This is a genomic window from Glaciimonas sp. OK215 (assembly GCF_057787885.1).
Map to the genome: position 1 here is coordinate 4,653,443 of NZ_CM173544.1, position 57,322 is coordinate 4,710,764.

A 57,322-nucleotide genomic window follows, 5' to 3' on the forward strand; every position below is an offset into this window, starting at 1 on the left:
TTTCACCCCCTCGCGCTACCCACAGGCTGTAACCCAGAAACTTGCGGCCAAAGACGCTGGCCACCGCGCTTTTGCTTTCGTTGACCTTCAGGTGCAACTTCGCATAGCAACGGCGTAGCGCGCAAAGCAATGACCGCGTCGTTCCAGCTCCTTGTCCACTTCATCAAGCAGGACGTTCGTCAGCGGCGGCGACAGTACGCCGCGTACGATCTTGCATACTTTTCTCTCCAACGTCTGAATTGGCCGAATTCTCGTCGGCATTGAGCCCCGGATCTGGATCAACCCGAAACACGACGAGTATCTCCTCTTTGTGAATTTCGACGCGCTTGACCAAGCCGAGAATGACCTCGCGTTTCATTACGAAATCGATTGTGTCCAACCGGTCATGCACGGCAGATGCAAACTCTTCGAGACGATTAATCACAAGGAACAACTCGCTTTGACCAGCATTGTTGCGCCGTGATTCTTGAATCTGATGATCGATCTGTTCCAGCCGTACCTTCAATTGCCGCATCTTCGGATCGAAGTCCGCTTTGTCGATCATACCCTCGGCATAGCTGTCGATGAGTCGCGACTTGCCCTTTTCGAGTTGAAGCCTTTGCCGTTCCAGAGATGCTGTATCAGAACTTGTTTTTTCTTTTTTCTCAAGAACACTCAGCCGACGTTCATATTCACTCTTTAGTCGTCCTGGGTGAGCCAGTAGTTCAATAACCTGCTGCCACACAAGGTTATCGAGCCGGTCCGTTCTTATTTGCTGATTGTCGCAAACACGTTCGCCGCCAAAGCGGTAGGCGTCGGTTCCAATACAACGATAATAAGCATAGTGCCGCTGGTGGCCTTTGGCTGCCGCTTTGCTGATCTTTTTGCCGTAATAGGCGTAGCGACAATGGCCGCATACGACCAATCCCTGAAGCAGATAGACCGCGCCATGGCACCGCTGACGCGCCGTTTTCCGATTCTCGGCGAGCTGTTCCTGAACAGACTGAAACAACGCCTCGCTGATGATCGCCGGCACGGGGATTTCGATCCAGTGACTCGGGTCTGTACGGACGGTTGAGTACCCATTTTTTGGCACATCGGCGCTGTGGCGTTGCGCACGGACGCGGGACAAGCAATCGCGAGACTGCGTTTTGCCGAAAGCAGCTCGCCCCATATAGGCGGGATTCCGCAATATCCCCCCACACGACGCTACGATCCCAGTACGGCTTGCCTGTAGCCGTTGCGATGCCCGTTGCTGCAAGGCGACGGGCCACCTCTCCTATGCTCAGCCGTTCCATCCCAATCCATTGGAATATGGTTCTCACCGTCGCTGCTTGTGGCAATTCGATGACGTACTGTGCCTGTGCTCCATCGAATTGTTTGCGAATGTAGCGGTAACCATAGGGTGCCGTCGACAGCACATTGATACTGCCGCGTTTGGCCCCATGAAGCTTGCCCCGGCGATTACGCTCCATAATCTTGGCGCGTTCGTATTCGGAGATCATGCCTTGCATCTGCAGCAATAACGATTCCTCCGGCGTCACGCCAATGGCATGATTGAGAAACACCACCTGCACGCCACACGCCGACAGTTCTTCCATCAGCAAAGCCTGGTGCGCATATTTCCGCGACAGTCGGTCAGGAGACTGGACGTAGAGACGGTCCACCAGGCCGAGCGCAGCACTGTCTCTCAACCGTTCCAATTGCGGTCGAATCAGCGTTGCGCCGCTGACTCCGGCATCGATAAAGCGCATGTCCTCGACGATCTGCTCGCCATCGACCGCGATTCGTTCCACCAACTTTCAATCGTGCCGCGTTTGGCTTGCTGTTCGGACGACACCCGGGCATAGAACGCCACCATCATTGCATGGCTCATCGCTCACCTCGCTTGGTAGTACGACGCTTTGTCACAGCCGGTTGAAGTGGAGATGATTCTGAGGTGGTGCGCGTCTGGGTCGGCTTTAAATGCTCGTAGACCCTTTCGAGATGTTCGCAGGAGAATCGATTCGGCTCGAAAGCCAGGCGAACGCGCCAATTGCGCGGTTGTCGGGTCATGACTGAGCCTTCCCGTTGGTGGGGTCAATGACCTCAATGACGAGGATAATCTCGACATCCGGGCATCCCGCAAACCTTGGGGCCAAGCTCTCCCGGGCAATGCGCAGTCCCCATCTTACCCGAGAGTTTGCTCTATTGTTGTGGGCGTAAGCGGACCGCCTTTCGGCGTGCCCTCGTGCCGCGACTGAGCGATTCCATGATCCATGATGCTGCCGACCCGGTTGAAAGCCGTAGCTGTGCTCACGGGAGGACTTGCACCTCCGGGAGTGCGCCCATGCTGGGCGCCCCAAAGGTAAGCCCCCGGCGATCCCATCTTGACGACAAAGCCGTTAAGGCTAGATCGGGACCGCCGGCTTCCAACGGTGCGGCAGCAATTCGCCGATGTCGCTCGCTCGTTGCGTCGGCAGCCGCGTGATGACATCCTTGAGATAGGCATACGGATCGTGACCGTTGAGCTGCGCTGACCGGATCAGACTCATGATGGCCGCCGCGCGCTGGCCCGCCCGCAATGAGCCCGCGAACAACCAGTTCGAACGACCAATGGCCCACGGCCGGATTTGATTCTCGACCCAATTATTGTCAATGGGAACAGATCCGTCATCCAGGTAACGCGTGAGCGCCGCCCATCGCTTAAGGCTGTAATCGAGTGCCTTCATGATGGCAGAACCTTCCGGCACCCGTTCGCGCTGGCCAATCATCCATCTGTGCAACGCGTCGGCCACCGGTTTGGCGCGTTCCTGGCGAACCGCGCGCCGGTCGTACGGGTTGATGTCGGCAATGTCACGCTCGATGTCGTACAGCGTGCCGAAGAACTTCAAGGCTTGCTCGGCAATCTGGCTCTTGTTGGTGGCGTGCAGGTCGAAGAACTTCCGGCGCGCGTGGGCGGCGCAACCGATTTCGGTAATACCCTGCTGGAATCCGGCTTTATAGCCACCGTAATCGTCGCAAACCAGCTTGCCCTGCCACTCACCGAGGAAGTTGCGGGCATGCTCGCCGGCGCGACTTTCTGCAAAGTCATACACAACGGCACGTAAATCGGTGAATTGCGTTGCGGTATAGGCCCACAGGTAGGCACGATGGGTCTTGCCCTTGCCCGGACTGAGCATTTGCACCGGCGTCTCGTCGGCATGCAAGACCGCTTGCTGCAAGAGTTCTTCACGCAGCGTTTCGACGATGGGCTGCAAGCGCACGCCGCATACGCCAACCCATGCGCCAAGTGTCGATTGGGGAATGGCGAATCCGGCCCTGGCAAAGATCCGCTCGAGCCGGTACAGAGGCAAGTGGTCGGCGTACTTTGACACCAGAATCCATGCAAGCAGCGCTGCGGTGGGAATGCCCTTGTCGATCACATGCGCGGGAACGGGTGCCTGAATCAGTGTTTCACAGGGCTTGCAGACCCACTTGCCACGAATATGGCGTTCGACCGTGAACACGCCTGGCGTGTAGTCGAGCTTCTCGCTGATGTCTTCGCCGATGCGAACCCGTTGGCAGCCGCACGCGCAGGTGAGGTCATCGGGTTCATGGTGAATGTCGGTGCGGGGCAGGTGCGCCGGCAAGGGTGCGCGTTTCGGCTGCTCGCGTGGCTTGCGCTCGGATGCCGGCGATTGCAGCGCGTCGAGTTCGATTTCCAGCGCGGTCAGATCCGCGTCGACGCTTTCCTCGAGCAGGCTGGCCTGTCCGACACTGAGTTGCTCACTACGCTTGCCATAGCGAAAGCGCTTGAGCATGGCAAGTTCCTGCGTGAGCAAGTCGATGCGCGTTTGACGGTAAAGCAATTCAGAATCGCGCCGGCCGACCGTGACGATCAGCTCGGCAGCCAGTAGGCGAAGCTGTTCCGGGCTGAGGGTGTCGAGGTCTGCGATGGAGGTCATGCACCCAAGTTTGCCAGAACCGGGCGCACCAGGGAATCGAAACAGTTTACGTCTTTGTGCAGAAAGTGCTACACCACCGCAATTTCATGGTCGTCAGCCAGCGTCTTCCACGGCAGCCCGATGACGAGCGCATGAAGCTGCTCGGCGTTGAGCGGCACGGCGATGGCCGTCTGCCCATTGGTCCAGACGAACCGCCCCTTGTTCAATCGACGCGCGGCGAGCCAGATGCCGAAGCCGTCATAGACGAGTACCTTCATGCGCGTCGAACTGCGGTTGGCAAACAAATAGGCATGGTGCGGCCGGGCCGCACCGAACACCTTGACCACCCGCGCCAGCACCGTATCGGTGCCGGCCCGCATGTCCAGCGGCTCGGTTGCCAGCCAGATGGTGTCGATGCGGATCACCGCAACCAGCCTTGTAGCCAGGTTGCGCAGTCGGCAGCCGCCGAAGTCGGCCAGCGGACCGTGACCGTCGCAGCGCCACGCCGGACTTCGATCACGATCTCCTGCATGGCTGCGGCGGACGGCGCCGGGGGCAGTTGCAGTGGTACGAATTCGGGAACCGCAGCCGTCATCGCTTGTCGCGCCTGGGCGATACCATCTCGTTGCGCCTGCGCAGCGACCCAACGTCGCAAGAGATTGGCATTCAATCGATAGCGCAGTGCGACTGCTGCGACTGAAATACCTGGTTGACTGCAGGCTTTGACGACCTCCGCCTTGAACTCTGGGCTATGTTGCCGGCGCCTGGCCGGTGAAACATCGATATGCTCTTCCATGGCGTACACGTGTCCACTTAAATTGTTGGTGGACACGATCCTCGCAGAAGCTAGCACGTCACTTCAAGATGGGATCGCCGGGGGCTTACCCCCAAAGCAAAAACCCTCCCCGATTTCTCGGGGAGGGTTTTCTAATAAGAGCCTGACGATGACCTACTTTCACACTGGTTGCAGCACTATCATCGGCGCAAAGTCGTTTCACGGTCCTGTTCGGGATGGGAAGGGGTGGTACCAACTCGCTATGGTCATCAGGCATAAACTGTAGTGTTGTTTGTTCCCGATAGGGCAACAAGCAACGCAATCCGGAAGAAGTAAAGTATGTTTTTTGTACTGCAGAGACCTGATTGATCAGGTGCCTGCAGCACTGGGTATGATTGCACATTTCTGGCAAACAAATAAGCTCACCATATAACCTGCTAAGGTTATAGGGACAAGCCTCACGGGCAATTAGTACTGGTTAGCTTAACGTATTACTACGCTTCCACACCCAGCCTATCAACGTCCTGGTCTCGAACGACCCTTTAGGGGAATCTAGTTCCCGGGAAATATCATCTCAAGGCAAGTTTCCCGCTTAGATGCTTTCAGCGGTTATCTCTTCCGAACTTAGCTACCCGGCAATGCCACTGGCGTGACAACCGGTACACCAGAGGTTCGTCCACTCCGGTCCTCTCGTACTAGGAGCAGCCCCCTTCAAATTTCCAACGCCCACGGCAGATAGGGACCAAACTGTCTCACGACGTTTTAAACCCAGCTCACGTACCACTTTAAATGGCGAACAGCCATACCCTTGGGACCGGCTACAGCCCCAGGATGTGATGAGCCGACATCGAGGTGCCAAACTCCCCCGTCGATATGAACTCTTGGGAGGAATCAGCCTGTTATCCCCAGAGTACCTTTTATCCGTTGAGCGATGGCCCTTCCATACAGAACCACCGGATCACTATGTCCTACTTTCGTACCTGCTCGACTTGTCAGTCTCGCAGTTAAGCACGCTTATGCCATTGCACTATTAGCACGATGTCCGACCGTACCTAGCGTACCTTCGAACTCCTCCGTTACACTTTGGGAGGAGACCGCCCCAGTCAAACTGCCTACCATGCACTGTCCCCGATCCGGATAACGGACCAAGGTTAGAATCTCAAACAAACCAGGGTGGTATTTCAAGGTTGGCTCCACGCAAACTAGCGTTCACGCTTCAAAGCCTCCCACCTATCCTACACAGATTGGTTCAAAATTCAATGCAAAGCTACAGTAAAGGTTCATGGGGTCTTTCCGTCTAGCCGCGGGTAGATTGCATCATCACAAACATTTCAACTTCGCTGAGTCTCGGGAGGAGACAGTGTGGCCATCGTTACTCCATTCGTGCAGGTCGGAACTTACCCGACAAGGAATTTCGCTACCTTAGGACCGTTATAGTTACGGCCGCCGTTTACTGGGACTTCAATCAAGAGCTTGCACCCCATCATTTAATCTTCCAGCACCGGGCAGGAGTCACACCATATACGTCCACTTTCGTGTTTGCATAGTGCTGTGTTTTTATTAAACAGTCGCAGCCACCTTTTTATTGCAGCCCTTTCACCCTCATGGCGCAAGCCAGTCAAGCTACCGGGGCGTACCTTATCCCGAAGTTACGGTACAAATTTGCCGAGTTCCTTCTCCCGAGTTCTCTCAAGCGCCTTAGAATACTCATCTCGCCCACCTGTGTCGGTTTGCGGTACGGTCTCGTGTGACTGAAGCTTAGAGGCTTTTCTTGGAACCACTTCCGATTGCTTCGTGAACAAGTTCACTCGTCTCAACCCCTTGAATTACGCTGCCGGATTTGCCTAACAGCCTTCTCTGAGCCAAAAACCGACTATTCCAACAGTCGGACAACCTTCCGCGATCCGTCCCCCCATCGCATCACACGACGGTGCAGGAATATTAACCTGCTTCCCATCAGCTACGCATCTCTGCCTCGCCTTAGGGGCCGACTCACCCTGCTCCGATGAACGTTGAACAGGAAACCTTGGGCTTACGGCGTGGAGGCTTTTCACCCCCATTATCGCTACTCATGTCAGCATTCGCACTTCTGATACCTCCAGCATCCTTTACAAGACACCTTCGCAGGCTTACAGAACGCTCTCCTACCATATCAATAAATTGATATCCGCAGCTTCGGTGACTGGCTTAGCCCCGTTACATCTTCCGCGCAGGACGACTCGATCAGTGAGCTATTACGCTTTCTTTAAAGGATGGCTGCTTCTAAGCCAACCTCCTGACTGTTTTAGCCTTCCCACTTCGTTTGCCACTTAGCCAATCTTTGGGACCTTAGCTGGCGGTCTGGGTTGTTTCCCTCTTGACGTCGGACGTTAGCACCCGGCGTCTGTCTCCCAAGCTCGCACTCATCGGTATTCGGAGTTTGCAATGGGTTGGTAAGTCGCAATGACCCCCTAGCCATAACAGTGCTCTACCCCCGATGGTGATACTTGAGGCACTACCTAAATAGTTTTCGGAGAGAACCAGCTATTTCCAAGTTTGTTTAGCCTTTCACCCCTACCCACAGCTCATCCCCTAATTTTTCAACATTAGTGGGTTCGGACCTCCAGTGCGTGTTACCGCACCTTCATCCTGGCCATGAGTAGATCACTTGGTTTCGGGTCTACACCCAGCGACTGAACGCCCTATTCGGACTCGATTTCTCTACGCCTTCCCTATACGGTTAAGCTTGCCACTGAATGTAAGTCGCTGACCCATTATACAAAAGGTACGCAGTCACGGAACAAGTCCGCTCCTACTGTTTGTATGCACACGGTTTCAGGATCTATTTCACTCCCCTTCCGGGGTTCTTTTCGCCTTTCCCTCACGGTACTGGTTCACTATCGGTCGATTACGAGTATTTAGCCTTGGAGGATGGTCCCCCCATGTTCAGACAGGATTACACGTGTCCCGCCCTACTTGTCGCAAACTTAGTTCCACACCACCGATTTCATGTAAGGGGCTATCACCCTCTATGGCCACCATTTCCAGGGTGTTCCATTATCGCTGATGCTAAATCTTGCAGGCTGTTCCCATTTCGCTCGCCACTACTTTGGGAATCTCGGTTGATTTCTTTTCCTGTAGCTACTTAGATGTTTCAGTTCGCCACGTTCGCCTTGCATACCTATGTATTCAGTATGCAATACCCTAAAAGGGTGGGTTTCCCCATTCGGAAATCTGCGGATCAATGCGTGTTTGCTCGCTCCCCGCAGCTTATCGCAAGCTACTACGTCCTTCATCGCCTGTAATCGCCAAGGCATCCACCATGTGCACTTATTCACTTGTCCCTATAACGTTAGCTTCTGCCTGCGTTCACAGACAAAAAGCGGTTATAGAGGTATTTCTATGAGTTTAGCGTTTGCCGTATCCAAAGTGTTTTCGCATTGCATGCTTAGCGCATGCTCTTTTGAGAACTCTTTACATACTTTTTGATTTGATACAATCATACCCATCCACAATGCTGTCGCATCATGGACGAATCTTTACTTCTTCTAGATTGTTAAAGAACAAAACAGCCAATGATCTTCAAAAGATCAAACCTAAATCCGAACCACACCTTATTCGCATAAGGTGATAATCGACTTAGGTTTGATATTTCTTCCACTGCCATCCCATCGTTGTGATGAGTAGCAAAGAATGGTGGAGGCTAACGGGATCGAACCGATGACCCCCTGCTTGCAAAGCAGGTGCTCTCCCAGCTGAGCTAAGCCCCCGAAACTTGTGGTGGGTCTGGTTGGGCTCGAACCAACGACCCCCGCGTTATCAACACGGTGCTCTAACCAACTGAGCTACAGACCCGTTTGGATCAGTAATCAGCAGGCAGTCCGTCAGCATCTTCCGCTCACAAACAGCGCACCTAATAACTGTTCTTCTTTATTAACACACCGATAAGTGTGGACGCTTAATGTCCGTACAAACTCTAGAAAGGAGGTGATCCAGCCGCACCTTCCGATACGGCTACCTTGTTACGACTTCACCCCAGTCACGAATCCCACCGTGGTAAGCGCCCTCCTTGCGGTTAGGCTACCTACTTCTGGTGAAACCCGCTCCCATGGTGTGACGGGCGGTGTGTACAAGACCCGGGAACGTATTCACCGCGACATGCTGATCCGCGATTACTAGCGATTCCAACTTCATGTAGTCGAGTTGCAGACTACAATCCGGACTACGATACACTTTCTGGGATTAGCTCCCCCTCGCGGGTTGGCGGCCCTCTGTATGTACCATTGTATGACGTGTGAAGCCCTACCCATAAGGGCCATGAGGACTTGACGTCATCCCCACCTTCCTCCGGTTTGTCACCGGCAGTCTCATTAGAGTGCCCTTTCGTAGCAACTAATGACAAGGGTTGCGCTCGTTGCGGGACTTAACCCAACATCTCACGACACGAGCTGACGACAGCCATGCAGCACCTGTGTACTGGTTCTCTTTCGAGCACTCCCTCATCTCTGAAGGATTCCAGCCATGTCAAGGGTAGGTAAGGTTTTTCGCGTTGCATCGAATTAATCCACATCATCCACCGCTTGTGCGGGTCCCCGTCAATTCCTTTGAGTTTTAATCTTGCGACCGTACTCCCCAGGCGGTCTACTTCACGCGTTAGCTGCGTTACCAAGTCAATTAAGACCCGACAACTAGTAGACATCGTTTAGGGCGTGGACTACCAGGGTATCTAATCCTGTTTGCTCCCCACGCTTTCGTGCATGAGCGTCAGTGTTATCCCAGGGGGCTGCCTTCGCCATCGGTATTCCTCCACATCTCTACGCATTTCACTGCTACACGTGGAATTCTACCCCCCTCTGACACACTCTAGCCGTGCAGTCACAAATGCCATTCCCAGGTTAAGCCCGGGGATTTCACACCTGTCTTACACAACCGCCTGCGCACGCTTTACGCCCAGTAATTCCGATTAACGCTTGCACCCTACGTATTACCGCGGCTGCTGGCACGTAGTTAGCCGGTGCTTATTCTTCAGGTACCGTCATTAGCCCCAGGTATTAACCAGAACCGTTTCTTCCCTGACAAAAGAGCTTTACAACCCGAAGGCCTTCTTCACTCACGCGGCATTGCTGGATCAGGCTTGCGCCCATTGTCCAAAATTCCCCACTGCTGCCTCCCGTAGGAGTCTGGGCCGTGTCTCAGTCCCAGTGTGGCTGGTCGTCCTCTCAGACCAGCTACTGATCGATGCCTTGGTGAGCCTTTACCTCACCAACTAGCTAATCAGATATCGGCCGCTCTATGAGCATGAGGTTCTTGCGAATCCCCCACTTTCATCCGTAGATCGTATGCGGTATTAGCTAATCTTTCGACTAGTTATCCCCCACTCAAAGGCACGTTCCGATATATTACTCACCCGTTCGCCACTCGTCAGCGGAGCAAGCTCCCTGTTACCGTTCGACTTGCATGTGTAAGGCATGCCGCCAGCGTTCAATCTGAGCCAGGATCAAACTCTTCAGTTTAATCTCTGTTTTGTGGCATTGCTGCCTAGCATCGCTGCTATCGCTCACTCAAAATACTGACAGGCGCTCCCCAAGTTTGACCTTGCGAAGCATCCTATTTTCTTCTTTTGTGAACATTTAATGTTTTAAGTTTTACGCAAACCGCCGAAGCAATTCACGCTGCACTTCCATTAAACGCCCACACTTATCGGCTGTTAATTGTTAAAGAACTTCCCCTGCTTTGCGTCACACCGTAGTGTTCGCAGCACCGACAAATCGTTTTGTTTGCCGGCAGCAGAGAGATGAGATTATGTGGTGTTGCGTGCTTTTCGTCAACTGCTTTTTAAATCATTTTTACAAACAACTTAAATGCTTTTAACGCTTCCACACCCTGCAAACACCCACACTGCAACCTCGTTTCCATCTCCAACTTCGCCCCAAATCAGCCTGCGCTGCTTCCGGTATTGCGCGTCGTTTTCAACAGAGGCCGAACTATAGCAAGGCGCTCCGCCACTGGCAAGCGGTTTTTAAAAGTATTTTAAAAATCTAACAGCCTTCCTTTTCCCGGCATAGCATTGCTCCATCGAGCGGCTATCCCATGCCGACAGGATAGCCATATGGCAACTTTCATGTTATAAATGCCAACTTACTTATCTAAAACACATAATTTATGACTACGCTTTACGAAATTCTTGGTCTTGGTCAAAGGGCCACATCTGAACAAGTGAAGCAGGCATACATTCTGCAATCCGAGAAGTTAAAAAAAGAAGACCCAACTCCGGAGCAGAACAAAGCCCAGTTGATGGCAGTCAAGGAAGCACACTCGGTGCTTTCTTCGTCAGTTCGTCGCCAAGCATATGACGATAAATTAAATAAAGCTAACCAAGTAACTTACGAGATTGCGGAGACGAATCCATTGCCATGGTTGCAAATACTACTGATAACTGCAGCCTTGCTCGCTGGTGGCATTTACTATTACAAGATTCAAGAGAACAAGGCGCGTGTCGAACAATTGACTCTAGAGGCAGCAAAAGCAAAAGCAGATGCAGAAAAAGCCCAGCTACAAGCTGATGCTGAACAGGCTGGCCTTTTAAAGGCAAAGCTTTTTGAGCAGCAACGAGCGGTCGAAACTCAACAGAGAGAAACTGAGCAGGCCCGGCGTGAAGGCCAACAAATTCATTCGATGCTTGAACAACAGGCTGAACGTGCTGCCCGCGACCGGTACCAAGCGGAACGACAAGCAAAATATGAGCAAGTCCGGGAAGAACAGGCTGCCAGATTCAGGGTCCAGAATCAGAATGCCGCAATGCAAAGAGCGCTTAATATGCCTATCCGTCGTGGTAGCTAGCAAATTTGTCACGGTTCTTGGTCCGATCAATACGCTTACCTCTCTGCCAACATGGGCTAGAAAGGGCAGGAATATCAATATCCCACCGTCAAGCGGAAAGCGCGCCTTCATAGCGCGCTTGTTAGCAAGTTCCTACAAGTAGTCGCGGGTCAAGTGGATGTTATCCGTGGTCAGCGCATATTGCCGGTGTGGCCCAGCGAATAGCGGCCCGGTTGCGGCCAGACGGTGAGGCCGTGCGGTTCCATGCCGGCCGGGATCGATTTAACGGAACCGGTCGCCGTATTGATCGCATAGACGACATCGTCGAACCGGCCGGACAGCCACAACGTCTTGCCATCCGCGCTGACATTGCCCATGTCCGGACTGCCGCCGCCGGGAATCGGCCAATTCGTCACGACTTGGCGCGTGGCAAAGTCGATCACCGACACGCTGCCCTTGCCATGACGCCGCCCGTGAACCAGATTGGAGCCGCGATTCGCGACGTACAACTTAGTACCGTCGCGGCTCGGATACAGTCCATGCGTCCCCACTCCTGTCGCGATGAAGCCGGTCTTCGTGAGACTGTTGCCGTCGACGACGAAAACACCATCAGCCATCATGTCGGCGACATAGAACACTTTGCCATCCGGTGCGATCCGGATGTCCTGCGGCATGCCTTTCTTAGCGAGCTGCAGGTAACCGGCGACCTTGCGGTTCACGAGGTCGATCTTCGCGATGCTGCCGTCAAATTCGCAGGTGAAGAGAGCGTACTTACCGTCAATCGAAAAATCGGCGTGATTGATGCCCCTGCACTGCGGTACCGAAAGACTCGACTTCAGCGCCATCGTATGCGGATCGCGAAAGTCCAGTCGTGCGTGCGTTTCCGCCACCACGATTGCTTCCTTGCCGTCCGGCGTGAAGTACATGTTATAGGGGTCATCAACCATGACCTCCTTTCCAGACTTCCCGGTCTTCGGATCGATCGGAGTCAGGCTGCCGTCGGATCGGCCTTCGGCGTTGTTGGCCACCCACAGAGTCTGTAGATCCCATGAAGGGACGACGTGTTGCGGGCTATAGCCGACGTGAAACTTGTCGACCACCTTGAATGTAGCCGGATCGATCACATAGACGTCATTTGAGCGGAGATTTGGTACATAGATCCGTGGCAATGCATTCGCCGCCGCAGAGCTGAGGTGCCCGGCACCCGCTTCGCTGTACAGATTGCTGGCGTTCACTACGGGCGGCATGCCGGCCACCGTAGCAATAGCGGGCGCTGCGGATGCGTTGCAGGTGATACATAAAACAGCCAAGGCACTACCGACAGACGATGCGATGCGCGACAGCTGGCGAGTACAAAAATACATGATGAATTCCGTTATTGAGAGATTGGTAACTGTAAAAAGAGTCAAATGCCGGCCAATTTTACTAGCGGGCCGCAGTATCCTTCTTGACGGCATTGATCGTCCGCGCCACGATTGCATCGATGCCCAACTGACCGAGTTCGGCTGTCGCGCGACGCGGGTCACCGCCGTAGATGCCGTCGGCAGGGCCGCGTTTCGGACCGTTTCGCAGTCGATCCTGCCGCACCATCTGCGGTGCCACCGCGAGCAGCAATGACGTGTCCGCGAGTCCCGCGTGCGTGCCGATCTCGTCATCGCGATAGCCATGCTGGCGAAGGATTTGTGCATAACCGTCGGAACTGGTGCCGTAATATTCCGGCGGTACGAATGCCCGCGCGGCCGACCCGGACCATGACTTGTTGAGTTGGGCGACCACACGCTTGATATCGTTCTGATAGCCGCCGTGATCGCCTAGAAAGACGATATCCCTGAACCCATGCACCTTGAAGCTGTTCGCTGCGGACGCGAGCATCTTTTCGAACACGTCGTCCGGTACCGTGATGGTGCCGGGAAAACGCATGTGGGATGTCGGCGGTGCGTAGCTTCCCTCCGGCACATAGGCTATGACCGGTGCGACCAGCGCATTGCCCAGTCCTTCCGCGATGCGCTGTGACAGCAGCTTCACGCGCGCGTTGTGCTTGCCAAGCGCGACATCAGGACCGCTTTGCTCGGTCCCGCCAATGGGGATAACGATGGTGGTCTTGCCCGCCTGAATCTGGTCGCGCAGTTCGGTCCAGGTCAGGTCCTCAAGGAATACGGTTTTCGGTGTTTGCGCAAAGACGGCCTGCGTGGCGATGAGCAAAATGACGGAAGCGAAAGCTCGCCGTAGTGGGAAGCGCATGAAAATTCCTCATGAAAATACGTGTCGGGGCTTTGGGACTAAGGAGGCGCGAACGTTACCGAAGCTTCACGGTTGTACCAACTCGATAGCCAGGATCAGCTGCTGCGCGCGCTCACGCGTCACACTATCCATCAATGCCGGCAGGCTGCACGCGCGCAATAACTGCTGGCTGCTGCTGACCTCTGCAGAACCGGCTTTCAATGACGCTTGCAGCACTTCCACTTGCAACTGCAGACGTTCGCGCACCAGCGACGATGGGCTATCGACACCGGCCATGATTTCGGCCCGCAACAACTCTTGCAACAGCGCTTCACGATTATTTTCCAGCGTCGCGAGATAGGTGTTAATTGCCTGCCGCTCCGCACCTCTATGTAAATTCAGCGCGCTATCGAAGCGGATTCGCATGGTTTTTTCAAATGCTACAGGTAGCGCCGGCAGTGCTTGCCAGTTGGCATTCCAGGCATCCGGATGACCATCCGCTTCCGCGTCAGGATCCAGCCCCAGGCTGACTTCGACCAACTGGCACAGCGCCAGCTTGTCGCACAGAGCATGCGCCTGCGCAATGGCGGCGTGACGTTGCGCCCGGTCAAGCAGCGCTTGCAGGTTAGCGACAGCGGCGCTGTAGCGCGCCTCGATTTGCCCTTCTGCCGCGCGCGGCACCGCGCCAGCCTTGCTCCAGTCTTGTTGCGCCTGGCGCAGAATTTTCGGTAACGCAGCTTCAGCTTGCGTGATGGCCGCTTCAAGGCTGGCACACAATTCTTCTTTGACCTGCAGATTCTGACGACGCTCGGTATCGGCAGTTGAAGCCGCCTCTTTGCGTTGCGCAAAAATCGTATCGCAAGCGCTACGAAAGCGTTGCCACAACAGTTGCTCATCCTGACGCGACAGAGGGAGTGCCTTGGCCTGCTCCTGCCAGCGTTGCTGCAACTCGCGCAGACGTTCGGTGGTATCGCGCTGGTTGGCAGGCAATTCAGAGGCTTCGGTAATCAACTTTTCGCGCTTGCCGATTTCAAGCTGTTGTTGCACCATTAACGGAGCAAGCAATCGCTGGCTAGCGCCGGCAAACGCCTTGTCGAGCGCTTTCTTTTCACTGCGATTGATCGCCCCCAGATTTCTCCAGGCTTGCTGCTTCTGCTGACAGAACTGCGCAATGGCCTTCCAGTCTGGCGCAGCATCACCAGGTCCAGCGATCCCCGTCAACGCCGCTTCGGCATACTGCTGCACCTCGTCTATCAATGCCAGCGCCTTGGTCTGATTGACCTGGCGCTCTTCAGCCAGTTGCTGAAAATGCGCCGCGACCGGTGCATAAGCGGCAGTACAGGCAGCGTCAAAACCATCCCATAGCACTTTTGGCGCAGAGCCGGCGGAACTGTCCAGCGACTTCCAGCGAGCACGCAAAGTGCCGATTTTTTTGGCCAGCTCAGCCGTCGCCAGCGCCTGGCCCGGTAATTCCTGCGCGGCTTTCATCAATTCTTCGCGCGAGACATTCCCGCCCCAGCGCGCCCAACCTTGCAAGCGCCCCAATTCACCGCGCGCCTGCGCCAATCTGGCATTCTGCGGCGACGTCATTTTTAGTGCTTTGAAATCCATCGCGCGCAGGGCTTTGTCGAAATCCATCGCGGCTTGCAAAGCCCCTTCTTCCAGCGCCGCCTCCAGGCCGTCCAACGCGACCGAAAACTGCTGTTGTGACGCCAGCTTATCGGTGTGGGGTGCTTGCTCGGGTAACGCAGATGGCTGTATGTTTTTTGGCTGAATGGCAGCAATGCTCTGTTGCAGCAAGGTTTGATAACGTTGCTCCAAAGAAGCATCGGTCAACGCTGGCGGCAATGATGCCAGAGCGGCCCAGCTACGCCGCAAGGACTCGGGCTTCAAGTCCTCTGCAGCTGTTGATTCCCACTGCGTCAACAGTTCCTGACGTGCGCTCAGCGCTTGCTGATGCTGTTGCAGGTTCTGCAGAAGCTGGCGTAAGTCGTGTAACGCCGTGACAAATTCAGAAGCCAGGTTTTTCGGCAAGGCAATCGCTTCAGCGCTGCTTTCATGCTCCCGCATTTGCGCTGCGATTTGCTCCGCCTGCAAAGCGATCGCGTCTGCCGCTTGCGCCTGTGGATTTGCGCTGATTTGCTGGTTTAGCTGACGTAAACGCGCCAATAAACCCAGTACCGAGCGCTGCAATGCTGCCTGCGTCGACAAACGCTCCGCCAGTGCCGCGCTGATCTGCCCGAATTCCTGTTGCTGCGCTTCGACCGGCATATCGATTCGCTGCCAGGCGCGGTCCAGGTCCGCGACCTGGTTCGGCAAAAGCTGTTCTTCCTGTAACAGGCGTTGCGCCTGCTGCAAACAGTTGGCTGCCTGGGCAAACGTCTGCTGCTGTTTACGCAGCAAATCCAGCCTGGACTGCATCAATTTTGCTACCCGGCGGTCAACATTCCGCATCGCTTGCAGCACTTGTTCCAGCCCGGCAGCACTCTGCACCAATTGGGCTGCCTGCAATCGTGCATCGGCAAAATCCGCCTGCAAAATAAAACTGACTGCGGCCGCCTCCTCAGTCAGGACCGCCGCTTGCGTCAGCGCTTGTTGGCGCGCGGTATCGGTTGCTTGTGCGCTGGCAACGCGCAGCGCCGTGTGCTGAAGTGCTTTTTGTGTCACTTCTGACTGTGCTGCAGCGGCGGAGCGATGCGCGCGCTTGAAAAGGAAACCAAACATAGATAAGTACCAATCAGATAAGGACAGACCACAGAGATGCGGTTAACAGGCGGTAGGAAGCAAGAATTCGATTTAAACGGTGAGACGACGCTGACGCAATAATTTGAAGGCCATCAGGCTGGCCGATACGCGACTTGCAACTGATCAAGGCCGGCCAGCAGTTTGACGAATGCCGCAGCACTCTGCGTGGGTTCGCCCTTGACGCCGAGGTCAATGTGACGCTGGGTCTGACCATCGCCGACATGCGGCAGACTGAATACCTTGACCAACGGAAATTCGGCTTCAATGGCTTCCATCAAAGGCGTCAGGGTGGACTCCATCGCGCCGTATACCAATACGGATTGCTCCAACTGCGGATTCCGGTGGAATAAATCAACGTGATAGGTATCCAGTACCCACTCGAACATAGGCCATGCCATCACCGGGAAGCCCGGCGCAAAATGATGAATACCTTGCGCTTGGCCCGGTGGCTTTGCTGGATTCCGGATTGAAAATCCAGGAATCTTGTTAAACGGATTCGGAATGATTTCGGCACCTTGTGGAAACTCCCCCATCTTCAGACGATGCAGGTTGTCAACGGTATCGTAATCAGGTTCAACGCCGGCGCTACGAGCGGTATCGGCTATGCGCTCGCGGATTTTTTCGCGCGCCTGCGGATGCAATACCAGCGGCACGCCGAGTGCCGCGGCAGCACATTGACGGGTGTGATCGTCCGGGGTTGCACCGATACCGCCGGTACAAAACACAATGTCATTGCTGGCAAAGGTACGTTTCAGCGTCGCAACTATCCGCGCCGGCTCATCGCCCAGATACTCCGCCCAACTCAGTGACAGGCCACGTGCCGCCAGCATTTCCAGCACTTTGGGAAAATGTTTATCGACCCGTCTGCCAGACAGAATTTCGTCGCCAATGATAATTAGTCCGATTGCCATAAGAGTGTCTTTGCGCTGAGTGAGACGATTAGATTACTTTAAACGGATACCTTCGTCGCTGAGAAAATGTGTGCTGGAGCTTGCGCTATCGGCACCCTCCGCACCACGTACAGCAATAATGCTTGCGGCCAGCTTCGCCGCACGATACTTACTCAACGCTTCCAGGCAATAATACTCAAACCACAAACCGGTAAACACAAACACCAGCACGTAAAGCCAGATCGATCCTCCCGCCATGAAAGGAAGAACGATCAACCAGAGCGCACCACCCAGCCACAGCAAAGTCGGTGCCGCGCCCATCGCGCCGGTGATGATACCGATTATCAGCAGCGGCCAGCGATGTATCTTCAGAATCGCCTTCAGTTCATCTTTGTCTGCATACGCGGACAGCACGTCGTAAGCAATCACTCGGTAGGTCAACCAGCCCCACAGCAACGCCGGGATGACGAAAGCCAACGGCGGAACCAGCCACAGTGGCAAGGTTACCAGCCACAATATGCAAAACAACAAAAATGACGAAAGCGCGGTCCAGATGCTGCCAAACAGCGTGCCGCCCTTGCGCTTCTGCAGCCCGGCATAATGACGGCCGCCGACATGACGCGCCACTGCCGGCAACGCGAACAGCCCGACGAATACCAGTGCCGTCAGTATCATCAGCGGCAACAACAGCCAGAGTGCCATCCACGGCACAATCACCGTCTTCAGCGCACCCAGGCCAAGCCAGCTCAATGCACCGCCAGCAGCTTTCATGCCGCCGCTGCCGACCAAATAATTTTGCAACCAGTCAACCAGCGGCTGCAAACCCAGCCACAACGCCAGCCCCCAGATCAGCACCGAAATCAGGAACGGCAAGAAAGTCAGCATCAGCATACGGAAATGCAGCTGCGACAGCAGCGCCCGACCAAACGCAACGATTACAGGACGCATCAGCGACGAACCTTTCCGGCAAACTCAACCATCCGCTTCAGCCCCAGCCATTGCTGCTCCCAGTAGCCGACGCCATAGCGACGTTCCTTACCGACTGGTGCCGGCAATTGATCGCGAACCCCGGTGTGTTCGAAGGTCTGACCGAAATAGGTGGTGCCGAACAGCACGTCCCAGAACGAGAACAAGACGCCGAAGTTATGGCCGCCGAGCGAACCTTTTCCCCGGCTTTCATGGCCGATCCCAATCGCATGGTGCCAACGATGGAAGCGCGGCGACACCACTACCGCATCACCCAGCTTGCCGAAATGGATACGTACATTGGCATGCTGCAAGCTTTGCAGCATGCGCGATGCGGCGACCAGCAAGACATATTGCGCCGGTTCGACACCAATCGCCAGCGCTACCAGCGCCATGCAGATATCGTGGATCAAATCGTCCAGTAAATGATTCCGATCATCCGTCCAGAGATTCATGTTCTGCTGACTATGGTGCAAGCTATGCAAACCCCACAACCAGCCAAAACCATGCTGTGCACGGTGATACCAGTAATCACAAAAATCGAGTGCCAACAGATACACCAGGAAGGTGATCAATGGCCGGTCGGTCACGCCGGGCCACAAATTATCCAAATTAAAAGGGTGCAAGCCTTCCAGATGCAGCCACTCGGTTAGCTGCGCGACCACAGGATCAAGCAGAAAAAACACCAATACGGAAAATGTGCCAAGACGCTGTATCGCGGTGTAAATGAAATCGTTCCAGCGCGCGCGGCGATCGGTAATCGGATGCACCGGAATCATTGACTCCAACGGCCGCAGAAGAATGAACAACAGCACCAGTTCGCAGACACCGATCAGAAACCACTCGGTCCCATCAAACGCATCTTCGAGATATTCGCTCAAGCCGGCATGAAACAGCAGAGGTTGCACCGCCGCCTGGAATAACCAGGCTTGCAGCGCAGAAAACAGATTAACCAGACTATCGATCATGATGCTTGTTGTCTCTTGCCGATGGGAGCGGTGTTCGCCGCTGGACCTGGACTCTTGCCTTTCGCCTTGTCGGCGGCCGCTTTATAGGCAGGATGCTCCCTTAACGTGGCAAAACAAAACCCCTTTTTCTCCAGCCCGCTGATCAATGGTTCGAGTACCGCCGGCGCCCACGGATCTTTGCGCGACCAGATACCAAGATGCGCGATCAGGATATCGCCATCCTTGACGTTCTTCAACTCGCGTTGCAACAGCATTTGGTTCGGCCATTTATCGCTGGGCAGCTCATCGCCGGAAAATCCGGCATCGGCCCACGCCACATGCGCATAGCCACAAGCCTGACCCGCAGCCAGAGTGCGCGGCGTCAGGTGTCCGCCAGGCGTGCGCCAAAACGGATCAAGGTGCGTACCGGTCAATGTATGAAAACGCTGCTCGACACGATTGATTTCGTCGCAATATTGCTGCGGCGTCCAGGCTAACAATTTGCCGCCATTGGCGCCAAATTGCGGCTTCATTTCGATTTTTCCGTCGGCCAGATCCCGCCTGGCATAGACATGATCGAAGGTATGGCTGCCAAACGCATGGCCGTCCTCCACCAGTGATTTCCAGTAAGGCGCCCAGGATGGATCGAGCGAATAGTCGCCATTCACGGTTTTTTCATTGGCCATGAAAAAAGTCGCTTTGATGCGATGACGGCGCAGTGTCTGGGCGATAAATTCGGCCTGCGACTGGCTACCGGTATCGAAGGTCAGATACAGCGTTCCCTTACAGGCAGCCGGCGCAACGGACTGCGCCTGCGACAGGCCGGCCGAACTTGCCGCCGCAATTGCCGCAACCAAAAGCCAGCCGGATTTCAGCGCAGAATAGCGGGTCATCACAATTCAGAAGCGCGGTTAGTAAAGTAAATACCGTGTGGCGACCGACCGACCGGGATCGATTTGATCACCTTACGGCTGGCGATATCCACCACCGAAACCTGCTTGACCCAGCGCTGGGTGACCCACATGGTTTTGCCGTCTGCAGTCACTTCCATGCAGTCCGGGCCGCCCGGCACGTTGATCACGCCAACGTTTTCCAGCGTATTCAAATCGAGAATATTGATCGTTCCGGCAACCCGGTTCGAGACAAACACGTGACGCTTGTCGCCCTGCGGACGGAAATTATGTGCGCCGTCGCCAGTCTTGATTTTCTTGACAATCTTCTGCGTACGCCAATCCACCACCGCAACATAATCGCTACCCATGATGCCGACCAGCAAATATTTATTGTCTGGTGTCATGTAAATGCCCGCCGGTTGCTTACCGACCGGCATGGTCCATTTGACGGTTTGCGTGGCCAGATCAACCGCAGTGATCTCATCGCTGCCCTGCAGTGTGATGAATGCCAGCGAGCTGTCGGCACTGAAGGTCATATGGCTTGGCATCTTCGGCAATGGCAGACGCTTGGACAGCTTCAGATTCTTGCCGTCATAGCCGTAAATATCAATGCGATCGAGACGCAGACCGTTCGAGATAAACCATTTTTGATTCGGCGAAAAACCGATTTGATACGGATCGGCGATATCCTTTACCTGGCTCTGGATTTTGCCGGTTTTAGGGTCCAGAAAATACAATTCACTGCCGGTTGCTGCGGCGACGATCAGCGACTTGTTGTCCGGGGTTGGCATCAGATGATGCGGCTCCTTGCCGACTGCGAATGCGCTGATTTCCTTGTAGCTGTTCTGATCCAGCAAACTGATGGTGGCATCGCGCGAATTCAGCACTACCACGACGTTCGGAGCAACTGCAGCTGACGCCGGAGCAGCGACCAGCTCTGCTGCACATGTCGGAAATGCAGATATTGCAATCAGCAAACCGCAAGCAACAACGATGGAACGACGAACAAAAGCGGTCATGGCAATATTCAGAAAAGCGAAAAGGGGGATATTTTACCGCGCATGCCGCACCGATGCCGTACCCATTGATTTAAATAACGCTTATTAAAACATTGCAAAAACAACATATTTTAATCGACTAAGGCTTCGGTTTTCCGGCCTGTTAAAGCGCAGTTTTTGCGCTGTTTTTGGTTTACACTGCCATCCACATCAACCACACAAAAAGGAATGCAATGTCAACCACTACCGTTTCGGGCCTGGAATATGAAGATACCAACGTTGGCACAGGCGCAGAAGCCAAAGCCGGCGACCACGTCAGCGTGCATTACACCGGCTGGCTGCGCAACGCCGACGGCAGCGCAGGTACGAAATTCGACTCCAGCAAAGACCGCGGCGATCCGTTTGAATTTCCGCTGGGTGCCGGTCATGTGATTAAAGGTTGGGACGAAGGCGTGCAAGGCATGAAAATCGGCGGCGTTCGCAAGCTGATCATTCCGGCAGCACTAGGCTATGGCGCACGCGGCGCCGGCGGCGTGATTCCACCGAACGCGACACTGATTTTTGAAGTCGAACTGCTTGGTGTATAAATGCAAGCCAGCCAACTGACCGTGATGTCAAGACGGCTCAAGCCAACTCGGTCACGCGCTGCCATCATCGCCTTGTTGGCGAGTGGCCTGTTGGCAGGTTGCACTGTGGTCAGTGTGGCCGCCACGGCGGTTGACGCTACGGTGGCAGTTGGATCTGCTGCGGTCAGCGTTGCCACCACTGTTGTGAGTGGCACCGTCAAGGCCGGCGGTGCGGTGGTCAATGCCGTTACCGATTGAGTACACTGCGCCGAACCTCTGCCCCCCTGATCCGCAATTAATCCTGGTTCAGGCTATTAATTACTCTTTACCTGGAGTACGTATGACTCTACAAGCCGAATTCGAGCAGGCGCTCGCCGATTCCAAGAATCTCGATGAGCGTCCGGACAACATGACCTTGCTGAAAATGTACGCCATCTACAAGCAAGGTAGCCTGGGTGATGCGAGCGGCGATCGCCCAGGCATGACCGACTTTGTCGGCCGCGCCAAGTGGGATGCCTGGAATGCACTGAAAGGCACTTCACAAGAAGCCGCTCAACAGCAATATATTGATTTCGTGAAAGACTTGAAGGGTTGAACCTTTAGTTCGCTTACCCAGTTGTAATAAAAAAGAAGGCCGGAGCACTCGCTAGTGACCCGGCCTTCTTTTTACATTGCCACATCGTACTTCCAAAAACGAGGCGCAACGCCGACTCGCTGACCGGATTAGCGCCTGACCTCCGGATTGAGCAGATTTGGTGGCAACGCACCCTCTTTTTCCGGCAGCAATGCCGCCAGCAAATTGTCCGCAGCACATGCCGCCATTGCGCGCCGTGTTGGTTCCGAGGCACTGGCGATATGCGGCGTCAGGACCACGTTCGACAGCGTCAGGAAGTCGGGATGCAATGCCGGTTCATTCTCAAACACATCCAGCCCGGCGCCGGCGATTCTGTGCTCGCGCAATGCCGCGATCAGCGCCACGTCGTCAACAATCCCGCCACGCGCCAGATTGACCAGCGTCGCGCCCGGCTTCATCAGTGCCAACTCTTCAGCGCCAATGGTGTGATGTGATTCTTTCGAATACGGCAACACCAGAATCACATGATCCGCCTGGCGTAACAACGCTTCCTTGCTGACATAACGCGCATTATTGGCAAGCGCTTCCAGTTCCGGCGTCAGGCGTGAACGGTTGTGATATAGCACCTGCATGTCAAAGCCGGTTGAGCGGCGCGCTATCGCCTGCCCGATCCGGCCCATGCCAATCACCCCGAGCGTGGCGCCATGCACATCGGCACCGAGAAAGCTGTCGTAACGCCATTGTTGCCAGTGGCCGGCGCGCAGCCAGTGCTCTGACTCCGTTATGCGGCGTGCGGTCGCCATTAACAAGGCCCAACCAAAATCGGCGGTGGTTTCGTTCAGCACGTCTGGCGTGTTGGTCACCATGACGCCTGCTTTGGTCGCCGCCGCGACGTCGATGTTGTTGTAACCGACGGCCTGATTACACACTGCTTTCAGATGCGGACAGGCACTCAGCAACTCAGCCGAGATAGGTTCGCTGGCGGTCGCAATGACGCCATCCTTGTCGCGCAATTTTTCGGCCAGTTCGGCGCTGTTGAAAATGTGGTCGGCCTGATTCGACTCAACCTCAAAATGCTGCTCCAGACGGCTGATCACTTCCGGGAAAATTGCCCGGGCCAGCAGTATCTTCGGTTTATGTAATGTATTCACAATGACAACGCCCTCATCTTATCCACGGAAGAAAATAAAGCTCATGATAGCGAATAGTGGCAGCAGCACCACGCACGCCCATGCCATATAGCCAAAGAAAGACGGCATGCGGATGCCGCGTTCTTCGGCAATCGCCTTGACCATCAGGTTAGGCGCATTACCAATGTAGCTGTTGGCCCCCATGAACACTGCGCCACATGAAATCGCCGCCAGGGTCGCCGCCAGTTTCCCCATCAATTCGAGCGCATCGCCAGAGGCCGTATTGAAGAACACCAGATAGGTCGGCGCGTTATCAAGGAATGACGACAATATCCCGGTTATCCAGAAATACATCATGTTATTCGGTTGACCGTCAGCACCAGTCACCGCTTGTACGATCGCACCGAACGGACCATGCACGCCAACCCGCAACATGGCGATGACCGGCGCAATGGTGATGAAAATCGCGGCAAACAGCTTGCCAACTTCAAGAATCGGTTCCCAGGTGAAGTTATTGCCTTCTCTGGCAATTTTTGGCGTCAGCCACAATGAAGCCACAATGACTACCAGCAACAGGCCGTCGCGCAGCAAATTCTGCAATTCCACCGGGGTGCCGTAGATATTGTAGGTAACGCCGGATTTCCACAAGCCGCTCATCAGTACCAGTGCAATCACGAGCGCCAGCAGAATGAAGTTGAATTTTCCCTCGAAACGCAAGTTTGGGTTATCCGGCGTTGGGTCTTGCGACGGCGGCAACTCTTCTTCGCGGTGATGGAAATAATGGCGATCCAGAAAATAAAAAATCATCAACAGAGCAGCCCACATGAACAGCGTTTCGAACAGGATGTTCTTGAACGTCCAGGAAAAGTCGACGCCTTTCAAGAAGCCCAGAAACAGCGGCGGATCGCCTAGCGGCGTTAACGCACCGCCTGCATTGGCCACCAGAAAAATAAAAAAAACAACAATGTGGACTGAGTGCTTGCGATTGTCGTTAGCGCGAATCAGTGGCCGAATCAGCAACATCGAAGCGCCGGTGGTTCCCATCAAGCTCGCCAGCACGGTCCCCAATGCCAGCAAGCCGGTATTCAGCGCCGGTGTTCCGTGCAAATTGCCGCGCAGACAAATCCCGCCCGCCACCACGAACAGCGCCGTCAGTAAAATAATAAACGGGAAATACTCGGCCATGAAGGCATGGACTACGCCGGCTGCGGCCAGCGGCACGCCAAACCAGATCGCACATGGGATCAAAAACGCCACGGACCAGGCCAGTGCGATTTTGCCAAAATGATGATGCCAGAATACCGGCACCAGCAACGGTCCCAGCGCAATCGACAACAACAAACCCATGAACGGAATACCCCACCAAACCGATAACTGTGCGCCGTCAAGCTCGGCGGCCTGTACAGCAACGGGGAGAAAACTGGCCAGCGTGAAGAGTATTTTTTTGCGCAATGGTGTCTTTCGAATCAGATAAAAAGTTGTCTATTTTAAACGCGATTAAATTGCATAAAAAATAGTGATCAAACTATTATCGTCATCTTTTGTGTCCGGCACGTCCTTTGCGGCTATGGATTTAAGGCGCTGGAGCAATCTCAAACACTTGTCGCAGATAATTCACATACGCCTCATCCTCACACATGTTTTTCGACGGTGTATCCGATAGTTTCGCCACCGGCTGGCCGTTACAACCGACCATCTTCATCACGATTTGCAGCGGCGTGTAGCCCAGATCGTTAGTCAGATTGGTACCGACGCCGAAGGCGGTCCGAGTGCGATCCTTGAAGCGCGAATACAGTGCAATCACTTTGCGGAAATCAAGGCTGTCAGAAAACACCAGCGTCTTGGTCGCAGGATCGACCCGATTATCCTGAAACTGCCGGATCAGGCGTTCGCCCCAATCGAACGGATCACCGGAATCATGGCGCGCACCGTCAAACAGCTTGCAAAAATACATGTCGAAATCGCGCAGGAAAGCAGTCACCCCATAGACGTCCGATAACGCAATACCCAGATCGCCGCGGTATTCCTTGGCCCACATTTCAAATCCATAAATTTGCGAATCACGCAGGCGCGGCCCAAGCGACTGGCAAGCTTGCAAGTACTCGTGCGCCATCGTCCCGAGCGGAGTCAATCCTTGTTGCATGGCGAAATTCACATTCGACGTACCCGCCAGATGGTCGCCAAAATCACGTTGCATGGTCTGTACCACTTCTTCGTGCCAAGCTCGCGAGAAGCGTCGCCGCGTGCCGTAATCAGCGATCTTGCAGCCAGCCATCGCAGCATCATCGCGGATCAGTGCCATTTTTTTTTGCAGGCGCTGACGCCCTTCCTCGAAATCCGGCGTTGTTTGGGTAGCGCGAAAATACACTTCATTGACAATCGCCAGTACCGGCACCTCAAACAATATCGTGTGCAGCCAGGGGCCCTGAACCAGAATATCGATTTCGCCGTTATTTGCCGCCGACGGCTGCACGGTGATGTATTTTTGCTGCAAGTGAAACAAGCTTAGGAAATCGACGAAGTCGCTCTTGATAAAACGTAAACCACGCAGGTATTCCAGCTCCCGCTCCTGCAGATGGAGCCGGCACAAACCGGCGATTTCATCACGAATCTCGTCGACATAAGGGGTCAGATCAACCCCTTGATTACGGCATTTATAGCGGTACTCGACTTGCGCCGCCGGGAAATGATGCAATACCACCTGCATCATGGTGAACTTATACAGATCGGTATCGAGAAGCGAAGTAATGATCATGGTGGTTGACTACAGGTTGGTAACTACGGATTGCGTACTTTCTTTGGTGCGTTGCCAACGGATTGCTCACACCATCATTTTATGCCGCCAAAAAAGCGCCGGAATCGAAAAACTATGGATAACCGGACAGCCCGGTCTCGGTTGCCGCTGTCGGCAGTTTCTTCCGGTCCGGCTCAAAAAAACACCAATACACTTGCGGCCAGCGCGCTTGAATGCTGGCTTCAATCCGATTAATGGCGTCGACCAACGCAAGGTCCGACGGCTGTGGCCGCATCTCGGCTTGCACCGCAATCATCACTTGCTCGCCCCACTGCATCGAAATCAAGTTAATCACGCTGTCAATTTCAGGGCGGGCTTCGATATGCGCCTTGATCGCCGCGTGTATCTCGGGCGCCGCTGATTCACCGGTCACCATCGCCTTGACCTCACGGATCACAACCACCGCCACCATCATCAGCAACAGGCCGACCGCAATCGAACCACAAGCGTCCCAGACCGGATTGCCGGTGACGACCGTCAGCACCACGGCGACAAACGCCAGCGCCAAACCGGCCAGTGCTGCGATGTCTTCGCCCGCGACTACCATCAATTCGGACTGACGGGTTTCGCGAAACCACTTAAAAAATGTCTTGCCGTGTGAAATCTTGCGGATTTCGACCAGCGCGCCGCGCAGCGAAATAGCCTCGAGCACCACCGAAATACCCAGCACGCCGAGCGCTACCCAAGGCCTACCGATCGGCTCCGGATCCAGCAAATGCCGGATCCCTTCCATGACCGAGAACGCGCCTCCGACGAAAAACAGCAATATCGCCACCATCATGGCCCAGAAATACACCACGCGCGCGTAGCCCATCGGATGTGCGTCATTCGCCGGGGTTTTGGCCTCTTTCAGTCCGATCAGCAAAAAAATCTGGTTGGTGCAGTCGGCCAGCGAGTGAATCGCTTCGGCCAGCATCGCACCGGAACCGGTAAATGCTGCGGCGGCAAATTTAGCCAGCGCGATACCGCCATTCGCACCGAGCGCGTAGAAAATCGCCTTGGTAGAACCTTCCGAGTGTGATGCCATGACTGTGCTGTCGCCATTCCGTTACGTGTAAAAGTTGACACACTAGCCAATTTACCGGCCCGGCGCAACTGACATCGTCACTATCCGCCATACTGTATGCAAGCCAATGCAGAGATAATCCGCCGGCCGGACACAAAGCGGCAAGCGCAGGATAGCGCAACTACTTACGCCAAAAGACCGCCAGTTCGGGCTAAAGCCAATTTGTGAATTTGCTTATACGAATTCTATATAACCGCTGTTTGTAGGAAATACCGAATTACCTTAAAATACAGTGCCTTGCGACTATGATCGTGTCAGGTCTGTGCTGAAACTCAGCGTGGCCATGTTGGCTCGAGACCGCTTCAAGTAATACTTACAGATAGGACTGTTGTTATGACCCACGTTGTGACCGAATCTTGCATCAGCTGTCGCTACACCGATTGCGTCGATGTTTGCCCGGTTGATTGCTTCCGCCAAGGCCCGAATTTTTTGTCGATCGATCCGGATGAGTGCATTGATTGCGCCGTTTGCGTCGCTGAATGTCCGGTTAATGCGATCTATGCAGAAGAAGACGTACCCGCAGATCAGCAGCAATTCATCAAACTGAATGAAGATCTGGCACGCTTCTGGCCATCGATTACCAAGACCATTGCACCGCTGCCTGATGCTGACGACTTTAAAGACGTTACAGAAAAATTGCACCTTCTGCAGCGTTAATCGCTGACGGATAATTCTGCAGCATTTCTTTAGCGTCGAATACTGCCTGCGGCGATAGCGATAAAGCCATTAGTAGCGGGTCTGCAGTCAGGCAATATGCAGTAGATATAGATGGCAGGAATAGTACGTAAGACAAACGCTAAGCCCGGCATTCCCCCAGCCATGTGAGCGACAACAGCAACAATATTGCGCCGCAAACAGTTGAGTGCCAATCGTCATTGCAACTCTCAATGCAGCGACGTATTGGGGGACCCAACCCAAACAGGAATCAGATAGTCGTATGGAAACCAGCGCCAAGATGGATGCATCTACCCTACCCGTTATCAACAATAGCAACAACGCACCGATAGAAGCCGATGCCGTCATTATCGGCGCCGGTCCGGTCGGCCTGTTCCAGGTATTCGAACTGGGCCTGCTAGAGATCAAGGCACATGTGATCGACTCGCTGCCAGTGGTCGGCGGTCAATGCGTCGAACTCTACCCGGACAAGCCGATTTACGACATCCCGGCGGTGCCAGTCTGCACCGGTCAGGAATTGACCGACAACTTGCTGAAGCAGATCGAGCCGTTTGAGCCGACTTTCCATCTGAACCAGGAAGTCACCATGGTCGAGCGCCGTGAAGATAACCGCTTCAATGTGGAAACCTCGGTCGGCACCCGCTTCATCACCAAAACCATCTTCATCGCTGCCGGCGTTGGCTCGTTCCAGCCACGCACGATCAAGGTCGACGGCATCGATCAGTTCGACAATTCGCAATTGTTCTACCGCGTCAAGGATCCAGTCCAATTCCACGGCAAGAATCTGGTGATTTGCGGCGGTGGCGACTCGGCATTGGATTGGGCTTTGAATCTGGTCGGCAAAGCCGAATCAGTGGTGCTGCTGCATCGTCGCGAAGACTTCCGCGCCGCACCTGCCTCGGTTGCCAAGATGAAGCAACTGTGCGAAGAGTACGAAATGCAATTCCTGGTCGGTCAGGTAACCGGTCATGAAGTCAAAGACGACAAGCTTAGCGAAATCAAGGTCACCGGTCCTGACGGCGTTACCCGTCGTCTGCCGCTGGACATGCTGCTGGTTTTCTTTGGCCTGTCGCCAAAACTCGGCCCTATCGCCGAATGGAGCCTGGACATCGAACGCAAGCAATTGAAAGTCGTCGATACCGAGAAGTTCGAAACCAATATTCCCGGCATTTTTGCGGTTGGCGACATCAACACTTACCCAGGCAAGAAGAAACTGATTCTGTCCGGTTTCCACGAAGCCGCATTGGCTGCGTTTGGTGCTGCGCCGTACATCTTCCCGGACAAGAAAATTCACATGCAATACACCACTACCTCGCCTAAGCTGCACAAGATTTTGGGTGTGGAATCGCCGGTATTTGACTGATGTTGAGCAGCTGAAACGGCGGATAGGCGCCCGGCAAGAGCTGAGCTTTTCCGTCCAAGAAGTTAATATGCAACAATAAAAAAACCGTCAAGGCGTGTGCCCTCGGCGGTTTTTTTATGCGTCAAGCAGATCGCAAACCGGAAAAGAATTGCGCAATCAAGGTGCGCCATGCGACCTGATTTCAATCACACAGCACACTTTACTATCTTAATGACATATACCGATATGGCTCAGCCCGCACAATAAAAAACCGCCCGGGATGCAATCTGCGTCCCGGGCGGTTTTAGGTACAGCGAAGTCAATCAGCTTAATGCGCAGCCGACTCTCCCGGCGTTGCTGCAGGAGCAGCTTCGCCGGCTTCTTGCGCTGCCTTCATCGATAGTTTCAGACGACCGCGGTCATCGGTTTCCAGAACCTTGACTCTGACTTGCTGGCCTTCTTTCAGATAGTCAGCGACCGCATTCACGCGCTCATTGGCGATCTGGCTGATGTGCAACAAGCCGTCTTTGCCTGGCAATACTTGAACAATAGCGCCGAAGTCCAGCAGCTTCAACACGGTGCCTTCGTAGATCTTGCCGACTTCGACAGAAGCAGTCAGTTCTTCGATACGGCGCTTGGCTTCCTGACCGGCAGCGGCATCCACTGAGGCGATGGTGACAACGCCTTCATCGCTGATGTCGATTTGCGTACCGGTTTCTTCTGTCAGCGCACGAATCACCGCGCCGCCTTTACCGATCACGTCACGGATTTTTTCCGGATTGATCTTGACGGTGATCAGGCGTGGGGCAAAGTCCGACAATTCGGATTTAGTGCCGCTAGGAACGGCTTTTTCCATCTCGCCGAGGATATGGATACGGCCTTCTTTAGCTTGCGCCAAAGCGACTTGCATGATTTCCTTGGTGATGCCCTGGATTTTGATATCCATTTGCAAGGCAGTGATGCCGTTTGCAGTACCGGCAACCTTAAAGTCCATGTCGCCCAGGTGATCTTCATCGCCCAGGATGTCGGTCAACACAGCGAACTTGCCGCCGTCTTTGATCAGGCCCATGGCGATACCGGCAACGTGTCCTTGCATCGGCACACCGGCATCCATCAAGGCCAGACAGCCGCCGCACACCGAAGCCATCGACGATGAACCGTTGGACTCGGTAATTTCCGATACCAGGCGAACTGAGTAACTGAAATCTTCCGGGGCTGGCAATGCCGCTTGCAGCGCGCGCTTGGCCAGACGACCGTGACCGATTTCACGACGCTTGGGAGTACCGACGCGACCGGTTTCGCCGGTGGCAAACGGAGGCATGTTGTAATGCAGCATGAAACGATCCGAGTATTCACCCATCAGCGCATCAATTTTTTGCTCGTCGCGGGCTGTGCCCAAGGTAGCAATGACCAGCGCCTGCGTTTCACCGCGCGTGAACAATGCCGAGCCGTGAGTGCGTGGCAGGACGCCGGTACGGATTGTAATTGGACGCACAGTGCGCGTGTCACGACCGTCGATACGCGGTTCGCCATCCAGAATTTGCGAGCGAACGATCTTGGCTTCCAGATCAAACAGAATGTTGCCGACTTCCGAGCTATCCGGTGCCGCAGCATTGATCGATGCAGCCTCGGCGGCCAATGCAGCGATCACTTCGCTCGTTGCATCTTTCAGCTTGGCAGTACGCGCCTGCTTGTCTTTGGTTTGATACGCTTCACGCAGTTTGGCTTCGGCAAAATGCGCTACGCGCGCGATCAGCGCCTCGTTCTTCGGCGCTGGGCTCCACTGAATCTCCGGTTTGCCACCATCGCGAACCAAATCGTGAATCGCGTTGATGACTGCCTTCATCTGATCATGGCCGTACACAACCGCGCCCAGCATCACTTCTTCCGACAATTGCTGCGCTTCGGACTCAACCATCAACACCGCAGCTTCAGTACCGGCAACAACCAGATCCAGCACTGATGTCTTGAGTTGGGTGGTGGTTGGGTTCAGAACGTACTGACCGTCGATATAGCCGACGCGGGCAGCACCGACCGGACCGGAGAACGGCACGCCGGAGACAGACAATGCAGCCGATGCACCGATCATCGCGGCAATATCAGGATCGATTTCAGGATTGACCGACAGTACGTGAATGATCACTTGTACTTCGTTCATGTAACCTTCCGGGAACAGCGGACGGATCGGACGATCGATCAGACGCGATGTCAGCGTTTCCTTTTCCGAAGGACGGCCTTCACGCTTAAAGAAACCGCCTGGAATACGGCCAGCGGCATAAGTCTTCTCAACATAATCAACGGTCAGCGGGAAAAAATCTTGACCTGGCTTGGCATCTTTACGTGCAACCACGGTAGCCAGCACAACGGTATCTTCAATCGACACCAACACTGCGCCGGAGGCTTGGCGAGCGATTTCGCCGGTTTCCAACGTCACTTGATGCTGGCCATACTGGAAAGTCTTGGTAACTTTATTGAACACGGTATTTCCTTTCTATTTTGCCGACAGATTTTCAGGCGCTGTCGTCCACCTCACCACAGACGGCTGCATCACTTTTTTACTGATAGTGAGTTGCCGTCTCCTTACTAAAACACTTACAAGCGACTTCATTGCCACTCTAGAACAGAACTGATGCAGAGAAATGCTATTCGCCAAAAGCAAAAATGCCCGCATCAGAGACTGACGCAGGCATTTCACCTATCGATCGACCGGCAACGTCGTCACGAAATATCGAAACAAAATATTGAAAGTCGACGACAAGCCTCTTATTTACGCAAACCGAGTTTTTCGATCAGCGAACGATAACGGTTCAGGTCTTTACCTTTGAGGTAAGACAACAGGCTCTTACGACGGTTAACCATCATGATCAGACCGCGACGGGAATGGTGATCCTTGGCGTGTGCTTTGAAGTGACCATTCAGGTCGTTGATACGTGCTGTCAACAGAGCGACTTGCACTTCTGGCGAACCAGTATCGTTTTGCGCGCGTGCATTGTCAGCGACAATAGCGGCTTTAGCTGTTTTTTCGATAGTCATGCTATACCTTTCACAAGCGGTGCACGGAGTGGCAAAACCCCATATACCGTGAACATCCAATTAAAAAACTGGCCCGAATAGACCAGAGGCGCAGTATATAGCAAAACTCTCGCTGATTCAAATACTTGGCGTTGCCGGCGGGTCCGCCACGGAATATTGCAGCAGGCATTATCATATAGCCACTATTTAGCCACATGGAAGCCAAGTTGAATGCTTGAACCTAGCGCTACTTTACTTCGTACAATTAAGCGACCTTCTCCGCTATTTGCGCACATCAGGAGCCCTGCCATGAAACACCTCACCTTTGCCCTCACCGCCAGTCTGATACTAATAAGTCTTGCCGGCTGCGCATCACCAGTCAATCCGGGCGAACCGGAGGCCCAGGTGATCAGTCGCCTCGGAAAACCGGCTGCAACATATCAGGATGGCAATGAACGTCTGCTTGAATACGGGGGTGGTGCCTTTGGCCAGCAAACCCATATGGCACGCATCGGCCCTGATGGCCGCCTGATTTCGTACGAACAAGTCTTAACGCTGGAAAAATTTGCCACCATTAAAGTTGGTCAGGCTAACAAAAACGACGTCCTCCGCACCATCGGCCACCCGATCGACAGCATCTTCTACGACCGCGTCAAGCTCGAGGGCTGGAATTACGGCTTCAAGGAAAGCGGCGTCTGGAACTCGCTGATGACGGTCTATTTCGACCAGGCCGGCATCGTTCGCAAGCTCGAAAACGGCCCGGACCCGCGTTTTGAACGCTCCCGCTTCGGCATGTGATTCGATGATGCGTTTTTGAGGAATGGACGGGAGCTGCAGTCCGGATGCAGGCCTTAAAGATGAATCACTTCATCTACGTAAGGCTGCAAGCCATTTTCCGACAAGCGCAAAATGCGGCCACAACGTCGCGCCAGCTCGATGTCATGTGAGACGATGACAAATGCTGTCCCCAGCGTTTGCGACAACTCCAGCATCAGCTCAAAGGTCATCTGCGCCGTGGCGCGATCCAGATTGCCGGTCGGCTCATCGGCGAGTACACATGCCGGTTGCGTCACCAGCGCCCGTGCCAGCGCCACCCGCTGACGCTCGCCGCCAGACAACTCACCCGGTACGTGGATCACCCGCTTGGCCAAACCCACACGCGACAAAATCGCGTGCGCCTGTTCCTGCGCATCGCTGCGCTTCAGGCGGCGAATCATCAATGGCATGGCAACATTATCCAGCGCAGAAAATTCCGGCAGCAGATGATGGAACTGATAGACGAAGCCGAGCGCGGTATTGCGCAAGTCGCCGCGCGCCGATTCACCCAGATTGCTCAAATCCTTGCCTAGCAGCGTGACCTTGCCAGTCGTTGGCGTGTCCAGGCCTCCCAATAAATGCAGCAAGGTTGACTTGCCCGAACCCGACGCACCAACGATGGCGACCTGCTCACCTTTGACCACATCTAGATCAAGGCCACTCAATACCTTGACGGAGTAGCTACCCTGGGTAAAGGTTTTGCCCAGGTCGCGACTCGACAAGATAATTTCATTCATGCTGTTACCGTTGTGGTTGGTATTAAGGGGATTATTCATAGCGCAGCGCCTCCGCTGGCTTGACTCGGGCAGCCCACCAGCTCGGATACAACGTCGCTACGAAAGCCAGTATCACGGCGACACTGCCAATGGTCCAGACGTCTGGCCAACGCAGATCGGACGGCAATTCGCTGATCACATAAATGCTCTTCGGTAAAAACTGAACGTGCAACAAGTGTTCAAGCGCAGGAACGATGACATCGATATTCAACGCCACCAGCACGCCAAAACCGATCCCGAGTGCAGTCCCGATCAAGCCTACCAGCGCGCCCTGAATCATGAAAATCTTCATGATCGAACCGGGCGAGGCGCCAAGTGTCCGCAGAATGGCAATGTCTGCCTGTTTTTCGGTGACCGTCATTACCAGTGTTGACACCAGATTGAAGGCCGCGACCGCTATAATCAGCGTCAGGATAATAAACATCATGCGCTTCTCGGTTTTGACCGCAGCGAACCAGTTGCTGTTTTGCTGCGACCAGTCACGCAAATACAGATCGGCCGGCAGTGTCTGCGCCAGCTGTTGCGCTACCTCCGGTGCCCGCAACATATCAGTGATCTTCAAACGCAAACCCGATGGCGCGCTCAGGCGGAACATCTTTTCGGCGTCTTCTACCTGAATGAAGGCCAGCGAAGAGTCATATTCAAAATGACCTGCCTCGAAAATCCCAACCACGGTGAATTGCTTTAGTCGTGGCACCACGCCGGCTGGCGTCACCTGCCCTTGCGGCGCCAGCATCGTTACCTTGTCGCCGATGCCGGCGTGCAAGCCACGCGCCAACTCGCTACCCAGCACGATATTGAATTCACCCGCTTTCAGATCATTAAAGTTTCCCTGCTTAATCTGCTTTGCAACGTCCGAGACGTGCGGCTCCTCTGACGGCAATACGCCGCGAACACCGACACCGCGAACCGCACCATCGCGCGTGATCATGGCCTGCGCCTCAACATACGGTGCGGCGCCGATCACTTCCTTGTTCTTGAACGCCTGCCTGGCGACATCTTCCCAGCTTGGCATCTCGCCCGAGGCGTCAAACACCTCGATGTGCGCCAGCACCGACAGCATGCGGTCCCGCACTTCTTTCTGGAAACCATTCATCACCGACAACACGACGATCAGCGCCGCCACACCCAGGGCGATGCCGGCCATTGATATCAACGAAATAAAAGAAATGAAGCTATTACGGCCGCTACGCTTACCAGCGCGGGTATAGCGTATGCCGACCAGCCACTCAAACGGTAATTTTTTAAAAATGCTCAATGCAAGGCTCCCGAAATCAGCCCGCAGTTTGCCATAATTCAGCACACCTCATGATGTTTTGTAACGAAATCAAACACTTAATGCTACGGTAGACACTGATCCTACAATCGCCGCGCAAACAGGTGTGGCCTGCATAACTTGTTAGGTTAGTCATGCATCAGTCCGCGTCGTTTGCCAGATATGCCAAGTAAAATGGCAATGAATTGCAGTTTGACCTTACTTCAGGTGTCGCAACATGGAAACCAGCGTTTTTCTCAGGCTTGAATTTATACTGCTAGTCGCGTTCTCCGTCGTTGTACCGATAGGCATCTTCGCGCTGATGCTGGCAAAGCGTGCTATTTCCCGCCTGACAGTTTTTTTGTTTTCTCTCGCCCTGATTGTTCTCGCCGGAATAAATGTCGTTCTGCTAAGACAATTAGCGCATTTAGCCAAGCTGGGCTCCTCGGCCATCGACAATAATGTGTTCTCTTCCGAAATTTCGATCATGCTCTATCTGCTGCCTGCGGTGCTGGCAGGGATCGGCGTGAATGTGATTTCACACCTGTTGATCGCCCATCTCAAGCACGCAGAAGAGCAATTCGATGAAAATCGCGTCAACAACTCGAATTGACCGTGTTAGTCCGACGGTCTGCTGTGAGCAGTCCGTCGACCAAAGAAATGTTGTTGCGTATGTAACTGCGCGATGCCGGCGCGAAGGAAGACCGCCGCCCGAGAGATTGTTTACGCCCGGCCACCTTCGCGCAGCGTCTGGATCAACAGATCGGCAGTAATGTCGCCACCAAACTCTCTGAAGCCGCGCTGATAGACCAGCGCGCCAACCGCGATCATGCGATACAGTTCATCTTCCGTTAATTTGTATGAAATTCTGGCGATTTCTGTTGCCAACATTTCAACCAAGTCATCGTAAGTAGCGAGCGGCACCTGACAACTTGCGCGCCCCCACATCTTGATTATCTGCTCTGGCCCCATAGTTTTCTCCTTGAGAATCAACAGTATAGGAAATTTTGCAGAATTCGCCAGCCCTGCTTACCTTGATATTGTCTGCGGTTCCGCGCGTATCCTGCGTCGCAAATCCAGGGAGATTTTTCAGCCAACCGTCGGTTTGCTTCGAAACGATGCGACGACCCTAATGGAATTGGGTTTTGTTAGAGGTCGCACCGCCCATCTTGCATAGGCGTGGCAATGGTTCTCCATTCCCTGTGCCAAGATGCCATACAATTCGGGCATGAATCATCTCGATATTCTCTTGCCATTCGGCTTACCCCCAGCTGAATTAGCGCGCGACATACTGCGCGAATTAAACCTGCCGGCCCTTGCCACTCTGACCGCCCGTGCCAAAGGCGGCAGCAAACAACAACATATTCTGGACGAGTTCGCTCGCGCGCTGCCGCACGAAGCGTGGCTGTCGCAACGCTTCGGCTTAAGTAACCCGGACAGCCCCAACTCCAGCCCGCCGCTCGCTATCGCGGTCATGCGCGCGCTAGGCCTGAGCTTTGAAGAGGGTCACTGGTTCATGCTCCATCCGGCCCACATCCACATCGCGCGCGACCATCTGGTGCTAACCGACATCCGCCAGGTGAGGCTATCAGAAGGCGATTCACGCTCGCTATTCGACGACGCCAAGCCACTTTTCGACGAAGTTGGCCGAACGCTGCTGTACGGCGATACCGGCACATGGTTCGTGCGCGCCGACGACTGGCAACATTTACACACCTCGACGCCGGATGCCGCCTGCGGCCATAACGTCGATATCTGGATGCCGCATGGCGAAGGCGAGCGCGCCTGGCGCAAGCTGCAAAATGAAGTACAAATGCATTGGTTTGAAAACACATTGAATCAACAACGTGCTGCGCATGGCATGCAAGCGGTCAATTCGTTATGGCTATGGGGTGGTGCAACAGTCAAGCCGGCCCGAGCGCCAGCCAGCTATAGTCACGCCTTTAACCTGCGCGGCTGGTCACGCGCTTTTGGTCAACTGACTACCAACACCGCCAGCGTTAATTGCAACGCCGAAGAACTCATCGCCGCCACCGGCGAGCGCGGCTTGCTGCTGCTGGACAATTTGATCGCGCCAGCGCTCACCGGTGAGTGGTCAGAATGGATACAGCAACTCCAGGCGATGGAAAGCAACTGGTTTGCGCCATTGCTGCAAGCCATGCAAAACGGCAAGCTTAACCAGCTTACATTGACTTTTACCGATAACAGCCGCATGACCGAAATGACCACGACTCCACTCTCGCTCAAAAAATTCTGGGTTAAGCCATCCTTGACAAACCCAATGGCAGGGACACGCGAATGACCCGCATCAGCACCCGCCCCTATCCGTTTCGCGATGCCGAACGCTTGCGCCAAAGCGGTATTCACCCGGTCCTGGCACGTGTCTATGCTGCGCGCGGTCTGCTCGACGTGAGAGAACTGGAAAGCGAGTTAAGCGCGCTGATGGCGCCGACCGGGCTATTGCACATCGGTGCCGCTGCCAGCTTTCTGGCCGATGCCATTGGCGCAAAAAAGAAAATGGTGATCGTTGCCGATTACGACTGCGACGGCGCAACGGCCTGCGCGGTCGGCCTGCGCGGCTTGCGCTTGCTCGGCGCACACGTCGATTTCATCGTGCCGAACCGCTTTGAATACGGCTACGGCCTGACACCGGAAATTGTCGATCTGACCGCCCGTGAAAAATCGCCTGACATCATCGTCACAGTTGACAACGGCATCGCCAGCATCGACGGCGTCGCCGAAGCCAATCGGCGTGGCATCGAAGTCGTGGTCACCGACCATCACTTGCCAGCCGACACCTTGCCCGCGGCGCGCGTGATCGTTAATCCAAATCAGCCCGAATGCGGGTTCCCCAGCAAGAATCTGGCCGGCGTCGGCGTCATGTTTTATGTCCTGCTGGCGCTGCGCGCGGAAATGCGCAAGCGCGGCATATTCGATGCGCAGACGCAGCCAAAACTGGATGTGCTGCTTGACCTGGTCGCACTTGGCACCGTCGCCGACGTCGTCAAACTGGATGCGAATAATCGGATTCTGGTGGCGCAAGGCTTGAAACGGATGCGCGCCGGCCGGATGCATCCGGGCATTGCCGCCCTCTTTCGCGCAGCCGGACGTGAGGCACGCCGCGCCACCCCTTTCGACCTCGGCTTTGCGCTGGGGCCGCGCCTGAACGCGGCCGGACGACTGGCCGATATGGCGCTCGGGATCGAATGCCTGACCACCGACGACGAGGGGCGCGCCTGGGCCATCGCACAACAGCTCGACACCATTAACAAGGAACGGCGCGATATCGAGGCCGGCATGCAAGACACCGCACTGGCACTCCTCGACAATTTCAGCCCGGCTGAAAGCAACACTATCAGCGTGTTTGACGCCTCCTGGCATCAGGGTGTGATCGGTATCGTTGCTTCGCGCCTGAAAGACAAGTTTTATCGACCGACCATCACCTTCGCACCGGGTGGCGACGGCATGATCAAGGGCTCCGGCCGCTCGATCCCAGGCTTCCATCTGCGCGATGCACTGGACCTGGTCTCCAAGCACGCCCCTAGCCTGATCGAAAAATTTGGTGGACACGCGATGGCCGCCGGCCTGACGATACGCGCCGACGCCTTTGACACTTTCTCCGCGGCGTTTGAAAAAGTCGGCAGCGCCTGGCTAGGCAAGCATCAACTCGAGCGCGTGATCGAGACCGACGGCCCGCTGGAAGATGCCTACTACACCACGCAATTCATCGAACTGATGGAAGGCCAGGTCTGGGGCCAGGGCTTTGCAGCGCCGGTGTTTTGCGATGAATTCAAAGTCGTCAGCCAACGCATTCTGAAAGAAAAACACTTAAAACTCGTACTGGAAAGAAATGGCAATCGTTATGATGCAATCTGGTTCGGCCACACTGATTCATTGGGTGGCCGGGCCAAGGTTGCGTTCCGGCTCGACGCCAACGAATACAACGGCGTCACCAAGGTGCAATTGATGGTGGAGCACGCTGAAGCCTTGGCCTAGCGAAAGTTTTGGCCGGCAACTACATGTTGCCGGAGGCTGTCGTACCACTTGCGCTCACCGTTAACAGATTGCAATCAGACCGTACTTCGATAGTAAAAATCCAACAAAGGCTCACATTGCGCCGACGAATGGCATGAATTAGCGCCATCAAAAATGCGACAAGCACCGTTTTGCGTTAGATTAGCGATGTGCTCGCGTATAATTTAGGGTTTATCGCAAGAGACATCATCATGGAAGCCGAACGCTTAAATTCCCTGCAAGCCCTGCTCGCCGACCTCACGTCACGTGAGATTGAATTACGGAGGTATCTTTGACTTCGATACGAAGTTAGAGAAACTCGACCAGGTCAATGGCGAACTGGAAGATCCGGAGGTCTGGAACGACCAGAAACGCGCTCAGGATCTCGGTAAGGAAAAGAAATCCCTGGAGGCAATCGTCCTGACGCTGACCAAGATTGAAGCCGATCTGCGTGACACCAGCGATCTGTTCCAGATGGCACGGGACGAGCAGGACGAAGACACCATCGAGGCGGTTGAAGCCGATGCCCAGGAGCTGAAAAAGCTGGTCGAGGGCATGGAATTCCGGCGCATGTTCAACAACCCGATGGACCCCAACAACTGCTTTATCGACATCCAGGCCGGCGCTGGCGGTACTGAAGCGCAGGATTGGGCGTCAATGTTGCTGCGTCAGTATTTGCGCTATTGCGAACGCAAGGGTTTCAAGGTTGAAATCCTGGAACAGTCGGATGGTGAAGTTGCCGGTATCAAGACCGCGACTCTCAAAGTGGAAGGCGACTACGCCTACGGCTTTTTGCGCACGGAAACCGGTGTCCATCGCCTGGTACGCAAGTCGCCGTTCGACTCGGCCAACGGGCGTCACACCTCGTTTTCCAGCTTGTTCGTTTATCCGGAAGTGGACGATTCGATTGAAATCGATGTCAATCCAGCGGATGTACGGGTCGATACTTACCGCGCTTCCGGTGCCGGTGGTCAGCACATCAACAAGACCGACTCCGCAGTGCGTTTGACGCATGGCCCGTCGGGCATCGTCGTGCAATGCCAGAATGACCGCAGTCAGCACCGTAACCGTGCCGAAGCCTGGGACATGCTGAAAGCCAAGCTGTACGAACTGGAATTACGCAACCGCATGAGCGCGCAGCAGAAACTGGAAGATTCCAAGACCGACGTCGGCTGGGGCCACCAGATTCGCTCGTACGTGCTGGACCAGTCACGCATCAAGGATCTGCGTACGAACTTCGAGAGCGGCAACACCAAGGCCATCCTCGACGGCGATCTGGACGACTTCATTGCGGCCTCGCTGAAACAAGGCGTTTAAATACCCGGCTGTATCGATATTCACAGGACGTAGGTTGGGTGGAGCACAGCGCTACCCAACGACTGACTACGCAAGGCAAGCTGCCCTTGAACTTGCAAATGGCGGGCCAAGTAGTCAGACACTTGACCCAGCCAGCGCCAAATAAATCCTGTACCCGCTATTTCACAGCATCAATCAAAAAGACCCTGACATGACGACAGACAATCAGCAACAACCTGTCCCACAAGACGAAAATAAAATCATCGCCGAACGCCGCGCCAAGCTGACCGCACTGCGCACCCAAGGCGTCGCTTTTCCAAACGACTTCCGGCCAACACACAAAGCAGCAGACCTGCATGCGCGCTACGCCGAGCTGGACCACGAGGCACTCGATGCTGCCGCAGTCAAGGTCGTCGTCGCCGGACGCATGATGCTCAAGCGTGTGATGGGCAAAGCCTCGTTCGCGACCTTGCAGGATGCCTCGGGCCCGAAAGCCGACGGACGAATTCAACTATTCATCACCAAAGAACTGGCTGGCGAAGCCGAGTATGACGCCTTTAAACATTACGACCTGGGCGACATTCTTGGCGCGGAAGGCACGCTGTTCAAGACCAAAACCGGCGAACTGTCGATCAAGGTCAACGTCCTGCGCCTGTTGACCAAATCCCTGCGCCCGCTGCCGGACAAGTTCCACGGTCTTTCCGACCAGGAAACCAAGTATCGTCAGCGCTACGTCGACCTGATCATGAGCGAAGAGACGCGTCGCACCTTCAAGGCACGTACTGCTGCCATGTCGTCGATCCGTCGCTTCATGGAAAAAAACGACTTCATGGAAGTCGAAACGCCGATGCTGCACGCGATTCCCGGCGGTGCCGCAGCCAAACCGTTTGTCACCCATCACAATGCGCTCGACATGCAAATGTTCATGCGTATCGCACCGGAACTGTATCTCAAGCGTTTGGTGGTTGGCGGTTTTGAGCGAGTGTTTGAAGTCAATCGCAACTTCCGCAATGAAGGCGTGTCGCCACGTCACAATCCGGAATTCACGATGATGGAATTCTATGCGGCCTATGTCGACTATCAATGGTTGATGACATTCACCGAACAGGTCATCCGCCAGGCGGCAATCGATGCGCACGGCACTGCGGCACTGACCTATCAAGGCCGCGAACTGGATTTGAGCAAGCCGTTTGAACGCCTGACGATAGTTGGTGCGATCAACAAATACGCACCGCATTATGAAGATGCGCAGTTGCAGGATGCCGACTTCATCAAAGCCGAATTGAAGAAATTCGGCGTCAAGCCATTCGCCAGCGCCGGTCTTGGCGCGCTGCAATTGGCACTGTTTGAAGAAACCGCAGAAGCGCAACTGTGGAACCCAACCTACATCATCGACTATCCGGTCGAAGTGTCGCCGTTGGCCCGTGCGTCCGATACGGTACCCGGCATCACCGAGCGTTTTGAGCTATTCATGACCGGTCGTGAAATTGCCAATGGGTTCTCGGAATTGAACGACTCTGAAGACCAGGCGGCGCGCTTCCAGGCACAAGTTGCCGCCAAGGATGCGGGCGATGAAGAAGCCATGTATTACGACGCCGACTATATCCGTGCACTGGAATATGGTTTGCCTCCGACTGGCGGCTGCGGTATTGGAATCGATCGTTTGATGATGCTGATTACCGATTCGCCGAACATTCGCGATGTGATTTTGTTCCCGCATCTGCGGCGCGAAGATTAATCGATAACAAACGAAACAGCTGTACCCACTAACTGCCGCCGGCTTTATTCGGGCGGCAGTCTGCGTTTACAGTATCTTGTCTTTCTTTTACCAATTTGCCTGATATGGACCAGCCGGCTTGGCTTCACCAGGACTTTTCTTTTGTCATAAACAGTACTGCCAATACCAACTTTTTAAAAAATTTTGGCGTTTCAGCGAACTCGTTACATGCAATTACATCTGAAACAGTATGGTGATTTAATTGCATTTTAGAATCATCGATAATGAACTAATCGAACTGATAAAAAATGTCATAGGAGGGAATAATGTCAGAACCAACACCAAACAACCGTATTCATCCACTGGTCGCCAGCGCTGCGGTCGCAGTCACTCTGATCTGCCTGGTCGGCGTCGCCGCCATCACCGGCCTGATTCCAAACTCAAACAGCACGACAGCGGCACCGGTCGCAGCCCTGTCAGCGCCAAATAACAGCTATGACAACAAAGCCGACACGCCCCCTGACTTAGCGCCAATGCCGGCACAAATGGCTAACCCGGGCAGCAATCTGGCGCCAGCTCCACAATCCAATTACGCCAACGAGCAACGCCCGGCGCCAGCGTCACAACCCAATTACGCCTACGACCAACGCCCCGCACCAGTTGCGCAGGCAGCTGTTTGCAAAAGTTGCGGCCACGTTGAGTCGATACAAGCAATTCAGCATGCCGTCAAACCGAGTGGCGTGGGTATCGCGGCTGGCGCACTGGTAGGCGGCGTCCTGGGTCATCAGGTCGGTCACGGTAACGGCAACACGCTGGCAACCGTTGCCGGAGCCGTTGGCGGCGGTTTTGCAGGTAATGAGGTCGAACGTCGTACACGCACCACAACGACCTATCAAGTGCACGTGCGGATGGATAACGGCAAGCTGCGGACTTTCCCACAATCGGCACAGGAATGGCGCGTTGGAGATCCGGTTCGGGTAGTGAACGGCCACCTGGAAGGACGCGGCTAATCGGGCAGGAAAGTTGCTGCGATAAAAAAACCGCTGCAATTGCGGGCAGCGGTTTGATTTTCCAGTGCGGCATTAATTCAGCTTAATACCTTCAACCTGAATCTGCAGCTTCACTTCCTGCTTGAAACCCATTTGCTTGCCATAGTCGATACCGAACGCGTCACGACTAAATTCACCTTCAGCCTCGGCACCACAAACCTCACGCTTTAGCATCGGGTGCTGCTTGCAGAGGAAGTCATCAATCTTCAGTTTGACTGGCTTGGTGACGCCATGCATGGTCAGTTCGCCGTCAATTTCTTTCGGCACGTCGCCATCGAATTTGGTGAATTTGCCTTTATAGGTAATCTCTGGATATTTAGCGACGTCAAACATGTCCGGGCTCTTGACATGTTCATTCAACTTGCCGTGACCGAAATCGATCGAAGCAGGATCAATCTTGATATCGATGGTACCGGTCTTGGCCGCACGATCCAGCACGACGGTGCCGCTGCTTTTATTGAACTTGCCGCGCCATTGCGACAGACCGCCCATATGATCAGTGACAAAGCTCGGATAGGTATGAGCCGGGTCCAGATTGTAAGTGGCCGGAATAGCCAGTGCCGCACCAGCGGACAGTGCTGCGAGCGCAGCAACCAAAGTACGTAATTTCATCGTTTTCCCTTTTCGTTGAATAAATGGCTAGGCAAAGGACTAGCCGGGTGTATCGCAAAAAATTTAATAGGCCGTCAAATATTGCGCGGAATCTGTTTGAGTCTTCCGGCTTACTTCCTGGCAGCGGTGACGATGCGGAATTTAATCTGTACCTCATCTGCGACTACCGAAGTGTCTTTCCAGTCGCCTTCGCCTATGCTGAATGCATTGCGCTTGATCGGCAATACGCCTTCAAACACATTGCTGGCGCCATCCTGTTTGTAGGTCGCGCCGACCACTACATCCTGTGTCTTGCCTTTGATAGTCAATTTACCGGCGACATCATACTTACCGACTGCGCCCTGCTTAATGCTGCTGGAAACGAAAGTCGCTTTCGGATATCTGGTCGCATCAAACCAATCCTTGCCACGTATTTCCTTGTTGTACTCGGCATCACCGATATCGAAACTCGCCGTGTCGATATCGACCTTGGCCGACGATTGCGCCAACTGCGCCGGATTGAAATTCACTGCCGCATCAAACTTCTTGAACTTGCCATCCATCGGTACGCCCAATTGCCTGGCAACGATACTGACCGAACTTTTGGTCACGTCCAACTGGGCCCAGGCCGAACCTGCAAGCAATGCGCCAGTGCCGATCAAAGCCGCCAATACCAGCACCGATTTTGTACGTAAATTCTTCACTTGCATCACTCCTGAATTATCTTTCGGATCAATTTAAACTACGCAACTTACCCAATCTCACCACTGGACCAATGGCTATGCATATGCTTGCAGCGTTACTTTAGAAACGGCAACATCCGGCTCAAGGTGCCGTCACGATCAATCAACTGATGCTTCAGCGCAGCCAGCACATGCACCACCACAATGGCCGCCATCAGATAATTCAGCCACGCATGCACAGGCCCCAGAACGGCTTTCAACTGATCGCTCTTTTCAATTAACCTCGGCATCTGAAACAAGCCCAGATACACCACCGGTATACCGGACGCGGAACTGTAGAAATAACCTGTTAGCGGTATCACGATGATCAGCACATACAGCAACTGATGCACCAGGTGGGCAGCCTGCTGCTGCCAACGCGACATACCGGCCGGCAGAGCGGGAGCCGGATTCAGCAAGCGCCAGGAAACCCGGACCACGGCCAGCGCAAAGATCGTGACGCCCAGCCATTTATGCCATGAAAACAACTTCAACTTCTGCGGCGTAATGCCGTGAATCCCTGTCATGTACCAACCCATGCCAAACGCCGCAAAAATCAGCAGCGCGACCAGCCAATGCATGCCGATGGCGGTCGCCGTGTAGTGAGTTGGGGTGCTTCGGTTTTTCATATCGCCATATCTTTTGTGTTGCATTACAAGAAAGATAGTGACTGTACCGTAAGTGGAAAAGTTCCGCATCGCCAAAAATCGACTTGTTCAAATTACTTGAATGAAATTTCAGCCACATCAACCGATTTGACGAAAATACACGAGAACGCAGGTCGTCTACAATAGGCGGTTGACTTATCAATTCAAAAATATTCAAGTTAATAAGAAAAGAGGCTAGCCATGCGCGCAATTGAAATCACGCAACCAGGTGCACCGGATGTTTTGCAAATCTGCGAACGACCAGTTCCCACCTTTAAAGAAGGTGAGGTACTGATCAAGGTACACGCCGCCGGCATTAACCGCCCGGACGTGTTTCAGCGTACCGGTAATTACGCACCTCCACCTGGAGCATCGGATTTACCCGGTCTGGAGGTCGCTGGTGAAATTGTCGACGGCGATTTCGCCAACACGCACTTTAAAAAAGGGGACCTGGTCTGTGCTTTGGTAGCCGGTGGCGGTTATGCCGAATATTGCACCGCCGCCAGCGTGCAATGCCTGCCGCTGCCCAAGGGCTGGACGGCGCTTGAGGCGGCTTCGCTGCCGGAGACTTTTTTCACCGTGTGGAGCAATGTCTTTCAACGCGCCCAACTGACTAGCAACGAAACCTTGCTGGTGCAAGGCGGCAGTTCCGGGATCGGGGCCGCTGCGATTCAGATTGCTACCGCATTCGGACATCGGGTGTTCGCCACTGCCGGCTCGGACGAAAAATGCCGCGCCTGCGAAGCACTGGGCGCAGTACATGCCATCAATTACCGCACCGAAGATTTTGTCGAAGTGGTGAAATCCATGACCGCTGGCAAAGGCGTCGACGTCATCCTCGATATGGTCGCCGGGGACTATGTGCCGCGCGAAATTGATTGCCTGGCGGATGATGGCCGCCTGGTCTTCATTGCGATGTTGGGTGGCAACCGCGCCACCTTGGACTTCCGTAAAATCATGATGCGCCGCCTGACCGTCACCGGATCGACATTGCGGCCGCGCCCGATTGCGTTCAAAGCGGCGATCGCGGCACAACTGCATGCGCAGGTCTGGCCATTGCTGGAAGCCGGCAAGATCAAGCCGGTGATCTTCCAGACCTTCCCGCTCGAACAAGCCGCGCAAGCACACACGCTGATGGAAAGCAGCAGTCATGTCGGCAAGATTATGCTGACGATGGATGTGGCGGAGTCGGGCAAGCTTGACGGAAAATAGAGGGTGTGCGGGATTTTGTGTAAACGGAATTTCGTTTAATTCGGCGTCATCCGTTCTTCAAACTGAATTGTGAAGCGGTTGAGTGCTCCTTTCCAGTCCCGCAAGGGCATCGTCCACTTCTTGCTGATGTTGTTGAGTGCCAGATAAAACAGCTTGCTGACAGCCTCATCAGTTGGGAATGAACTGCGGGTTTTGATGACTTTCCGCAGGCTCATATTAATGGATTCAATGGCGTTGGTGGTGTAAATGACCTTGCGGATTTCCGGCGGGTAGTCGAAGAACGGCGTGATCCGAGCCCAATTTCGCCGCCAGGACAGGCTGATCGACTGGTAGTCCTTGTCCCACTTTGACTCAAATTCGGTGAGCATGAGTTCGGCTTCATCGACGGTCGCCGCACTGTAGATTCGCTTCAGATCGGTAGCCACTTCCTTCTGCACTTTCCAGGGAACGAAGTTCAGGCTGTTACGCACCATGTGAACGATGCATAGCTGAACAGCTGCTTTCGGATAGACCGCCTCGATGGCGTCAGGGAAGCCTTTCAACCCATCGACGCAGGCAATGAAGATGTCTTGCACGCCACGGTTCTTCAACTCGGTCACCACTTGCAACCAGAATTTGGCACCCTCGGTCTGAGCGATCCACAGGCCCAGCACTTCCTTGTGGCCCTCCATGTTCACGCCGATGGCCAGGTAGACGGCCTTGTTTCGGACAGCCCCTGTGTCGCGCACTTTGACGTGGATGCAGTCGAGATACAGAATCGGATACAAGGCATCGAGCGGCCGGGCCTGCCAGACCTTCACATCCTCGCTCACAGCGTCTGTGACGGACGATATTAGGCTTGGCGATACTTCGGCACCATAAATCTCTTCAAGGTGGCTCTGGATCTCCCTGACCGTCAGGCCACGGGCATACAGGGAGATGATCTTGTCGTCGAAGCCGGTCCAGCGGGTCTGATGCTTGCTGACGATTTGCGGTTCAAACGCGCCTTGACGATCGCGGGGAATATCGAGCGGGAGTGCGCCGAAATCGCCTTTGAGCGTCTTACTGCTGTGGCCGTTGCGAGTGTTGGCCGTGTCGTTGATCACCGCGTCGCTTTTGCCGTGACCGAGATGGTCCGTCATCTCGACCTCCAGCGCACGCTCGACCAACATCTTGGTCAATTGCTTGAGCAAGCCATTTTCGCCAATCAGGTCTTCAGGTTTTTTGTAGTTGGCAAGCAGGCTGTCCGCCAGCTTGACCAGTTCAGGATCGGGCTTGGCCCGTTTGCTGCGTTTTACGTAGGTCATTTTTTCCTCTATGGTGGCAGTGTCCTGCCAAATGACCGTTTACACAAAACTAAATACACCCTCGGAAAATAGTCAGCCGCGTCATCGATACTTTTAAGTAAGCATGGGCAAATTCCGAGTCGAACTCGACATTGCCCCCCAAAAAAGCAGCCATCGGCTGCTTTTTTTGAGATCGTCAGTGCTGAATAATCAGATTAGTCCAGAGGCACGGTACGATTACGATTCACTTCCGATGGCGCGCCTGGCAAGCCGGTAGCCAGCAAGGGACGCAATGAGCACCGACAAGACATCATGACTTACTTTCCACCAGCTTTGGGCGGAACGATAGGCTGATCCTTGGCGGGACCGTCCGCATTCGCATACGTCTGCTCTTCCAGAATATCCAGTTGCTGACTGCCATCCAGTGCATGGCCGAACGCAGATTGCCGATCAGGGGATTTCGTCGGCGCGGGCCGAGAATCTTGCGGCTTCTCATGATCGGCCTGAATACCAACCTTATCTGATGCTTGCTTGATTTGGGTCATGACAGTCTCCTTTCGTCATTACGACGCTGTTTCTTTGTTTAGCAAGAATAACAACACAACCATACTATCAATATAGGGCGGCTACCGATTGCACGGTAGGAGAACATATCCGGTTCCATTACCAAGTATCCACCGAATGACGCCAGACGGTACGCAAAATGCGACAAAGTAGCGTACTTACAATACGACTCTTTTATGATGAGGCATCGCAAACCTAACCGACTACCTCACACAGCCAGAGCTGATCCTAGCACGCGACATGGGCTAACTTTGAACCTTATTCTTATCGACCGCCATCATGAGCTGCTGCCCCATCTTCAATTGCTGCTCAAGGAGCGGCAGCGTCTTGCCGGCAAATGCCTTGACGTCAGCATCCTTGGCGCTTTTTTGCGCCTGCTGGAACAACGCGACGATGTCCTTGTGCGCCAAAACGCCGATCTCACGGCTATATTCCTTATCAAACTGCACGCCATCCAGCTTCGCCAGCTTGATGATGGATGCCTGCTGCATCTTGCTTGGCTGATCCGGGAGTTTCACTCCCTTCGTCAATGCCAAACGCCGTAGCTCGGCCACTATGCCTTGTTGATCTGCAGCCATCGCCTGCGCAAATTTTGTAACTGCAGGATTGGCCGTCTTGGTTGCCACCAGTTTGGTCGCCGCCAGCTCAGCGTTACCACCTTCCGCAGCATGGCGCAGGAACAACTTCTCATGGCGCGATAAATCAGCAGCGCTAACACTTCCGGCAGCTAACACCAGCGCAGCCAAAATACCTCCCCGCACTACGAGGTGAAACCAAGCGCACAAATTCCTGGCTGAAAAAAAGCGAAAACGATCCGTACGTTGCGTCAATGAGGAGTACATGTCGACTTTCTAAAAGAGAGCGTATTTGTTACGAGATTACAACTGACAGCATAACGTCCCATCGCAACCCAACGTTGACAAGGCCGCCACCAGGGGAAATCAACTGCATTGTGCGAGCGTGGAGTACCGGAGACATGAGAACAGCGCCGCTTGCGGGAAAAGTCCTACAGCCAAATCAGTGTTAGACCGATAGCAGCAGATCCGGTCAAAGCCAAGAATACAGCTATGAATTGTTGATACGGAATTGGCTGGAATAATTTGTCTTGGTCGGGAAAAGGTTCCCGATACACTTTTCCTAAAAGGAAGCACTATGAAAACCGCACACAAAATCCTCATTAACACTGTTACCTTGAGCTTGCTGGTATCGTTGACCGCCTGCAGCGGCATGTCAAGACGTGACACCAATACAGCAATCGGCGCAGGCGTTGGTGCAGTCGGCGGCGCCGTACTCACCAACGGTAGCGCGCTTGGCACCGTCGGCGGCGCGGCAGTCGGTGGCGTGATTGGTCATGAGGTAGGGAAGTAGTCATACGCCATGCAAAATGCCGCCGCTAGTTATCGAAATAGCGGCGGCATTTCGCACGTACGCCATCGACATATCAATGCAACTTGACCGACGGTTTAGCATGTTTCATCAGGCTGCTGGCAGTCGCCGTCACCCCGGTGCGAAGCGGCCCCAACAACGCATTCAAATGCAGCAAATGCAAGCTGGTGTACATCATGCGGGCGAAAAATCCATCGACAAACCAGCCGAGTTTTGTCAGCGATCCCATTAAAGTACCAACCGACGTACTTCTGCCGAACGAGACTAGCGAGCCATGGTCCTTATAGACATAAGGTGCATCGGTCGCAGCCTGGCCCTTGTGCTCGCGCACAAACATATCCAGTAAATAATCGGCCTGCTGATGCGCCGCCTGAGCCCTTGGCGGCACCAGCTTGCCATCGGAACCGACGCAGGCGGCACAGTCGCCCAGCGCGAAAATATTCTTGCTACCGTTCACCTTCAGCGAACCACTGACTTCGAGTTGACCTAATCTGGTCACCGGAAGTCCGAGAGATTTTAATAGGTCCGGGGCCTTGATCCCGGCCGACCAGACGCACAGGTCAGAGGGATAGTTATTGCCATTCGCATCCGTGACGAATTTGTCGGCGATACTGGCGACGCGACAATCCGTTACCACACTCACATTGCGCTCCCGCAGCAACTTGGTCGCTGCTTTTGATACGCGCTCCGGTAATGGCGCCAGTAAGCGCGGTGCGCCTTCGAGTATGGTGATGCGGACATCCTTATCTGGATGCAGTCGCGGAAAATCGTAATCCGTATACACGCTGCTGGCTTCGCGCAATTCTGCCGCCAACTCGACGCCGGTCGCACCACCGCCGACAATCACGATATCGATACCGGCATCCGGCGAGACCTCCTTTTTGAGGTCGGCCAGGGATAACATCTTCAGCAATCGCCGGCGGAAATATTCTGCGTCTTCAGTCGTATTCAGCGAAATGGTATTTTCTTCGGCGCCAGTCAGTCCAAAGTAGTTGGACACGCTACCGACCGCGATTACCAGCTTGCGGAAGACAATCTGGCGTGGCGGGACCATGTCGGTGCCCGCCTCATCGTTGAGCGCATCGACCGTGATGGTGTTATTAGGGCTATCCAACGCGCTCAGCGAGCCGTACACGAAACGGAACTTATTATCGTGCGCCAGCATCTGGTACGACAAGCCTTCCTGATGAATGTCGCGCGTTCCAGCTGCGACTTCATGCAGCGACGGCTTCCATATGTGATACAGCGCGCGATCGACCAGTGTGACATGGCCATGCCCCAGTTTGCGTCCCAACTTGCAGGCCAGCTCCAGACCGCCGGCACCGCCACCAACGATCACGACTTCGTTGGCACCGCCGTCTGCAGCCAGGGTGGCAACCGGCGTCACCACGTGATTCACGTTCTCATCCAACATCCATCATCCCCTTACATTTATGCGTTGTTATTTTGATGCATCAAATCAGTGCACAATGACACTACCGACTGTGACTGGCTTAAAAACTGGTACTGCAAATAGAATGCCGGGAATGCCCCTCGGAAACAGCCGACAGTCTACGTTGAGATAAGCGACCAAGGCAATAGGAGCATGCATACAGATCATTCCCGCCAACAACCAACACATCGGCGCGGCTGGTGACTGGCGTCAGTCTGCGTTATGATAAAATCCATGATCACTTCGGGAGGGCCTATGTACCGGAAAATTCTTGTTGCCTACAATGGCACACCTGAAAGTCGCTGCGCGCTGCATGCCTGTATCCGCCTGGCACCTGGCCCCGAGGTTGACGTTCACCTATTGGGTGTGATCAATCTCGCCACCTATCTGATGGCGGGCGAATTCGTCGCCGAATCTGCAATTACCGCGGAGAAGGCTCTACTGGAGCAAGAACTGACGAAAGGTCACAAGTTGCTCAGCGACGTCGGCCTCAAGGTCATCACCCACTTCGAGAGCGGTGAACCGATCAACGTTATCGGCGACCTCGTTAACCAGCTTGGAATCGACCTGGTGATCATTGCCCATTCACGCAAGAAGCCAATGGCATTGCGCTGGTGGCGCGGTTCCACCGATGCCTTGCTGGTAGAGAAGATACCGTGCAGCATTCTTGTCGCAGCCGATTACTGAGCGCTTGACGCAAAAGAGTCCATCGACGTAATGGACTCTTTTTTAAATATTCATATTGTCAATAAATTAACTTACAACGAAGAACGCTTGCTGCCTGCCTTCATGCCGGCGTAAATCGATGGGCGGTCGGCACGGAAAGATTACGAGGACGTCGCAGCATCTTGAGAATCCGGTCGTGGGGATAGCGGCACTTCGATCACAACTACCGTCCCCACTTTTTGACCATGTGCCTCGCCGGATTTGAAAACAACACTACCGCCCAGGAAGCTGGCGCGTTCTTTTAATCCGCGTAGCCCATGCGTATGGATATTTTCGATACGCCCCTGCGAGATGCCTACACCGTTATCGGACACCGTCAGCGCCAGCCGATCTTCATCGATGTCCAGTATTACGACGACCTTGGTGGCTTGCGCATGCTTGGCGACGTTATTCAATATCTCCTGCAACATCCGGTACACCGCAATTTCTATCTTGTGATCGATGCCCCCATTCTCGTCCGGCAAACTGGCCCGGCACAGGATATTCGTACGCTGACCGAAGTCCTCCAATTGCTCGGTAATCGCCGCCTTCAGTCCAAACAGATCAAGCATATTCGGACGCAGTTCGGTTTGAATGCGGCGCGTGGTGGCGACCAGGGAATGCAATAAATCCTGAATCCGGGTGCGGCGGTCCTCCCATTGCGCATCCTCCGGAAAAACCTTGTAGACCCCCTCCAGATGCATGTTTAATGCAGTCAGCGCGGCGCCCATGTTGTCATGCAATTCACGCGCGATGGCGCGCTTCTCTTCTTCGCGCACGTCTTCCATATGATTCGTCAATTCGCGTAGCAAGGCAGTACGCTGCGCAATCGTGCGTTCCAGCTCCAGCTCGCGCCGTCTAAGTGAATCCTCGGCTTGCTTGCGCTCGGTAATATCGGTTGCGATACCAACCACTCCCATCACCTTGCCCTGTGCGTCCGTCCATGGTGATTTGGTGACCTGAAAAGTCATTACGCCGTGCTGGAACTGTATGCTTTGCTCCATCGTTTGCGACACCCCGGCCTCCATAATGCCGACATCGTCATGATCTATCAGGTCCGCATTTTCTTGACGCAGAAACAGCTCGCGACTCGGCCGATGCCTGGCCTCACTCCAGCCCATTCCAAGTTGTCGCAGACAGGCCGGATTCGCAAAAATCAAATTCCCGGCGCGATTTTCAACGAAAATCAGATCATTGGTATTGTCACTCACTGCGATCAGCAAGGCAGTGGCTTCGGCCAGTTCAGCAGCGCTTTGCAAACGTGCGCCATACTCACGATCGACCTTGCCGGCGGTGCGCCAAAAAATAAATAGCAGCAGCACGCAGCCGATCAGCGTGAGCAGAGGCGGCACCATATTATGGTCATAAACACCTTGACGCGCGCCCCAATCCGCCAACCAATTCAGCGCCACCAGCAGTAGCAACATTTGTGGCAACGAGCGGCGCAACATTTGGCCACCGGGAGCATGACGCGTGATAATCGCCATCAATAAATGGCATGGACGCGACATCAATAGCGCTATCCCAAACAGGAAAAAAAACAGCGCAGCCATCAGCGGAATCGCGCGGGCGTACGTCATGTGCGTCATCACATCGACTTTGTACAAATAGCCAAGCAATGGAATTGCACTCAAAAAAATCAGCAAACTGGCCAGATATTCGGCCGGATAATGTTGACGCCGGGTTCGATAATCGAGGGCGAATAAAGATAACCCGGAAAAGATAAAGCCGATCGCTGCGACGGGGTGCATTCCGGTCGAGACTGGCATCGGCATCGGCAGCGTAGGCGCCGGCGGCAACAGCGACGCCAGTTGATCGAACTTTCCGGCGCTCCCAAATTCTGCCTGAACCAGCGCAGCGGCGCCAAGCAGCAACATCAACATGGCCAGCGCTTGCGCCAGCCACTTGACGGGCCGCCTGTCGACCACGGGCGAACATCGCAACAGCAGGCTGACGCCACCGAACAAGAATCCCAGGCTGATAGTCGGGTGCACCATCGCCAGCTGCCAAAGCACGCCCTTGCTATCTACGCCATATAACCAACATGCCAGCGCCAGCCCGGCAACTGCCATCACGACTAATGTCAACGTTACCGCGCTGGCGACGGTACGCGATGCGTAAACGCCGGTCGATGCCAGGCTTTCAAGTGCGCGACTTTTTAGCAGATCCTGATAATGTGGATGGCCGTCGCTTGCTTCGCTTGCATTCTGCATGTTCTCTTTATTCAAATTTCGCCCCCGCCATCACACCATGCCGACCTCAATTGCAGGAGAAAATATCCATTGAACTCGGTGGCATACAGTGACGCAAAAAACATCACCCACCGCATATGCCTGCCGAACAGAATTCAGTGAACGCCGGCGCCCAACTCTTCGAGCAAGGTTCGTAATTTGGTGAACTCAGACGTTTTGTCGAAGAAGAAACGCACGCCGTATTGCTCCCCCGCGCGCCGATACGCATTGCTGACATTATTGCTGAAAATGATTTTCAGGTTATTTAACGGTTTGATCGATCTGGATAATGTCCGCAGCAAACTCATGCCATTGCCCTGCTTCAGCTCTATATCCAAAATCAATACGTCGTAACTATCCGCATCAATTTTCTGCAGGGCATCGTTCTCCTCTTCGGCGAAGCCGGCCAAGGTAATCCCTTGAATCCCTTTAACGGTTTCAATTATCCAATCCCGTACGTCAACTGAGTCTTCCACTAAAAAAATACGCAGAGGCGCCGAACTGGACTTTGCTGGTGGCGAGGCGATTGATTTTTCCATGAAGGTTTAAGACGTTTCAGCAACATCCATCGGTAAGTGCAGCGGTTTTATGTCGGGGCCTCCTAAGTATCGAAGGAAGGTTTAACAATGCTGGACAAACTGGTATACCTCTCATTTTGCCAGCCGTCCGCTATTTGCATTCTTCATCCAATCAATCAATCAAATTATTCTTGATCGCATAATAGATAATATCGGCGTTGCTGGTCATGCTCATCTTTTGCAATACACGGGTACGATAGGTGCTCACGGTTTTAACGCTCAGACATAATTCATCGGCGATTTTTGTCACTCCTTCGCCCTGACTCAATTTATAAAAAATCTCGTATTCGCGCTCCGACAGCAATTCATGCAAAGGCTTTTGCGTGTCGGTGTCAGGATCCGCGGTTAATAGTTCAGCGACGCCATAACTGATGTATTTGTGCCCCTGCAAAATGGTATTGATCGCTTGCACCAACTCGGTTGCCAATGCCTCCTTCTGTACATATCCATTTGCACCGCTGCGGAGTACCTGAACTGCGTAGCGATTTTCCGGATGCATGCTCAGAATCAAAACCGGAAGCTTGGGCTTTTCGCGTTTGATCTGCTTCAAGACTTCGACGCCACTTTTGTCAGGCATCGCAATGTCGAGCAATACGATATCCCAGTCCTGGGCACGGACCATTCGAATCGCCTCTTCGGCGCTGGCTGCTTCGCCACCGATTTCCATGTTGGGCACATCGGCAATAAAGTAATGGACGCCTGCGCGCACTACAGCATGATCGTCAACCACCAGAATTTTTATCATGTCTACCACAATCGCTTTTAAACACCTTTCGGCACAGTAGTACTTCTCTTTCAGGCTGCCTTTTGGAACGCTTTCAACAGAGTAATCGCAGAAGACCTGGGCCCAGCTACGACCTGTTTTTTAGTGTGCGGCCAATCCAAAAAAATGTAAATAGTACAACCCAATTTAAGCCTTAATTTACAAAACCGGCGATCGCTGCCTATCCGTATGGACCGAACAGCGATCTTCCCGGCAACAATTCCGGGAGGCATCTTTTGAAAGTCTCCTGACGCGCCGCCTTGCAACTACTTGAGTCGGATGTCGTTCTTCACCGACTGCACGCCCTTGACTGCACTGGCAACATTGGCTGCTGTCGCTGCATCCTGACGTTGTGCCACAAAGCCACTCAACTGCACCACACCTTTGTAGGTTTCGACGTTGATTTCAGCAGATTTGAGTGTTGGCTCATTGAAAATTGCCGCCTTGACCTTAGTCGTGATGACCGCATCATCAACATAAGCGCCGGTACCTTCGTGCGTCGCAGTCGATGCGCAGCCTGCGAGCGACAGCATAAGCAGCGCGAAAAAAAACCCGGCAAAACGTTTGGTTATTGTTGTCATGTAGTTCTCCTGAAAGTGGTACACACAGCAGTAAAGGATCGTCTTGCTGTAAAAACCGCTGCAAGCATCGGGTCCAACGCACATCCCTGTCATAGTCTTATGGACGATAATCTTTATTGCGCTCTTCGAATTCCTTGATTTGCTTTTCGGCTTCGTCTTTGCCGACCCCATAGGTTTCCTGGATTTTGCCAGCGAGCTGATCACGTTTTCCGGCGATCGTATCGATGTGATCGTCTGTGAGCTTGCCCCATTGTTGTTTGATGTTTCCTTTGAGCTGTTTCCAATTACCTTCAATAATGTCCCAGTTCATCGCATTCTCCTTTGTGGTGAGAGCTTCCATTTTCGCTGCTGTTCTGCTGAGCCGTCATGACATGTCTTCAAATTACCTGACTGGCTCGCTTGCAAGGTTAAGTGACCGAATCCTGGGCTGAGCAACTTGTCTGCTTAACTATTTGCAACGCGAAACGCAAACGCCGGCGAGCAGACCGACGCCTAACGAAATGACGATAGCGCGCCATGGATTTGCGTGAACATATTCATCGGTGGTGTTCACCACTTCTCTGCCGCTGTCGATCGCCGCACTTTGCAGTTGCTGTGCTTTGGTCAACGTATCGTCCAGCAGGCCGATTCCCTTACTGATCAGCGCATTGGCCTTATCACCCGTTTCGGTGGTTGCTTCACGAAGCACTTGCTGGGCTTCACGGACCAGCGCTTGCAGATCGTACTTGGCAGTTCTCAGAGCAGAATTTCGCATGATTAAACCTCTTTCATTAAGAGCAAGTCAAATTTAGCGGCGGTGGCAAGCAGCTATGCGCTGGCGCTAGCTAGTCGATGCAGAGCGCTGTTTCGATGGAAGAAGCTTAGCAATCGAGGCTGCTGCCTTGTATAGGACATGAGCTGATTATTTTGTAGGACAAGCGGCAAGTCCGTCGCTGCCTGTAGCAGCAGGCAGCGTATTAAATGTGTAAAATTGCCAAGATCGGCGAATGCCGGCACGGATTAGCGCCAAGAAGGCGGCTGCGCGCATGACACCGGCGCAGCTTCGATCTTCCCTATCGGTGTGCATCCAGCAGAGCGCTAGTCATCCGTGGTGATTTTTCGATATCGTAAAAGCCATGCTGCAGATCAATATCCTGTCGGATTTTATTGTCGTCGCTGGCTCTGAAGGCGCCGCCGCTGCCGCACCGCTGGAATTTGTCGATCGCGTCGGTATGCGATTGCGAAAAGGAACTCTTCTGCTACCTAACGTTGATCGGCAGCGGCGTCCGGGACCGTATCAAAATCAATGTTAGCGGTAAGTCAACACCGCATTCGATCCGGCGCGCACGCTGGCAATCTTTGCCGACCGGTTGTGCTACATTAATTAGTTCAATAACAAGTTAAAAGCAGGCCGTCTCTTCGACACTATCCTCTTCCGTCTCCTCGCCCAAAAATCCGCCGCTTTGGT

The 57,322-nt window shown here is 54.2% G+C and carries 51 protein-coding genes, 2 tRNA genes, 3 rRNA genes and 3 pseudogenes (2 of these 59 cut by a window edge); 17 read left to right on the forward strand and 42 right to left on the reverse strand.

Going from position 1 to position 57,322, the window contains the following annotated elements:
* From AC3CHX_RS21535 to AC3CHX_RS21585, 11 genes and pseudogenes are all read right to left on the reverse strand, one after another.
* Window positions 1-201, reverse strand: a pseudogene (locus AC3CHX_RS21535) (group II intron maturase-specific domain-containing protein); its annotated part reaches 395 nt to the left of the window's first position; the annotation flags it as partial.
* The gene (locus AC3CHX_RS21540; protein ID WP_488644897.1) at window positions 164-1,153 is read right to left on the reverse strand and encodes a recombinase zinc ribbon domain-containing protein; all 990 of its coding nucleotides are present in this window, start codon (window positions 1,151-1,153) and stop codon (window positions 164-166) included. The gene AC3CHX_RS21540 and the pseudogene AC3CHX_RS21535, both read right to left, overlap by 38 nt.
* Before the next feature lie 49 nt (window positions 1,154-1,202).
* A pseudogene (locus tag AC3CHX_RS21545) lies at window positions 1,203-1,733 on the reverse strand (recombinase family protein); the annotation flags it as partial.
* A gap of 636 nt (window positions 1,734-2,369) precedes the next feature.
* Window positions 2,370-3,905 carry an IS66 family transposase gene (tnpC, locus tag AC3CHX_RS21550; protein ID WP_488629138.1) on the reverse strand — a complete coding sequence of 512 codons (1,536 nt, stop codon included), beginning with the start codon at window positions 3,903-3,905 and terminating at the stop codon, window positions 2,370-2,372.
* A gap of 68 nt (window positions 3,906-3,973) precedes the next feature.
* On the reverse strand, window positions 3,974-4,309 hold the full coding sequence (gene tnpB, locus AC3CHX_RS21555; RefSeq protein ID WP_488629139.1) for an IS66 family insertion sequence element accessory protein TnpB: 336 nt from the start codon (window positions 4,307-4,309) through the stop codon (window positions 3,974-3,976).
* Window positions 4,306-4,716 (reverse strand): IS66-like element accessory protein TnpA, encoded by a 411-nt coding sequence (gene tnpA / locus AC3CHX_RS21560; protein ID WP_488629140.1) that lies wholly within the window; start codon window positions 4,714-4,716, stop codon window positions 4,306-4,308. Before tnpA ends, tnpB begins: the two co-directional genes overlap by 4 nt.
* Window positions 4,717-4,820: 104 nt before the next feature.
* A 5S ribosomal RNA gene (rrf, locus tag AC3CHX_RS21565) occupies window positions 4,821-4,933 on the reverse strand.
* Between the two features lie 173 nt (window positions 4,934-5,106).
* A 23S ribosomal RNA gene (locus tag AC3CHX_RS21570) occupies window positions 5,107-7,982 on the reverse strand.
* Window positions 7,983-8,332: 350 nt separating this feature from the next.
* Window positions 8,333-8,408 (reverse strand) — tRNA-Ala (locus AC3CHX_RS21575).
* An 8-nt stretch (window positions 8,409-8,416) separates the two neighbouring features.
* A tRNA-Ile gene (locus tag AC3CHX_RS21580) sits at window positions 8,417-8,493 on the reverse strand.
* Window positions 8,494-8,618: 125 nt separating this feature from the next.
* Window positions 8,619-10,151, reverse strand: a 16S ribosomal RNA gene (locus AC3CHX_RS21585).
* Together the 16S, 23S and 5S rRNA genes with 2 tRNA genes alongside form the textbook arrangement of a ribosomal RNA operon.
* 649 nt (window positions 10,152-10,800) lie before the next feature.
* Here AC3CHX_RS21585 and AC3CHX_RS21590 point away from each other — a divergent pair.
* A complete protein-coding gene (locus AC3CHX_RS21590) occupies window positions 10,801-11,478 on the forward strand; it encodes a DnaJ domain-containing protein (protein WP_488630035.1) in 678 nt (225 codons plus the stop codon).
* Window positions 11,479-11,648: 170 nt separating this feature from the next.
* Here AC3CHX_RS21590 and AC3CHX_RS21595 read toward each other — a convergent pair whose 3' ends face one another.
* The 8 genes from AC3CHX_RS21595 to AC3CHX_RS21630 form a co-directional block, all read right to left on the reverse strand.
* Window positions 11,649-12,821 carry a YncE family protein gene (locus tag AC3CHX_RS21595; protein WP_488630036.1) on the reverse strand — a complete coding sequence of 391 codons (1,173 nt, stop codon included), beginning with the start codon at window positions 12,819-12,821 and terminating at the stop codon, window positions 11,649-11,651.
* Window positions 12,822-12,882: 61 nt separating this feature from the next.
* A complete protein-coding gene (locus AC3CHX_RS21600; protein WP_488630037.1) occupies window positions 12,883-13,698 on the reverse strand; it encodes a creatininase family protein in 816 nt (271 codons plus the stop codon).
* Between the two features lie 66 nt (window positions 13,699-13,764).
* The gene (locus AC3CHX_RS21605) at window positions 13,765-16,401 is read right to left on the reverse strand and encodes a DUF349 domain-containing protein (protein WP_488630038.1); all 2,637 of its coding nucleotides are present in this window, start codon (window positions 16,399-16,401) and stop codon (window positions 13,765-13,767) included.
* Between the two features lie 113 nt (window positions 16,402-16,514).
* Entirely contained in the window at window positions 16,515-17,333 is an 819-nt protein-coding gene (locus AC3CHX_RS21610) for a competence/damage-inducible protein A (RefSeq protein WP_488630039.1), read from the reverse strand.
* Between the two features lie 33 nt (window positions 17,334-17,366).
* On the reverse strand, window positions 17,367-18,260 hold the full coding sequence (locus tag AC3CHX_RS21615; protein WP_488630040.1) for an EI24 domain-containing protein: 894 nt from the start codon (window positions 18,258-18,260) through the stop codon (window positions 17,367-17,369).
* A complete protein-coding gene (locus AC3CHX_RS21620; RefSeq protein ID WP_488630041.1) occupies window positions 18,260-19,246 on the reverse strand; it encodes a sterol desaturase family protein in 987 nt (328 codons plus the stop codon). Before AC3CHX_RS21620 ends, AC3CHX_RS21615 begins: the two co-directional genes overlap by 1 nt.
* Entirely contained in the window at window positions 19,243-20,118 is an 876-nt protein-coding gene (locus tag AC3CHX_RS21625; protein WP_488630042.1) for a polysaccharide deacetylase family protein, read from the reverse strand. The genes AC3CHX_RS21620 and AC3CHX_RS21625 overlap by 4 nt, the downstream gene beginning before the upstream one ends.
* A complete protein-coding gene (locus tag AC3CHX_RS21630; RefSeq protein WP_488630043.1) occupies window positions 20,118-21,137 on the reverse strand; it encodes a YVTN family beta-propeller repeat protein in 1,020 nt (339 codons plus the stop codon). Before AC3CHX_RS21630 ends, AC3CHX_RS21625 begins: the two co-directional genes overlap by 1 nt.
* A 212-nt stretch (window positions 21,138-21,349) precedes the next feature.
* On the opposite strand from AC3CHX_RS21630, the gene AC3CHX_RS21635 reads away from it, so the two are divergent.
* From AC3CHX_RS21635 to AC3CHX_RS21645, 3 genes are all read left to right on the forward strand, one after another.
* Window positions 21,350-21,703, forward strand: a complete 354-nt coding sequence (locus AC3CHX_RS21635) for an FKBP-type peptidyl-prolyl cis-trans isomerase (protein ID WP_488630044.1) — start codon at window positions 21,350-21,352, stop codon at window positions 21,701-21,703.
* Window positions 21,704-21,940: a hypothetical protein gene (locus tag AC3CHX_RS21640; RefSeq protein ID WP_488630045.1), complete on the forward strand. Its 237-nt coding sequence runs from the start codon at window positions 21,704-21,706 to the stop codon at window positions 21,938-21,940. It begins immediately after the preceding gene.
* An 82-nt stretch (window positions 21,941-22,022) separates the two neighbouring features.
* Complete coding sequence (locus tag AC3CHX_RS21645; protein WP_488630046.1) at window positions 22,023-22,277, forward strand: acyl-CoA-binding protein; 255 nt, start codon at window positions 22,023-22,025, stop codon at window positions 22,275-22,277.
* 128 nt (window positions 22,278-22,405) lie between these two features.
* Here AC3CHX_RS21645 and AC3CHX_RS21650 read toward each other — a convergent pair whose 3' ends face one another.
* From AC3CHX_RS21650 to AC3CHX_RS21665, 4 genes are all read right to left on the reverse strand, one after another.
* On the reverse strand, window positions 22,406-23,407 hold the full coding sequence (locus AC3CHX_RS21650; RefSeq protein WP_488630047.1) for a 2-hydroxyacid dehydrogenase: 1,002 nt from the start codon (window positions 23,405-23,407) through the stop codon (window positions 22,406-22,408).
* A gap of 18 nt (window positions 23,408-23,425) precedes the next feature.
* A complete protein-coding gene (locus AC3CHX_RS21655; RefSeq protein WP_488630048.1) occupies window positions 23,426-24,838 on the reverse strand; it encodes a sodium:proton antiporter in 1,413 nt (470 codons plus the stop codon).
* A gap of 121 nt (window positions 24,839-24,959) precedes the next feature.
* Window positions 24,960-26,141 carry a nicotinate phosphoribosyltransferase gene (gene pncB, locus AC3CHX_RS21660; RefSeq protein ID WP_488630049.1) on the reverse strand — a complete coding sequence of 394 codons (1,182 nt, stop codon included), beginning with the start codon at window positions 26,139-26,141 and terminating at the stop codon, window positions 24,960-24,962.
* Window positions 26,142-26,253: 112 nt separating this feature from the next.
* Window positions 26,254-27,207 (reverse strand): cation diffusion facilitator family transporter, encoded by a 954-nt coding sequence (locus AC3CHX_RS21665; RefSeq protein WP_488630050.1) that lies wholly within the window; start codon window positions 27,205-27,207, stop codon window positions 26,254-26,256.
* 372 nt (window positions 27,208-27,579) lie between these two features.
* Here AC3CHX_RS21665 and fdxA point away from each other — a divergent pair, with 372 nt between their 5' ends.
* Both fdxA and AC3CHX_RS21675 read left to right on the forward strand, forming a co-directional pair.
* Complete coding sequence (fdxA, locus tag AC3CHX_RS21670; protein WP_488630051.1) at window positions 27,580-27,903, forward strand: ferredoxin FdxA; 324 nt, start codon at window positions 27,580-27,582, stop codon at window positions 27,901-27,903.
* Window positions 27,904-28,201: 298 nt separating this feature from the next.
* Window positions 28,202-29,284, forward strand: a complete 1,083-nt coding sequence (locus tag AC3CHX_RS21675; protein WP_488644898.1) for an NAD(P)/FAD-dependent oxidoreductase — start codon at window positions 28,202-28,204, stop codon at window positions 29,282-29,284.
* 307 nt (window positions 29,285-29,591) lie between these two features.
* On the opposite strand, the gene pnp is transcribed toward AC3CHX_RS21675, so the two are convergent.
* Window positions 29,592-31,742, reverse strand: coding sequence for a polyribonucleotide nucleotidyltransferase (gene pnp / locus AC3CHX_RS21680; protein WP_488630052.1), 2,151 nt, complete (start codon window positions 31,740-31,742; stop codon window positions 29,592-29,594).
* 284 nt (window positions 31,743-32,026) lie between these two features.
* A complete protein-coding gene (rpsO, locus tag AC3CHX_RS21685; protein ID WP_488630053.1) occupies window positions 32,027-32,296 on the reverse strand; it encodes a 30S ribosomal protein S15 in 270 nt (89 codons plus the stop codon).
* A gap of 288 nt (window positions 32,297-32,584) precedes the next feature.
* Between rpsO and AC3CHX_RS21690 the strand changes: the two genes are divergently transcribed.
* Window positions 32,585-33,073: a hypothetical protein gene (locus tag AC3CHX_RS21690; protein ID WP_488630054.1), complete on the forward strand. Its 489-nt coding sequence runs from the start codon at window positions 32,585-32,587 to the stop codon at window positions 33,071-33,073.
* Window positions 33,074-33,126: 53 nt separating this feature from the next.
* Here AC3CHX_RS21690 and lolD read toward each other — a convergent pair whose 3' ends face one another.
* Both lolD and AC3CHX_RS21700 read right to left on the reverse strand, forming a co-directional pair.
* Window positions 33,127-33,867, reverse strand: coding sequence for a lipoprotein-releasing ABC transporter ATP-binding protein LolD (gene lolD, locus AC3CHX_RS21695; RefSeq protein ID WP_488630055.1), 741 nt, complete (start codon window positions 33,865-33,867; stop codon window positions 33,127-33,129).
* Window positions 33,860-35,125 carry a lipoprotein-releasing ABC transporter permease subunit gene (locus tag AC3CHX_RS21700; RefSeq protein ID WP_488630056.1) on the reverse strand — a complete coding sequence of 422 codons (1,266 nt, stop codon included), beginning with the start codon at window positions 35,123-35,125 and terminating at the stop codon, window positions 33,860-33,862. The genes lolD and AC3CHX_RS21700 overlap by 8 nt, the downstream gene beginning before the upstream one ends.
* A 235-nt stretch (window positions 35,126-35,360) precedes the next feature.
* On the opposite strand from AC3CHX_RS21700, the gene AC3CHX_RS21705 reads away from it, so the two are divergent.
* Entirely contained in the window at window positions 35,361-35,735 is a 375-nt protein-coding gene (locus AC3CHX_RS21705; RefSeq protein WP_488630057.1) for a hypothetical protein, read from the forward strand.
* A gap of 110 nt (window positions 35,736-35,845) precedes the next feature.
* On the opposite strand, the gene AC3CHX_RS21710 is transcribed toward AC3CHX_RS21705, so the two are convergent.
* Window positions 35,846-36,094 (reverse strand): hypothetical protein, encoded by a 249-nt coding sequence (locus AC3CHX_RS21710; RefSeq protein ID WP_488630058.1) that lies wholly within the window; start codon window positions 36,092-36,094, stop codon window positions 35,846-35,848.
* Window positions 36,095-36,350: 256 nt separating this feature from the next.
* Here AC3CHX_RS21710 and AC3CHX_RS21715 point away from each other — a divergent pair, with 256 nt between their 5' ends.
* From AC3CHX_RS21715 to AC3CHX_RS21735, 5 genes are all read left to right on the forward strand, one after another.
* A complete protein-coding gene (locus AC3CHX_RS21715; RefSeq protein ID WP_488630059.1) occupies window positions 36,351-37,424 on the forward strand; it encodes a hypothetical protein in 1,074 nt (357 codons plus the stop codon).
* Window positions 37,421-39,118 (forward strand): single-stranded-DNA-specific exonuclease RecJ, encoded by a 1,698-nt coding sequence (gene recJ, locus AC3CHX_RS21720; RefSeq protein WP_488630060.1) that lies wholly within the window; start codon window positions 37,421-37,423, stop codon window positions 39,116-39,118. Before AC3CHX_RS21715 ends, recJ begins: the two co-directional genes overlap by 4 nt.
* A gap of 230 nt (window positions 39,119-39,348) precedes the next feature.
* Window positions 39,349-40,453 (forward strand): peptide chain release factor 2 gene (prfB, locus tag AC3CHX_RS21725; RefSeq protein WP_488630061.1). Its coding sequence is split into 2 segments (ribosomal slippage): window positions 39,349-39,429 and window positions 39,431-40,453, totalling 1,104 coding nucleotides; the frame shifts between segments, so codons are not numbered across the junction.
* Between the two features lie 190 nt (window positions 40,454-40,643).
* On the forward strand, window positions 40,644-42,170 hold the full coding sequence (lysS, locus tag AC3CHX_RS21730) for a lysine--tRNA ligase (protein ID WP_488630062.1): 1,527 nt from the start codon (window positions 40,644-40,646) through the stop codon (window positions 42,168-42,170).
* 305 nt (window positions 42,171-42,475) lie between these two features.
* Complete coding sequence (locus AC3CHX_RS21735; RefSeq protein WP_488630063.1) at window positions 42,476-43,159, forward strand: outer membrane lipoprotein; 684 nt, start codon at window positions 42,476-42,478, stop codon at window positions 43,157-43,159.
* 72 nt (window positions 43,160-43,231) lie between these two features.
* On the opposite strand, the gene AC3CHX_RS21740 is transcribed toward AC3CHX_RS21735, so the two are convergent.
* The 3 genes from AC3CHX_RS21740 to AC3CHX_RS21750 form a co-directional block, all read right to left on the reverse strand.
* Window positions 43,232-43,810 (reverse strand): YceI family protein, encoded by a 579-nt coding sequence (locus tag AC3CHX_RS21740; protein ID WP_488630064.1) that lies wholly within the window; start codon window positions 43,808-43,810, stop codon window positions 43,232-43,234.
* 110 nt (window positions 43,811-43,920) lie between these two features.
* Window positions 43,921-44,499 (reverse strand): YceI family protein, encoded by a 579-nt coding sequence (locus AC3CHX_RS21745; protein ID WP_488630065.1) that lies wholly within the window; start codon window positions 44,497-44,499, stop codon window positions 43,921-43,923.
* Window positions 44,500-44,588: 89 nt separating this feature from the next.
* A complete protein-coding gene (locus AC3CHX_RS21750; RefSeq protein ID WP_488630066.1) occupies window positions 44,589-45,140 on the reverse strand; it encodes a cytochrome b in 552 nt (183 codons plus the stop codon).
* A 219-nt stretch (window positions 45,141-45,359) separates the two neighbouring features.
* Here AC3CHX_RS21750 and AC3CHX_RS21755 point away from each other — a divergent pair, with 219 nt between their 5' ends.
* Complete coding sequence (locus AC3CHX_RS21755; protein ID WP_488630067.1) at window positions 45,360-46,370, forward strand: NAD(P)H-quinone oxidoreductase; 1,011 nt, start codon at window positions 45,360-45,362, stop codon at window positions 46,368-46,370.
* A gap of 35 nt (window positions 46,371-46,405) precedes the next feature.
* Here the strand turns inward: AC3CHX_RS21755 and AC3CHX_RS21760 are convergent, their stop codons facing one another.
* The 3 genes from AC3CHX_RS21760 to AC3CHX_RS21770 all read right to left on the reverse strand — a co-directional run bounded on the left by AC3CHX_RS21760 (window position 46,406) and on the right by AC3CHX_RS21770 (window position 48,945).
* Entirely contained in the window at window positions 46,406-47,656 is a 1,251-nt protein-coding gene (locus tag AC3CHX_RS21760; RefSeq protein WP_488629134.1) for an IS256 family transposase, read from the reverse strand.
* Between the two features lie 296 nt (window positions 47,657-47,952).
* Complete coding sequence (locus AC3CHX_RS21765) at window positions 47,953-48,180, reverse strand: hypothetical protein (RefSeq protein ID WP_488630068.1); 228 nt, start codon at window positions 48,178-48,180, stop codon at window positions 47,953-47,955.
* A gap of 264 nt (window positions 48,181-48,444) precedes the next feature.
* Window positions 48,445-48,945 carry a DUF4142 domain-containing protein gene (locus AC3CHX_RS21770; protein ID WP_488630069.1) on the reverse strand — a complete coding sequence of 167 codons (501 nt, stop codon included), beginning with the start codon at window positions 48,943-48,945 and terminating at the stop codon, window positions 48,445-48,447.
* A 406-nt stretch (window positions 48,946-49,351) separates the two neighbouring features.
* Here AC3CHX_RS21770 and osmB point away from each other — a divergent pair, with 406 nt between their 5' ends.
* On the forward strand, window positions 49,352-49,567 hold the full coding sequence (gene osmB / locus AC3CHX_RS21775; protein WP_488630070.1) for an osmotically-inducible lipoprotein OsmB: 216 nt from the start codon (window positions 49,352-49,354) through the stop codon (window positions 49,565-49,567).
* A 73-nt stretch (window positions 49,568-49,640) separates the two neighbouring features.
* Here the strand turns inward: osmB and AC3CHX_RS21780 are convergent, their stop codons facing one another.
* Complete coding sequence (locus tag AC3CHX_RS21780; RefSeq protein ID WP_488630071.1) at window positions 49,641-50,999, reverse strand: NAD(P)/FAD-dependent oxidoreductase; 1,359 nt, start codon at window positions 50,997-50,999, stop codon at window positions 49,641-49,643.
* A 273-nt stretch (window positions 51,000-51,272) separates the two neighbouring features.
* Between AC3CHX_RS21780 and AC3CHX_RS21785 the strand changes: the two genes are divergently transcribed.
* Window positions 51,273-51,704, forward strand: a complete 432-nt coding sequence (locus AC3CHX_RS21785) for a universal stress protein (protein WP_488630072.1) — start codon at window positions 51,273-51,275, stop codon at window positions 51,702-51,704.
* 140 nt (window positions 51,705-51,844) lie between these two features.
* Here the strand turns inward: AC3CHX_RS21785 and AC3CHX_RS21790 are convergent, their stop codons facing one another.
* The 6 genes from AC3CHX_RS21790 to AC3CHX_RS21815 all read right to left on the reverse strand — a co-directional run bounded on the left by AC3CHX_RS21790 (window position 51,845) and on the right by AC3CHX_RS21815 (window position 56,629).
* Window positions 51,845-53,935 carry a PAS domain-containing sensor histidine kinase gene (locus AC3CHX_RS21790; protein ID WP_488630073.1) on the reverse strand — a complete coding sequence of 697 codons (2,091 nt, stop codon included), beginning with the start codon at window positions 53,933-53,935 and terminating at the stop codon, window positions 51,845-51,847.
* Window positions 53,936-54,069: 134 nt separating this feature from the next.
* Window positions 54,070-54,492: a response regulator gene (locus AC3CHX_RS21795; protein WP_488630074.1), complete on the reverse strand. Its 423-nt coding sequence runs from the start codon at window positions 54,490-54,492 to the stop codon at window positions 54,070-54,072.
* A gap of 151 nt (window positions 54,493-54,643) precedes the next feature.
* On the reverse strand, window positions 54,644-55,276 hold the full coding sequence (locus AC3CHX_RS21800) for a response regulator (protein ID WP_488630075.1): 633 nt from the start codon (window positions 55,274-55,276) through the stop codon (window positions 54,644-54,646).
* 284 nt (window positions 55,277-55,560) lie between these two features.
* On the reverse strand, window positions 55,561-55,875 hold the full coding sequence (locus AC3CHX_RS21805; RefSeq protein WP_488630076.1) for a BON domain-containing protein: 315 nt from the start codon (window positions 55,873-55,875) through the stop codon (window positions 55,561-55,563).
* 97 nt (window positions 55,876-55,972) lie between these two features.
* Entirely contained in the window at window positions 55,973-56,185 is a 213-nt protein-coding gene (locus tag AC3CHX_RS21810) for a CsbD family protein (RefSeq protein WP_488644899.1), read from the reverse strand.
* 138 nt (window positions 56,186-56,323) lie between these two features.
* A complete protein-coding gene (locus AC3CHX_RS21815) occupies window positions 56,324-56,629 on the reverse strand; it encodes an ElaB/YgaM/YqjD family protein (RefSeq protein WP_488630077.1) in 306 nt (101 codons plus the stop codon).
* Between the two features lie 328 nt (window positions 56,630-56,957).
* On the opposite strand from AC3CHX_RS21815, the pseudogene AC3CHX_RS21820 reads away from it, so the two are divergent.
* Window positions 56,958-57,221: pseudogene (locus AC3CHX_RS21820) on the forward strand (glutamate synthase-related protein); the annotation flags it as partial.
* Between the two features lie 33 nt (window positions 57,222-57,254).
* Here the strand turns inward: AC3CHX_RS21820 and AC3CHX_RS21825 are convergent.
* Window positions 57,255-57,322, reverse strand: partial view of an ABC transporter ATP-binding protein gene (locus AC3CHX_RS21825; RefSeq protein ID WP_488630078.1) — the 3' portion only. The gene runs 1,795 nt beyond the window's last position; only the last 68 of its 1,863 coding nucleotides appear in the window; the start codon falls outside the window, past its right edge; the stop codon is at window positions 57,255-57,257.

What these genes read in the sequence shown, in the direction of transcription:
- AC3CHX_RS21615 (WP_488630040.1), bottom strand. Translation starts at nt 18,260, where the DNA reads ATGCGTCCTGTAATCGTTGCGTTTGGTCGGGCGCTGCTGTCGCAGCTG.
- AC3CHX_RS21705 (WP_488630057.1), top strand. Translation starts at nt 35,361, where the DNA reads ATGGAAACCAGCGTTTTTCTCAGGCTTGAATTTATACTGCTAGTCGCG.
- AC3CHX_RS21635 (WP_488630044.1), top strand. Translation starts at nt 21,350, where the DNA reads ATGTCAACCACTACCGTTTCGGGCCTGGAATATGAAGATACCAACGTT.
- AC3CHX_RS21620 (WP_488630041.1), bottom strand. Translation starts at nt 19,246, where the DNA reads ATGATCGATAGTCTGGTTAATCTGTTTTCTGCGCTGCAAGCCTGGTTA.
- AC3CHX_RS21710 (WP_488630058.1), bottom strand. Translation starts at nt 36,094, where the DNA reads ATGGGGCCAGAGCAGATAATCAAGATGTGGGGGCGCGCAAGTTGTCAG.
- AC3CHX_RS21740 (WP_488630064.1), bottom strand. Translation starts at nt 43,810, where the DNA reads ATGAAATTACGTACTTTGGTTGCTGCGCTCGCAGCACTGTCCGCTGGT.
- lysS (WP_488630062.1), top strand. Translation starts at nt 40,644, where the DNA reads ATGACGACAGACAATCAGCAACAACCTGTCCCACAAGACGAAAATAAA.
- AC3CHX_RS21780 (WP_488630071.1), bottom strand. Translation starts at nt 50,999, where the DNA reads ATGTTGGATGAGAACGTGAATCACGTGGTGACGCCGGTTGCCACCCTG.
- AC3CHX_RS21815 (WP_488630077.1), bottom strand. Translation starts at nt 56,629, where the DNA reads ATGCGAAATTCTGCTCTGAGAACTGCCAAGTACGATCTGCAAGCGCTG.
- AC3CHX_RS21765 (WP_488630068.1), bottom strand. Translation starts at nt 48,180, where the DNA reads ATGACCCAAATCAAGCAAGCATCAGATAAGGTTGGTATTCAGGCCGAT.
- AC3CHX_RS21690 (WP_488630054.1), top strand. Translation starts at nt 32,585, where the DNA reads ATGAAACACCTCACCTTTGCCCTCACCGCCAGTCTGATACTAATAAGT.
- AC3CHX_RS21625 (WP_488630042.1), bottom strand. Translation starts at nt 20,118, where the DNA reads ATGACCCGCTATTCTGCGCTGAAATCCGGCTGGCTTTTGGTTGCGGCA.
- AC3CHX_RS21675 (WP_488644898.1), top strand. Translation starts at nt 28,202, where the DNA reads ATGGATGCATCTACCCTACCCGTTATCAACAATAGCAACAACGCACCG.
- AC3CHX_RS21610 (WP_488630039.1), bottom strand. Translation starts at nt 17,333, where the DNA reads ATGGCAATCGGACTAATTATCATTGGCGACGAAATTCTGTCTGGCAGA.
- AC3CHX_RS21745 (WP_488630065.1), bottom strand. Translation starts at nt 44,499, where the DNA reads ATGCAAGTGAAGAATTTACGTACAAAATCGGTGCTGGTATTGGCGGCT.
- AC3CHX_RS21540 (WP_488644897.1), bottom strand. Translation starts at nt 1,153, where the DNA reads ATGGGGCGAGCTGCTTTCGGCAAAACGCAGTCTCGCGATTGCTTGTCC.
- AC3CHX_RS21795 (WP_488630074.1), bottom strand. Translation starts at nt 54,492, where the DNA reads ATGGAAAAATCAATCGCCTCGCCACCAGCAAAGTCCAGTTCGGCGCCT.
- fdxA (WP_488630051.1), top strand. Translation starts at nt 27,580, where the DNA reads ATGACCCACGTTGTGACCGAATCTTGCATCAGCTGTCGCTACACCGAT.
- AC3CHX_RS21805 (WP_488630076.1), bottom strand. Translation starts at nt 55,875, where the DNA reads ATGACAACAATAACCAAACGTTTTGCCGGGTTTTTTTTCGCGCTGCTT.
- AC3CHX_RS21640 (WP_488630045.1), top strand. Translation starts at nt 21,704, where the DNA reads ATGCAAGCCAGCCAACTGACCGTGATGTCAAGACGGCTCAAGCCAACT.
- AC3CHX_RS21800 (WP_488630075.1), bottom strand. Translation starts at nt 55,276, where the DNA reads ATGATAAAAATTCTGGTGGTTGACGATCATGCTGTAGTGCGCGCAGGC.
- AC3CHX_RS21715 (WP_488630059.1), top strand. Translation starts at nt 36,351, where the DNA reads ATGAATCATCTCGATATTCTCTTGCCATTCGGCTTACCCCCAGCTGAA.
- AC3CHX_RS21590 (WP_488630035.1), top strand. Translation starts at nt 10,801, where the DNA reads ATGACTACGCTTTACGAAATTCTTGGTCTTGGTCAAAGGGCCACATCT.
- lolD (WP_488630055.1), bottom strand. Translation starts at nt 33,867, where the DNA reads ATGAATAATCCCCTTAATACCAACCACAACGGTAACAGCATGAATGAA.
- AC3CHX_RS21750 (WP_488630066.1), bottom strand. Translation starts at nt 45,140, where the DNA reads ATGAAAAACCGAAGCACCCCAACTCACTACACGGCGACCGCCATCGGC.
- AC3CHX_RS21735 (WP_488630063.1), top strand. Translation starts at nt 42,476, where the DNA reads ATGTCAGAACCAACACCAAACAACCGTATTCATCCACTGGTCGCCAGC.
- osmB (WP_488630070.1), top strand. Translation starts at nt 49,352, where the DNA reads ATGAAAACCGCACACAAAATCCTCATTAACACTGTTACCTTGAGCTTG.
- AC3CHX_RS21810 (WP_488644899.1), bottom strand. Translation starts at nt 56,185, where the DNA reads ATGAACTGGGACATTATTGAAGGTAATTGGAAACAGCTCAAAGGAAAC.
- AC3CHX_RS21630 (WP_488630043.1), bottom strand. Translation starts at nt 21,137, where the DNA reads ATGACCGCTTTTGTTCGTCGTTCCATCGTTGTTGCTTGCGGTTTGCTG.
- pncB (WP_488630049.1), bottom strand. Translation starts at nt 26,141, where the DNA reads ATGATCATTACTTCGCTTCTCGATACCGATCTGTATAAGTTCACCATG.
- AC3CHX_RS21600 (WP_488630037.1), bottom strand. Translation starts at nt 13,698, where the DNA reads ATGCGCTTCCCACTACGGCGAGCTTTCGCTTCCGTCATTTTGCTCATC.
- AC3CHX_RS21785 (WP_488630072.1), top strand. Translation starts at nt 51,273, where the DNA reads ATGTACCGGAAAATTCTTGTTGCCTACAATGGCACACCTGAAAGTCGC.
- AC3CHX_RS21760 (WP_488629134.1), bottom strand. Translation starts at nt 47,656, where the DNA reads ATGACCTACGTAAAACGCAGCAAACGGGCCAAGCCCGATCCTGAACTG.
- AC3CHX_RS21755 (WP_488630067.1), top strand. Translation starts at nt 45,360, where the DNA reads ATGCGCGCAATTGAAATCACGCAACCAGGTGCACCGGATGTTTTGCAA.
- rpsO (WP_488630053.1), bottom strand. Translation starts at nt 32,296, where the DNA reads ATGACTATCGAAAAAACAGCTAAAGCCGCTATTGTCGCTGACAATGCA.
- AC3CHX_RS21665 (WP_488630050.1), bottom strand. Translation starts at nt 27,207, where the DNA reads ATGGCATCACACTCGGAAGGTTCTACCAAGGCGATTTTCTACGCGCTC.
- recJ (WP_488630060.1), top strand. Translation starts at nt 37,421, where the DNA reads ATGACCCGCATCAGCACCCGCCCCTATCCGTTTCGCGATGCCGAACGC.
- tnpC (WP_488629138.1), bottom strand. Translation starts at nt 3,905, where the DNA reads ATGACCTCCATCGCAGACCTCGACACCCTCAGCCCGGAACAGCTTCGC.
- AC3CHX_RS21645 (WP_488630046.1), top strand. Translation starts at nt 22,023, where the DNA reads ATGACTCTACAAGCCGAATTCGAGCAGGCGCTCGCCGATTCCAAGAAT.
- AC3CHX_RS21595 (WP_488630036.1), bottom strand. Translation starts at nt 12,821, where the DNA reads ATGTATTTTTGTACTCGCCAGCTGTCGCGCATCGCATCGTCTGTCGGT.
- AC3CHX_RS21790 (WP_488630073.1), bottom strand. Translation starts at nt 53,935, where the DNA reads ATGCAGAATGCAAGCGAAGCAAGCGACGGCCATCCACATTATCAGGAT.
- AC3CHX_RS21605 (WP_488630038.1), bottom strand. Translation starts at nt 16,401, where the DNA reads ATGTTTGGTTTCCTTTTCAAGCGCGCGCATCGCTCCGCCGCTGCAGCA.